Source organism: Streptomyces sp. SID14436 (assembly GCF_010548465.1).
Classification (GTDB): Bacteria; Actinomycetota; Actinomycetes; order Streptomycetales; family Streptomycetaceae; genus Streptomyces.
Window position 1 is genome coordinate 1 of sequence record NZ_JAAGMD010000725.1, and the last position, 57,671, is coordinate 57,671.

Annotated in this window: 38 protein-coding genes and 4 pseudogenes (1 of these 42 running past the window's edge); 17 read left to right on the top strand and 25 right to left on the bottom strand. The window is 68.5% G+C overall.

The annotated features are described in order from the left end of the window. The first annotated feature begins 414 nt into the window (after positions 1-414). The 4 genes and pseudogenes from G3I53_RS25905 (at position 415) to G3I53_RS25920 (ending at position 3,870) form a co-directional block, all read left to right on the top strand. Positions 415-816 carry a hypothetical protein gene (locus G3I53_RS25905; RefSeq protein ID WP_164336688.1) on the top strand — a complete coding sequence of 134 codons (402 nt, stop codon included), beginning with the start codon at positions 415-417 and terminating at the stop codon, positions 814-816. Beyond that, the gene (locus tag G3I53_RS25910) at positions 813-1,781 is read left to right on the top strand and encodes an ATP-binding protein (protein ID WP_164336690.1); all 969 of its coding nucleotides are present in this window, start codon (positions 813-815) and stop codon (positions 1,779-1,781) included. The genes G3I53_RS25905 and G3I53_RS25910 overlap by 4 nt, the downstream gene beginning before the upstream one ends. Positions 1,782-2,941: 1,160 nt before the next feature. Beyond that, positions 2,942-3,037: pseudogene (locus G3I53_RS34130) on the top strand (carbohydrate ABC transporter permease); the annotation flags it as partial. Between the two features lie 137 nt (positions 3,038-3,174). Continuing rightward, entirely contained in the window at positions 3,175-3,870 is a 696-nt protein-coding gene (locus G3I53_RS25920; RefSeq protein ID WP_343240691.1) for a hypothetical protein, read from the top strand. Positions 3,871-3,900: 30 nt separating this feature from the next. Here the strand turns inward: G3I53_RS25920 and G3I53_RS34595 are convergent, their stop codons facing one another. The 7 genes from G3I53_RS34595 to G3I53_RS25950 form a co-directional block, all read right to left on the bottom strand. Beyond that, entirely contained in the window at positions 3,901-7,242 is a 3,342-nt protein-coding gene (locus G3I53_RS34595) for a caspase family protein (protein ID WP_164438832.1), read from the bottom strand. Positions 7,243-7,320: 78 nt separating this feature from the next. After that, entirely contained in the window at positions 7,321-7,443 is a 123-nt protein-coding gene (locus G3I53_RS34470) for a hypothetical protein (RefSeq protein ID WP_275404173.1), read from the bottom strand. A 385-nt stretch (positions 7,444-7,828) separates the two neighbouring features. Then, positions 7,829-10,084 (bottom strand): DEAD/DEAH box helicase, encoded by a 2,256-nt coding sequence (locus G3I53_RS25930; RefSeq protein ID WP_164336694.1) that lies wholly within the window; start codon positions 10,082-10,084, stop codon positions 7,829-7,831. A gap of 76 nt (positions 10,085-10,160) precedes the next feature. Beyond that, positions 10,161-13,169, bottom strand: a complete 3,009-nt coding sequence (locus G3I53_RS34475; RefSeq protein WP_164336696.1) for an SMC family ATPase — start codon at positions 13,167-13,169, stop codon at positions 10,161-10,163. Position 13,170: 1 nt separating this feature from the next. Then, complete coding sequence (locus G3I53_RS25940) at positions 13,171-14,370, bottom strand: exonuclease SbcCD subunit D (RefSeq protein WP_164336698.1); 1,200 nt, start codon at positions 14,368-14,370, stop codon at positions 13,171-13,173. A 519-nt stretch (positions 14,371-14,889) separates the two neighbouring features. Next, positions 14,890-16,053, bottom strand: coding sequence for a HEPN domain-containing protein (locus G3I53_RS34600; RefSeq protein WP_164336700.1), 1,164 nt, complete (start codon positions 16,051-16,053; stop codon positions 14,890-14,892). 896 nt (positions 16,054-16,949) lie between these two features. Beyond that, positions 16,950-17,117, bottom strand: coding sequence for a hypothetical protein (locus tag G3I53_RS25950; RefSeq protein ID WP_164336702.1), 168 nt, complete (start codon positions 17,115-17,117; stop codon positions 16,950-16,952). A 1,406-nt stretch (positions 17,118-18,523) separates the two neighbouring features. Here G3I53_RS25950 and G3I53_RS25955 point away from each other — a divergent pair. Genes G3I53_RS25955 through G3I53_RS25965 form a run of 3 tightly spaced genes read left to right on the top strand, consistent with a single transcriptional unit; the run spans position 18,524 to position 23,884 of the window. Next, positions 18,524-19,099, top strand: a complete 576-nt coding sequence (locus G3I53_RS25955) for a hypothetical protein (protein WP_239064106.1) — start codon at positions 18,524-18,526, stop codon at positions 19,097-19,099. After that, positions 19,096-21,174: a DEAD/DEAH box helicase family protein gene (locus tag G3I53_RS25960; RefSeq protein ID WP_164336706.1), complete on the top strand. Its 2,079-nt coding sequence runs from the start codon at positions 19,096-19,098 to the stop codon at positions 21,172-21,174. Before G3I53_RS25955 ends, G3I53_RS25960 begins: the two co-directional genes overlap by 4 nt. Then, entirely contained in the window at positions 21,164-23,884 is a 2,721-nt protein-coding gene (locus tag G3I53_RS25965) for a TerD family protein (RefSeq protein WP_164336708.1), read from the top strand. The genes G3I53_RS25960 and G3I53_RS25965 overlap by 11 nt, the downstream gene beginning before the upstream one ends. Positions 23,885-24,155: 271 nt before the next feature. On the opposite strand, the pseudogene G3I53_RS34150 reads toward G3I53_RS25965, so the two are convergent. The 7 genes and pseudogenes from G3I53_RS34150 to G3I53_RS25995 all read right to left on the bottom strand — a co-directional run. Further along, a pseudogene (locus G3I53_RS34150) lies at positions 24,156-24,386 on the bottom strand (IS5/IS1182 family transposase); the annotation flags it as partial. A gap of 281 nt (positions 24,387-24,667) precedes the next feature. Beyond that, the gene (locus tag G3I53_RS25970) at positions 24,668-25,753 is read right to left on the bottom strand and encodes a Wadjet anti-phage system protein JetD domain-containing protein (protein ID WP_343240692.1); all 1,086 of its coding nucleotides are present in this window, start codon (positions 25,751-25,753) and stop codon (positions 24,668-24,670) included. Next, positions 25,750-30,246: a hypothetical protein gene (locus G3I53_RS34480; protein ID WP_164336710.1), complete on the bottom strand. Its 4,497-nt coding sequence runs from the start codon at positions 30,244-30,246 to the stop codon at positions 25,750-25,752. Before G3I53_RS34480 ends, G3I53_RS25970 begins: the two co-directional genes overlap by 4 nt. A gap of 7 nt (positions 30,247-30,253) precedes the next feature. Then, on the bottom strand, positions 30,254-31,060 hold the full coding sequence (locus tag G3I53_RS25980) for a hypothetical protein (protein WP_164336712.1): 807 nt from the start codon (positions 31,058-31,060) through the stop codon (positions 30,254-30,256). Continuing rightward, positions 31,057-32,547 carry a hypothetical protein gene (locus G3I53_RS25985; protein ID WP_164336714.1) on the bottom strand — a complete coding sequence of 497 codons (1,491 nt, stop codon included), beginning with the start codon at positions 32,545-32,547 and terminating at the stop codon, positions 31,057-31,059. Before G3I53_RS25985 ends, G3I53_RS25980 begins: the two co-directional genes overlap by 4 nt. Before the next feature lie 122 nt (positions 32,548-32,669). Further along, positions 32,670-35,864, bottom strand: a complete 3,195-nt coding sequence (locus tag G3I53_RS25990) for an SMC family ATPase (RefSeq protein ID WP_164336717.1) — start codon at positions 35,862-35,864, stop codon at positions 32,670-32,672. Then, the gene (locus tag G3I53_RS25995) at positions 35,861-37,183 is read right to left on the bottom strand and encodes an exonuclease SbcCD subunit D (protein WP_164336719.1); all 1,323 of its coding nucleotides are present in this window, start codon (positions 37,181-37,183) and stop codon (positions 35,861-35,863) included. Before G3I53_RS25995 ends, G3I53_RS25990 begins: the two co-directional genes overlap by 4 nt. 98 nt (positions 37,184-37,281) lie before the next feature. On the opposite strand from G3I53_RS25995, the gene G3I53_RS26000 reads away from it, so the two are divergent. The 5 genes and pseudogenes from G3I53_RS26000 to G3I53_RS26020 form a co-directional block, all read left to right on the top strand. Continuing rightward, a complete protein-coding gene (locus G3I53_RS26000; RefSeq protein WP_164336721.1) occupies positions 37,282-38,124 on the top strand; it encodes a hypothetical protein in 843 nt (280 codons plus the stop codon). A 35-nt stretch (positions 38,125-38,159) separates the two neighbouring features. Then, positions 38,160-39,317: a hypothetical protein gene (locus G3I53_RS26005; RefSeq protein WP_164336723.1), complete on the top strand. Its 1,158-nt coding sequence runs from the start codon at positions 38,160-38,162 to the stop codon at positions 39,315-39,317. Beyond that, complete coding sequence (locus G3I53_RS26010; RefSeq protein ID WP_164336725.1) at positions 39,314-40,822, top strand: hypothetical protein; 1,509 nt, start codon at positions 39,314-39,316, stop codon at positions 40,820-40,822. Before G3I53_RS26005 ends, G3I53_RS26010 begins: the two co-directional genes overlap by 4 nt. Next, positions 40,812-42,140: an AAA domain-containing protein gene (locus G3I53_RS26015; protein WP_164336727.1), complete on the top strand. Its 1,329-nt coding sequence runs from the start codon at positions 40,812-40,814 to the stop codon at positions 42,138-42,140. The genes G3I53_RS26010 and G3I53_RS26015 overlap by 11 nt, the downstream gene beginning before the upstream one ends. Before the next feature lie 682 nt (positions 42,141-42,822). Then, a pseudogene (locus G3I53_RS26020) lies at positions 42,823-43,092 on the top strand (transposase); the annotation flags it as partial. Here G3I53_RS26020 and G3I53_RS26025 read toward each other — a convergent pair. From G3I53_RS26025 to G3I53_RS26035, 3 genes are all read right to left on the bottom strand, one after another. Beyond that, positions 43,091-43,921: a hypothetical protein gene (locus tag G3I53_RS26025; protein ID WP_343240693.1), complete on the bottom strand. Its 831-nt coding sequence runs from the start codon at positions 43,919-43,921 to the stop codon at positions 43,091-43,093. The pseudogene G3I53_RS26020 and the gene G3I53_RS26025 overlap by 2 nt on opposite strands. Positions 43,922-44,370: 449 nt before the next feature. After that, positions 44,371-45,075, bottom strand: a complete 705-nt coding sequence (locus G3I53_RS26030) for a hypothetical protein (protein WP_164336729.1) — start codon at positions 45,073-45,075, stop codon at positions 44,371-44,373. A 168-nt stretch (positions 45,076-45,243) separates the two neighbouring features. Continuing rightward, entirely contained in the window at positions 45,244-46,128 is an 885-nt protein-coding gene (locus G3I53_RS26035) for a helix-turn-helix transcriptional regulator (RefSeq protein WP_164336731.1), read from the bottom strand. A 357-nt stretch (positions 46,129-46,485) separates the two neighbouring features. Between G3I53_RS26035 and G3I53_RS26040 the strand changes: the two genes are divergently transcribed. Together G3I53_RS26040 and G3I53_RS26045 are read left to right on the top strand one after the other, a co-directional pair. Further along, positions 46,486-46,671: a hypothetical protein gene (locus G3I53_RS26040; protein ID WP_164336733.1), complete on the top strand. Its 186-nt coding sequence runs from the start codon at positions 46,486-46,488 to the stop codon at positions 46,669-46,671. Then, on the top strand, positions 46,668-46,862 hold the full coding sequence (locus tag G3I53_RS26045; RefSeq protein WP_164336735.1) for a hypothetical protein: 195 nt from the start codon (positions 46,668-46,670) through the stop codon (positions 46,860-46,862). The genes G3I53_RS26040 and G3I53_RS26045 overlap by 4 nt, the downstream gene beginning before the upstream one ends. Before the next feature lie 268 nt (positions 46,863-47,130). On the opposite strand, the gene G3I53_RS26050 is transcribed toward G3I53_RS26045, so the two are convergent. Beyond that, positions 47,131-47,580, bottom strand: a complete 450-nt coding sequence (locus tag G3I53_RS26050) for a tyrosine-type recombinase/integrase (protein ID WP_164336786.1) — start codon at positions 47,578-47,580, stop codon at positions 47,131-47,133. On the opposite strand from G3I53_RS26050, the pseudogene G3I53_RS26055 reads away from it, so the two are divergent. Further along, a pseudogene (locus tag G3I53_RS26055) lies at positions 47,539-47,990 on the top strand (integrase core domain-containing protein); the annotation flags it as partial. The gene G3I53_RS26050 and the pseudogene G3I53_RS26055 sit on opposite strands and share 42 nt — an antisense overlap. 728 nt (positions 47,991-48,718) lie before the next feature. Continuing rightward, complete coding sequence (locus tag G3I53_RS26060; protein ID WP_164438833.1) at positions 48,719-49,219, top strand: response regulator transcription factor; 501 nt, start codon at positions 48,719-48,721, stop codon at positions 49,217-49,219. On the opposite strand, the gene G3I53_RS26065 is transcribed toward G3I53_RS26060, so the two are convergent. From G3I53_RS26065 to G3I53_RS26085, 5 genes are read right to left on the bottom strand one after another with little or no spacing between them, the layout of a single operon-like run. Further along, on the bottom strand, positions 49,212-49,979 hold the full coding sequence (locus G3I53_RS26065) for a 3-oxoacyl-ACP reductase family protein (protein WP_164336739.1): 768 nt from the start codon (positions 49,977-49,979) through the stop codon (positions 49,212-49,214). The genes G3I53_RS26060 and G3I53_RS26065 overlap by 8 nt on opposite strands. After that, positions 49,976-51,010 carry a Rieske 2Fe-2S domain-containing protein gene (locus G3I53_RS26070; RefSeq protein WP_164336741.1) on the bottom strand — a complete coding sequence of 345 codons (1,035 nt, stop codon included), beginning with the start codon at positions 51,008-51,010 and terminating at the stop codon, positions 49,976-49,978. The genes G3I53_RS26065 and G3I53_RS26070 overlap by 4 nt, the downstream gene beginning before the upstream one ends. A gap of 30 nt (positions 51,011-51,040) precedes the next feature. Beyond that, entirely contained in the window at positions 51,041-52,306 is a 1,266-nt protein-coding gene (locus tag G3I53_RS26075) for a cytochrome P450 (protein WP_164336743.1), read from the bottom strand. Between the two features lie 58 nt (positions 52,307-52,364). Continuing rightward, positions 52,365-53,603, bottom strand: a complete 1,239-nt coding sequence (locus G3I53_RS26080; RefSeq protein ID WP_164336745.1) for a cytochrome P450 — start codon at positions 53,601-53,603, stop codon at positions 52,365-52,367. Positions 53,604-53,607: 4 nt separating this feature from the next. Beyond that, positions 53,608-55,383 (bottom strand): non-ribosomal peptide synthetase, encoded by a 1,776-nt coding sequence (locus G3I53_RS26085; protein WP_164336747.1) that lies wholly within the window; start codon positions 55,381-55,383, stop codon positions 53,608-53,610. A gap of 184 nt (positions 55,384-55,567) precedes the next feature. Between G3I53_RS26085 and G3I53_RS26090 the strand changes: the two genes are divergently transcribed. Then, complete coding sequence (locus tag G3I53_RS26090) at positions 55,568-56,497, top strand: D-2-hydroxyacid dehydrogenase (protein ID WP_164336749.1); 930 nt, start codon at positions 55,568-55,570, stop codon at positions 56,495-56,497. Here G3I53_RS26090 and G3I53_RS26095 read toward each other — a convergent pair whose 3' ends face one another. Next, positions 56,498-57,235, bottom strand: coding sequence for a thioesterase domain-containing protein (locus G3I53_RS26095; protein WP_164336751.1), 738 nt, complete (start codon positions 57,233-57,235; stop codon positions 56,498-56,500). It lies immediately after the preceding gene. Positions 57,236-57,256: 21 nt separating this feature from the next. Further along, positions 57,257-57,671: the 3' portion of an alpha/beta fold hydrolase gene (locus G3I53_RS26100; RefSeq protein ID WP_164336753.1), read on the bottom strand. The gene runs 302 nt beyond the window's last position; the window shows 415 of its 717 coding nt (coding positions 303-717); its start codon lies beyond the right edge, outside the window; the stop codon is at positions 57,257-57,259.

Sequence of the window (57,671 nt, forward strand, 5' to 3'; positions counted from 1 at the left end):
AGGAGCGGGGCCTGGCGGCCCCGCTGTCGCATGCTCAGGTGTCATGCCTGGCGGCATGACGGTGGGGTGTCGGGTGGGTTCGGGTTCCCTGCCCTGCCGGGCAGGTTCGGGGGCAGTGCGTCTCGGCGCCTACGGCGCCGTGATGTCGTAAGGGTTTTTTAGACAGTTATCCGGTTCCTCTCCCCCACTGTCGTACCTGGGTAGATGCACTTTGGCCCTGACAGGCCAACAGAACGGGGCCGCGAGGCATGCCTGCCGGCATGTGCGGTTTCTTGCAGCCCCCGCTGCCGCGGGGGCACGTCTTCATCGGTTTTGGAGTGCGTTGTCAGACCCGGCCTGTATGTTCCGGAAGTTGTTGGCCCGTCTGGAATGAGCCCCGAATACCACTGGTGGGGCGTGGAGGGGTAATGAGCTGTGCCTGTCAGCCAACATGTTGCCGCTCGGAGGATCATTACCGCTGCTCTGCGGGCTGGTGCGGCGTGGATCAACCGGGTTTTCGGCGAGCTGGCCTGGGACCACGAGGCCCGCAAGCTGCCCGGAGCCACCGAGGCCGAGATCGCCGACGCCGACGCCGCCCTGCTGACCCGGGCCCACGCCGGCCCCGACCGGCCAAGGACGGGCAAGGCAGCGAAGGACCGCCGGGTAGCGGCCCGCACCAAGGCCGCCCGCCCGTCCACGCCTCTGCCCCCAGCGGCTCCTAAGCCGAAGCCTGCGGACAAGGCCGCTCCCGAGGGGCCAGCCGAGTCGGAGGAGCTGGCCGAGGTGATCCCGCTCAGCCTGTTCGACCCGCTGGAGAACCCCTGGAGGCGTTCATGACGATGCCGGACACCGTGGACGCGGACGCCGCCCGGCATCTGACCACCAGGGAGGGCTGGCGCGCGTTCGCCTCGCAGCGGCCGTCGGTGCCCGCGCTGCTGAGCGAGGACGAGTACGCGGCCCTGTCCGGCCTGGATCATCACGCCCGTCTACTGGTGGTGGCGACCTCGACGGTCCGGCGCACGGTGACCAGCGGCCGTCGGCTCATTCTGCTGAACCGGCACGCGGTCAGCGCCCGCCGCGGCCTGATCGTCTCCGGTCCGGCCGGGACCGGGAAGACCATCGCGATCACCCAGCTCGGCCTCGCCTACGAACTCCAGGACCGGGCAAGGCACCCAGGCGTCGACGACCGCATCCCCGTCGTCTATGTCACCGTCCCGCCGGCTGCGACTCCTCGCATGATCGCGGCGGAGTTCGCCCGTTTCCTGGGCCTGCCCACGACCCGCCGGTTCAACATCACCAACATCATCGACTCGGTCGTCGGAGTCTGCACCAAGGCCCGCACCGGGCTCGTCTTGGTCGACGAGCTGCACAACATCTCGCTGACCACCCGCCACGGCGCCGAAGTCGCCGACACCCTAAAGTACTTCTCCGAAGGCATCGCCGCCACGTTCATCTACGTCGGCATCGGCATCGAGCACAGCAGCCTGCTCTCCGGCACCCGCGGTGCCCAGATCGCCGGACGCTTCACCCTGATCCCGACCCACCCCTTCCCCTACGGCCAGGAGTGGAAAGGGCTGGTCAGCACTATGGAAAGGACGCTGCTGCTGCACCGCTACGCTCCCGGCACACTGGTCAAGCTCGATCGCCTCCTGCACAAACGGACCGACGGCATGATCGGCGCACTCTCCCACCAGATCCGCGGAGCCGCGATCGACGCGGTCCTCACCGGCACCGAGCAGATCACCCAGGACAGTCTGGAGGCCGTTCCGCTCGACGTCGCCGCAGAGTCCCCCGGCTGCTGACCGACGCGAGGGACAAGTGGTGACCAGGACGCCCCACGGCACCACCCCGATCAGGCAACTTCCCTTCCAACCCCGACCTCGAACAGGCGAGGGACGCACCGCGTTCATCGAGCGTCTGGCCCCCGCGAACATCCTGAAGCCCAGCTACCTGCGCGCCTACCTGCGAGACCCCAACTCCCCGAAGACGGTCCCGTCCTGGGAGCGCCTGGCCGCAGTCACTGGCCGCGACGCAGTCCTCCTGCAAGAAGTCCTCGAACGGAAGCAGTGCGTCGAGTGCGGCAGACCCCTACCGATCGGGGACTACCTCACTGCACGTCGGCGATGCTCACAAGCCTGCCGCCAGAAGAGCTACCGCAAGCGCCATCCCAAGCCGCTGAAGTCCATACGGATCACCAACTGTCAGGAGTGCGGCAAGGGGCTCTCCTACCATCGGCAACCGCGTCAGTACTGTTCACCGGCATGCCGGCAAGCCGCCTACCGCAGGCGGATGAACACAGCGTTCCCGCCGCAGATCCGGGCCAAGAACTGCCGAGCCTGCGAGGCCCCCTCATCTCCGGCCCCACCACCAAGATCTACTGCTCGAAGCACTGCGCCCGCTGGGCCTACATGACGCGACGCATCGATCGCGGACTCCCACCCCTGCCCCAGCCCGGCCGCCGACATTCCTCGGGGCATCCAACCGGACTGCTGCGTCGTCTGCGGAACGCCACTCACTTTGGGCGCCACCGGACAGGTCCGGCTGACCTGCTCAGGCTCCTGTCGAGCAAAGCGCTCCTACTGGCGCAAGAAAGAGAAGCTCGCTACTACCAAGGGACGCCCGGGCGGCGAAGCCATCGCCGAGGTGCCCTACAACATGAGCAGTGCCATGGCCTCGATGTACTTGCCGAGGCAGCCTCGGGCCATCTGACTAGCGCACCTGAGTGAGCGCCTGGGTGATCGAGGCGCCAGAGCTGACAGCGGGCTGCCGAGCTGGAGTACGTCAATGCTGGAAGGCGTCCACCATCACGGCCGTAATGCGCAAGATCTGAGTCCCGACGTGAGCTCGTGAGCACAGAGCGAGCTCCGGCATGGCTCTGGGAGACCCGCGCCGCGGTCGAGCGAGCCAGTAGCGCACCTGCTCGGCACGCGTGACATCCGGCCACGAACGAGCAGTCCTCAGCCTCGCCGCCGCCCGCATCGACGGAGCCACCACCTGGCGCACCTTCCGCTCGGTGGTCCTCGCGATGAGCCACAACGCCCTGGTCACCGTCTCGCTTCTCAGCTTCGGCTTCACGACTGCGGGCGCAGGGCTTCTTGTCATGGCTCCGTGCCGTGGTGGAGGATCAGCGTGGTCGGTCGGGCCCCCAGAGGGGGAGGACAAGAGGGGGCGGCTATCTACGCGCTGGTCGTCAATGTGCTCGTCGGGCTGGTGACCAGCCTTATCGGCGGTGCGCTCGTGTGGCTGTGGGAACGGGGCAAGCGCAGGCGCACGCTGTGGCGCACTGCACGGTTCTTTGGCATGGTGCCGGGCGAGAGCTGTCTGATCATCATCGGCAACAAGCACCATGTGCCAGGGGTCGCGACGCACAAGGAGATCCGTGCCCTGATCGAGGTGGCGACCTTGGCGAGCCATGTCGGCTGCGATGTCGTTACCGAGTCCAGCGACAACTTCCGCGGAAGCAACGACACCAAGACCGAGTTCTGCATCGGCGGCCCCATGGGCGATGCCAATGTGCGCACCGGCGGGCATCTGAGGGCCCACGTGCCGGGTGTCACCATTCTCCCGTACGGCACCGGCCCGGATTCCGTGGCGTTCGTCGTCGGCGGCCAGCGTTACGGTTTCGACCGCGGCAACGTGGAGTACGCCGTGGTGGCCAAGTTCAGGCCGCCGGAATCCACGCGGCCCGTCTTTCTGGTGTGCGGCCACACGTCCTTGACGAATCAGGCGGCGATCCACTTCCTCAAACGCAACCATCGTGAGGTCGCCGCATCGCTCGGCACGGTCGATCGCTTCTGCGTCGTGATCAAGGTTTCCGACATCGCGACGTACGGATTTCAGCGAGCGTCGTTTGAGCGGGACGTGACCGCGGAGGCTTTCGCGGCGCACTGATCGCCGGGGCGGGCCGGCCGGCGAGGGGCGTTACCGCACTTCCCCGAGCACGATCTTCGCCGCCGCGTCCCAGGTGACGCGCGCGGCGAGGTGGCTGCGGACGGCCGCCATACGAGCGAAAGTCGACTCTCTGTAGTTCAGGCACTTCTCGATCCGCGCGGCCCACTCCGCGGCGTCGTCGGCGTCCTGTTTGGTGACTGGGACGATCAATTCTTCGGCCAGTTCCGAGAGTTCGCCGTTCAATGTGTCGCGCAGCAGGTTCGCCAATCCGCTGTTCGCACTCACGAGGAGCGGCACGCCCCGGATGATGGCCTCCACCCCGGTCAGCCCGAACCCCTCCGAACGCGACGGCATGATGACGAGGCTGGCCCGGGTCAGGTCCGCCTCCAGTAGGCGCCGCTCCCTGGCGTACGCACGCACGACCACCTCGAGACCTGGTGTCTGTGACCATCTGAGGATCTCTTCGCGCTGGCTGTCGGCCGTCTCCGGCGGAGCCCCGCGGACGACCAACTCGATCGGTTCGGTCGACGCCTTGGCGTGGACCAGCCCACAGGCGCGTGCCGCCAGGTCGACTCCCTTGAGACGGGCGTCCTCCGTGCGGCCGACCAACAGCACCTTGAGCGGACTGCCGCGAGGGGGCGTGCGCGCCGCGGAAGCCCCGTGAGGCACGTCGAAGCCGGGGTCGATCTGCAAGGGTTCAAGCCCGCAGCTGTCGCCCACTTCCGTGAGGAAGCGGTTCCACAGACGGGGGCCCACCGCCAGAAGCCGGTGGGCCGTGGCCCCCAACTCTCTTTCGATCTCTGTACGTTCTTCCGCCCGGGCCGCACGGTCGGTCGTATCGTCGAGCTTGTGCCATTCGATCTCGTCCGGCGCCATGTGGACGATGTGCAGCCGACGCGCCCCCGGGAAGAAGTCCTCCTGCAGGTGCATCGCGGCCGGACCGGTGATGCGTGCGTGACCGATGATGAGGTCCGGGACCACTCCCGGCGGCAGGCTCGGACGGCGGGTGAGCCTGCCGTACTCGGGTGCTCCCGGGGCGCCCGTGTGACAGAGCAGTGTCACGTCCTTCGCCGCCGCGTCGGCGATCTCGGACTCGTCCGCCTCGACGACGATGCAGAAGACTCTCGCGCCTGCCGCGGCGAGCGCCACACACAGATGGCGATTGAAGGTGCTCAGCCCTCCGTGGGCCGACGACCACTCGGTCGCGACAACCAGAACGGTGTCGTGGTCGGACAGGATCCGGGAGACGATCTGCTCCGCCGACCGTGTCCCTTCGGAGTGCTCGGGGGCAGGCCCTGGCCTCGTGTCAGGTGCTCGCCCGGGGCCGATGGCGCCGGTCTGCGCCAGAGCCCGCAGCAGGGGGCCAGGCGTGGCGTGCCCGAGGAATCCTTCATCCCGCAGCAGTTCGTCGAGTATGTGACCCGCCGCCGCATGGGTGGCGACGTGGGCACGGATGTAGGGGTCCGCCGCGGCCCAGTCCCGGTCACCGGAGGCGGCGACGGGCACGAGTTGCGCCAGGCACCGTGCCATGGCGCGGTGCCTGCCGGTGCCGTCGTGGTCGTCGTGGAGCAGGTATTCCACCAGGGTCTGGTGGTAGAGGCGGTACACCGTGCCCTCGGGCCCCTGAGCCTGGCTGATGAGGACTTTGCCCTGTTCGAGGATCCACCGGACGTCGTCGTCCCCGAACGGCTCCTGCGCCAGCGCCTTGGCGAGCGGGGCCCACAGCCAGCGTGGGAGTCCGGGTCCCTGCGCGTAGGCGAGCGGAAGCAGAAGGCGAAGCGCTCGGTCCTTGTTCGGGCCGAGCCGGTCCAGGTACATGGCGAACAGCTCGTACGCGGTGCGAGGCAGCGACTGAAGGCCGCCGGGCGGGAGAGGGGCCTGGAGCAAGGCGCGTACCGTCAACTGCGCGACGAGAAAGGAGTGCCCTGCTTGACGCGCCACATCTGCTGCAAAGGCCTCGGCCGGGACGAGGTCCGGTAGGGCGGCCAGCGTGTTCTCGTCGTCGGCCAGCAATCTCATGACGTAGAGTCGGAGGTCGTGTTCGTCCTGATACGGCGCTGCGTCCAGGTCGATGATCTGTACGTCTTCTCCGAGCGCCGCGAGCAGCATCCGCCGTGTCCCGACCAGGAGGCGGACCTTCGGCAGGGCGCCGAGCGGGAGGACGACGTCGGTGATGATGCCGCGGCTTTCGATCGCCTCGTCGAGCGCGTCGAGCACGACCACGAGCGGCTCGGTGCGATCGCGGAGCGCGCCGAACAGGATCTGAGGATCGGACCCGCGCAGGCCCAGGGCAGCGGACAGGTCCGCGACGACATCCGCGGCGGTGGCCCCTCGGCAGCTCATCGGAATCCCGACCAGGCCCGTCGGCGGCAGGACGTCGGGCGGGACGTTCAACCGGGCCGAGCTGTCCGGGTCTAGGAGAGCCAGGACCCGGCCGAGGAGAGCGGATTTTCCGGAACCGGGGTCGCCGGTGACGACGAGTGGGGAAGGGGCACGGCTCTCGCCCCGCAACCAGGCGGCCACCGTGGTCAACGCCGCGGTACGGCCCACAAAGTGGTCGCCCTGGTCCGAGCCGTGGGGCACGCCCCGGCTGCGCGGCATGAAGTGGTCGTCCAGGTCCTGGCGGAGCCGAACGACGTTCCTGATGTCCACGTGCGTAGTCGGCGCGTCTCTGGGCGTGTAGAGGGGGTTGGGGAAGAACGGTCCGGCACCCTCACGTCCCACGCCCACGGCACGCACCCGCTGGCCCGAACCGCGCATCTCGAAAGAGGCATTGACCTGCTCGGTCACCTCCCGCACTCCCAAGTACCGCTGGTGCGCGGGGGCGTAAGGGTGGGTCAGCACCTCTTCCAGGACATCCACGAAGGCTCCGGCCCGGTCATGAGAGCCGTCCTGAGCCGAGGTCAGCACCCAGCTGCCCGGTCTCCGCGTCACCGCGTGACGCGTCTGCGCAGCTTGTAGGGCCGTGTTCCGGCCGGCTGTCCCCGACCAACAGGCGTCGAGGACGACGAGCGTGTGACCAGCCAGACTGTCGGTCACCCCGGTGACCAAGTCCTCGCTCGGGATGGCCGTGTGCAGGAAGCCGGGCCTGCTGTCGGAGCAGAGAAGGTAGTGCTGGTCGTCGTCCACGAAGCCGTGGCCGACGAAGTAGGCGAGGGCCACGTCGTCCGGACCGAGCTGGGCGCGTTCGCTCCACTCCCCCATCTGGGCCCGCAACTGGGCAGACGTCGGGTCCGCGGACACCAGCACCTCGTACCCCATAGCGGTGAGCAGCTCGGCGAGCCGCCGTGCGCTGTGCGCCGCGTCCGGCAGGTCGGGAAGCTCTGCGTGGGCGTAGTGGGAAACACCCACGACGACCGCGTGACTGCGCACGGGAGTATTGCCGCTCCCCGACACGCCCGATGGGCTCACGATGCCCCTCCCTCGCACAACGCTGCATCCTGCGCAAACTTACTGGGTCTTGCGGGGGCTGTCGGAGTGGTTGTCCGGATCGAACTCGTGCGGATGGACGGGGGTGAGATGGGTGGGCGCCCTGGTCGGGCAGCCGCTCATCACGGTGCGGAAGTCGCACACGTCACCCTGCCGTAGAGGGCCTGCGCCTGCTCGCCTTGGAGCTTACGGACAGGTCCGGCTGACTTGCTCAGGCTCCTGCCGAGTAAAGCGCTCCTACTGGCGCAAGAGGGAGCGTCTCGCCGCATGCGACGAGACGCGGTAGTTGGAATCCGGACGGTTGGTGACCTGGCGATTCGAGCAATGACGGAGTTGCTGTGTCGCTATAAACACCACACCCCCGAGTCATGCTCTCGTCGAAGCAGGTTGGCAGAAGGTTCGCCCGGAACTGATCGCGAGCTCGTTGCCGACCGCGCGCATCCGCAGGCCCGCCCTGCGGCCGCCGATCCCGCCGGTGAGCGCGATGCCGATTAGGGAGGCGTCGTCGACCGGCGGTGAGCTCGCCTGCTTACAGGCCGAGTTCGGCCAGGGCTGCTTGCCTGTGCGGACTGAGGCTGAAGCGGCGGCGGCGCAGGTTGCTCAGCCACTGGCCCAGGCGCACGGGGTCGCCGTCGATCTCCTCGATGTGGCGCTGGGGGACGTTGAGATGGCCTTCCCTCGCGCGGAATGCCCGTGCGGCGGCCAGCCCGCGCTGGAAGGCACGCTCGCGCGCCGGCAGGTGGCTCTCTCCCGCCGGGAAGGCGGACGTGCCGGGCAGGTCGACGAGTCCCAGCTCCTTCAGCAGGCACTTCTGTTCAGGGTGAAGGCGGTCGGAGCGGGCGCGCTGGGCCTCGAGCCACTTCTCTGCCTGGGAGGCCGTCCCGTTGTGTTCCAGGCTCTGGCGGGCGGCGTGGTAGGTCCGCTGCCAGGTGATCGGCCAGGGCGGGTTCCACCACCGGTCCAGGGCAGTGAGGGCAGCGGCGCGCTGCTCGGTGAGGGTCTCGGCCCGGGTGCGCTGAGTGGCCAGCCAGCGGCCCAGGGGGAAGCCGTCATGGACTTCCTCGACGGGTGCGGCAAGGTGGCCGTGGCGGGCAGCATAGGCGGCGGCGTGAGCGAGTGCCCGTTCGAAGGCCTGCTGGCGGGGGTCCCAGATGATGCCGAGGCGCTCGAGGGCGTGGACGCGCACGGTGTCGAGGGTGCCCTTGGTGTGTAGGTGGCGCTGCCAGGTGAGCCAGCGGCCCAGGGGGTAGCCGGTGGGGTCCTCGTAGGCCTGGGGGACGTCGAGGTGGTGGTGGGAGTGGCGGAAGCGGCGGGCTGCGGCGAGGCCGCGGCGCCATTCGGCGCTCTTGGGGGCAAGGACACGCAGGGAGAGGGCGAGGGCGACTTCTTCGGCCTGGGTGGGACGGTCGAAGCGCAGCCAGGCTTCGGGATCCTCGCCGGGCATGGTGGGGCGGTGGGTGCGGGGGTCCGACAGGCGGGCGTCGAGGCGGTCGTCGTGGGCGCGCAGGGCCTGGATGGTGCGCCACAGCGGGGTGTAGGCGTCGGCGCCGAGGAGGTCGTCGGGGTCTTCGTCGGGGGTGAGGTAGACGGGGACGACGAGGGTGGCTTTCTTGCCGGCGCCGGGCCTTTGGCGCAGGGCGCGGCCGACGGCCTGGACCGTGTCGACGGGGCTGTTCTTGGGGTCGGCGAAAACGACTGCGTCGATGGCGGGCACATCGATGCCCTCCCCCAGCACGCGGGCGTTCGACAGGACGGCCGGCGTGTCGGGGGTGGTGTGAGAGGCGAACTCGAGCAGGAGGCGGCGGCGGACCTGAGGGGCGTGGCTGCCGCTGATCCAGTCCGCCCACAGCCCCTCGGGCCGCAGCTCGGCGGGAAGCGTGGCGGCGGTGTCCGCCAGGGTGGTGGCGAAGGCCCGGGCGTCGGCGACACGGTGGTGGAAGGTGAGGATGCGGCGCAGCCGGTGGTCGTGGATGGCGCGCAGGGCAGCGACCTGGCGGCCGGCCAGGCGCAGTCCGTCGACGCCGGCGCCGGGGCCGGTGGCGAGCCAGTCGCGCAGGTCTTGGTCGGTGACGACGGGGACGAGGATCTGGTAGTCGGCGAGCAGGCCGAGGTCGATGGCGTCGGAGAGGTTGAGGTGGTAGGCGACGGGGCCGAACAGGTTCTCGTCGTCCATCGAGGCCACCGCTTCCGTCCCGTCGGTGTCCGAGGCGTCGTCGGGGTCCCAGATACGGGGAGTTGCCGACAGGTAGAGACGACGGGCGGCGGGGACCTGGTCGTCGTGGTGGACAGCGGCCCAGGCCTTGCCGAGACGGCCGGCGGTGCGGTGGGCCTCGTCGACGACCACCAGGTCCCAGGCGGGAAGGCGGTGGTCGCGGTGGGCGGCGATGACGGCGGACAGGGAGGCGTAGGTGGCGTAGGCGGTGACCGGGCCGGAGCGGGGTGGGGTGGCGAGGGCGGTCAGCTCGCCGGAGTCGGTGGTCAGGGGGACGTCAGCGCCGAGCGGCTCATGGTCGAGGGCCTGGCGTGCCGAGCACACCGCGATGGTCGTGCCTTTGCGTCCGGCGGTGCGCCAGGAGCGGATCGTCTGCGACAGCAGGTCCAGCGTCGGCAGGAGTACCAGGACGCGGCCGCGGGGGGCGATGCGGGCGGTGGTGCGGGCGGCGATCAAGGTCTTGCCGGTGCCACAGGCGGCGATCACACTCGCGCGGGAGCGCTGACCGAGCGTGCGGGTGGCCGCAGCGACGGCGTCCTTTTGGTGGGGCCGCAGCTCGATGTCGGAAGCCATGAGGGTGTGCTGCTCCGTGGGGGTCGGTTGAGAGCTGTGCAGGGGGCGGGAGTCCCCGCCCCCTGCAGGGTGCAGGTTATTCGGCTGCTTCGGTCAGGTGGGCGAGGGTGGAGCCGGTGGGGTCTTTGCGCACGTGCAGGCGGTGGGTGATGCGGCGGCGCAGTTCGGGGACGTGGCTGATGACGCCGACGGTGCGGTCGTGGGCGCGCAGGGAGTCCAGGACGTCGAGGACCTTGTGGAGGGTGTCTTCGTCGAGGGTGCCGAAGCCTTCGTCGATGAAGAGGGTGTCCAGGGGGTTGCCGCCGGCTTCGTGGGTGACGACGTCGGCCAGTCCCAGGGCGAGGGAGAGGGAGGCGAAGAAGGATTCGCCGCCGGAGAGGGTGTCGGTCTTGCGGGGGCGGCCGGTCCAGGAGTCGGTGATCTGCAGGCCGAGGCCGGAGCGGGCGCCGCGGGCGGCTTGGTGGTCGGAGTGGGAGAGGGTGTAGCGGCCTTCGGACATGACGTGCAGGCGGGTGTTGGCGGCGGTGACGACTTCTTCGAGGCGGGCGGCCAGGACGTATGCCTCCAGTTGCATGCGTACCCGGGCGCTGGGTGAGTTGCCGGTGACGAGTTCGGTCAGGTGGCGGGCGGTGCTGTGGGCCTGTTCGAGCGGTTGAAGGCGTTGGATGGCGGTCTCGAGGTCGGCGGCGAGGGCAGTGAGGTCCTGGTTGCGTGTGTGGGCGGCGCTCGCGGCGGTGGCCGCTTCGGCGTGCTGGTCGTCTGCGGCGGCCCGTTGGGCCGTGGCGGCGTCGAGGTCGGCGGGGGGCTGTGCGGCGGCCTGTTGCAGTGCTGGGTTCTCCAGGACTGTGGTGTGGGCGGCGCGGGTCTCGCGCCACTGGGTGATCTCTTCCTCGATGGTGTGCAGGTCTTCGTCGCTGAGCAGGGCTTGCTGGGCGAGGGCCAGGGTGTCGAAGCCCTGGTCTTTGGCGGCGTGGGTGGCCTGGGTGGTGCGGTGGGTGAGGGTCTGGGTGGCTGTGGTGAGGTGGTGGGAGGCTTCGGCGGCTTCTTTGAGGCGGTTGGCGGTGCGGGTGAGTTTGTCGGCGTGTGCGGCGACGGTGGGGTGGGGGCCGCGGGCTGCGGCGAGCTTGTCGGTCAGCTCGGTGAGTTGCTGGGTGAGGGTGTCGTAGCTGGCGTTGCGGGCGGACAGGCCGGCCGTGGCGGTGCTGTGCTGCTGGGTCATGGCCGTGTGCTCGCCATCGAGCGCGAGGAGTTCTTCTTGGACGGTGCCCTGGTCGGCAGCACGGGCCAGGAAGTCGGTCAACTCAGCGGTGAGTGCCTTGTGTTGGGTTTTGAGGTCGGCCAGTGGGGTGTCGCCGGCCTCGCCGGTAGCGGTGGCGGCCTGTTCGCGGAGCTTGTGCAGCGCAGCCGTGGCGGCGTCCTGTGCGGTCTTGGCCTGCTCGTGGAGGGCTTCTGCGTCCTGTTCGTCCTGGCGTGTGGGCTGCCCGTCCTGGGGGGCAGCCGGGGCCGGGTGGGTGCAGGACCCGCAGACCGGGCAGGGGGCGCCGTCGGTGAGGGTGGCGGCGAGTTCGGCGGCCATGCCTTCGGTGCGCCGGCGGCGGATGGTGAGGTAGGCCTGGCCGGTCTGGCCGGTGTCTGCCTGTGCGTCGGCCAGGTGCTGTTCGGCCTGGGTGATCTTGGTGAGGTGTGCGTCGCGGCGCCTGGCGGCTTCGAGGCGGACCTTGAGGATGTCCAGGGCGGCCTGGTGGCGGCGGCCTTCTTCTTCGGCCTTGCGGGCGGCTTCTCGCCGGGCTTCGAGGGTGCGGCGCCGGGCGGGTTCCTCTTCCAGCCAGTCCTGAGCTGTGCGTTGCTGGTCGGCGAAGTCCTGTCGTTCGGCGTCGGTGCGCTTCAGATCGGCGGTCAGCTGGCGGACGGTGTCTTCTTCCGGGATGAGGGCGGTCAGGACGGCGGCCTGAGCGCGGGCACTCTGCTCGGCGGTTTCCAGCTGGCCGGCGTCCAGGTCTGCGTGGGCGGGCTGCAGGTGCTCACGGGCAGTGCGCTCGGTGTTCTGGGCCCGGATGTGGTCGTCTGCGGCGGTGTCCGCGGCGTGCAGCTGGGGCGCCACCTGCTGGGCCCGGCGGGCCTGGTCGCGGCGCTGGACGAGCGCGTCGTGGTGCGGGGCCTGTTCCTGGAGAAGGTCGAGCTGCTGCTGGGCGCGGGCGTGAGTGGCTTGCTGCTGGTGGAGTTCGCGGGCTGCGGCCTCGAGTGACTGCTGTCTGCCCAGGTTCTCTTTGGCCGTGTTGGCTGCTTGGAGTGCCTTGTCATGGTCGGCCTGGCTGGCGCGGATGAGGTCGCGGGCCCAGGCGCGGGCCGGTTCGGTGAGGGTGTGCGGGTCGTCGGGAGTGGGAGCGGTGTACTCGGTTGTCAGGTCGCCTTTGGCGGCCTGGTGGATGCGTTCGACCAGGCGCAGCACGTCGGCGCGGGCGGCGTCGCGGTTCTTCTCGGTGGTGCGGCTGTGGTCGTTGAGCCAGCGTTCGATGAAGGAGAAGCGGCCGGTGCGGAAGAGTTTGCCGAGGAGTTCTCGCCGACCGTGGGCGTCGGCGTGAAGGAATTTGGTGAATTCGTTCTGCGGCAGGAGAACGACCTGGCAGAACTGGTCCCGGCTCATGCCCAGCAGGTCGGTGATCTCGGTGGCGGCTTCCTGATGGGACTTGCTGGAGGGCTCCCAGCGGCCCTGGCCGTCGGCGTCGACTGCCCACTCGCTGAGGCGGGTCTCGGGTTTCTGGTCGGTTTCGCCTTGGCCGGATCGCTTGGGGCGCTTCTGGGCGGGGATCCGGTGGATGCGCAGGCGGCGGCCTGCGAGGGTGGCCTCCAGGGTGACTTCGGTCAGGAGGCCCGCAGGGGCGTGGTGGCTGCGCAGCAGCAGGTCGCGGTCGCCCGGGGGTTTGCCGTAGAGGGCGAAACAGATGGCGGCGAAGACGGTGCTCTTCCCGGCCCCGGTGTCGCCGTGCAGGAGGAACAGTCCGTCGGCGGACAGGGCGTCGAAGTCGACGGTGTGGGTGCCGGCGAAGGGTCCGAAGGCCTGCAGGCGCAGGGTGTGCAGGCGCATGTCAGACGGTTTCCTTCTGCTGCTCGTTCAGGCGGGAGGCTTCGACGGCTTGCTGGAGCAGGGCGTGTTCGTCCGGGGTGGGATCGGTGCCGCGCATGCTGTTGATGAAGTCGCTGGTGATGTCGAGGTCGCTGCGGCCGCGGATGCGTTCGCTGTAGGTGGGGGTGTTTGTGGCCTGGGCGGGGATGAGGACGGGTCGGTGCTTGAGGCTGGCGGTGTGGGGAAAGCGGCGGCGCAGGCGGGCCATGGCTTCGAAGGGCAGGGCGGTGTCGGTCAGGGTGACCTCGAGCCAGGCGTCCTTCAGATGCTCATAAGCGGGGCTGGTCAGGAGGTCGTCCATGAAGCCGGTGACGCGTTCCAGACGGAGGGGCACGGGGCAGGGCCGTCGGGTGACGGTGGGGGCGGCGTTCGGGGTGAGGTCGACCAGGGTGATCGACTTGGTGTGGCGGGCTTCGGAGAAGGAGTAGGCCAGCGGTGAGCCGCTGTAGTGGATGCGGTCGGTGACGCGCTGGGGGCCGTGGAGGTGGCCCAGAGCCACGTAGTCGATCCCGTCGAAGACGTCGGCGCCCACGTGGGCGACACCGCCCACGGCGATGTCGCGTTCGCTGGTGGACTCCTCCCGTTCGTCGCGTTCGGCGGGCTGTCCGGTGCCGGAGGTGACGAAGGCGTGGGCGAGGACCACGGAGCGGGTGTCGGCCGGCTGGTTGTTGGTGAGGTCGGCGTGGATGCGGTCCAGGGCTGCGGTGAGCACTGCGCGGTGGGAGGCGGCTTCCGCTTCCAGGCGGTCGCGGACCATCGACGGCTCGAGGTAGGGGATGCCGTATACGGCGACCGGGCCGTCGGCGTCCTCGAGGAGGACGGGGATGTCGCAGGTGGCCGGGTCGGTCCGCAAGTGGATCCCGGCGCGGGCCAGGAGGCCGGATCCGACGCCGAGGCGGTGGGCAGAGTCGTGGTTGCCGCTGATCATGATGATCGGCACGCCAAGGTCGGCGAGCTGGTGCAGGGCTCGGTTGAACAGGCGCACGGCGTCTAGGTTGGGGATGGCCCGGTCGTAGATGTCGCCTGCCACGAGGACCGCGTCGACGCGTTCGCTTCGGGCGGTGTCGACCAGGTGATCGAGGAAGGCGCGCTGGGCGGGGATCAGGTCTTCTGTGTGGAACCGGCGGCCCAGGTGCCAGTCCGAAGTGTGCAGAAACCGCATGAGTGCAGACCGTAACCCTTGGGGCAATAGCTACGTGCGAGTTTCCCGATAAGCAGCCTCTTTTCAGGGGTCTTCGGGACCTGGGGGGAACCCCGTCGAGCGCTGTCTGAGCTCCCTGCTCGTCTGACTACACCTGCGGCGGGGGCAGACGGCCCGGTCATACAGCCGGCGGTCCGGGCCGGGCCTTCTGTCAGCCTGGATTGCAGGGCGGGCCACGGTCGACAGGAATGCGTCGGCGGCTCGGGGGCGGCGTGGACGCATGTCGCTTGCTTGCGACGACGGGCTCCGCCGATCCAACACGCCCGGCTGCGGGTGGAGGACCGGCGGGTAATCAGCGGTGTGGTCCCTGGAGTTTTGGACTGGAACCTCCCAGCGTGATCTGCTCGCCCATGAAGGACCGGGGAAGGCTCGTCGCACCGCTCCAGCCCACCGGCTTCCGGCTGCCGTGTGCTGCCGCTGAGTGCGGGCGAGGGAGTAAACCGGGCCGCGCCGGATCCGGGGCACCAGGCCGTCCTGTGGTCATCGGCCGCAGTGGGAGCATGCCTTGGCCCTGGACTGTGTGCGGGTGTCGCCGATCAGGTCACGCATCGGTTGGGTCGTCGTCGGGTCCAACGACGCACTGCGGCGAGCTAGTTCGACGACACACAGGGCAAAGCAGTGGCGTGCTGTTGTCAAGTCGATGCCGACGGGAACGTTCCCGGCGTGGACGACCTCGTTGCGGTGCTTGTAGAGGTCGTGGACGACCTCGGAGTATCTCCTCACGCCGGACCGCCCGCGCAGGAGAAGCCTGACCCTGCGCTGGAGTTTCGTGGCAATGGGACCGGTGTTGGAACCGTCCGTCAGCATCATCTCGAAGGCCACAGCCAGGCTCACGATCTGCGACCAGCCCTGGTCCGAAGTATGGAAGGACCGGCGGAAGTAGATCAGGGAGTCGTGCAGCTTGGTATACGCCTGGCTCCGGGCATCGGGGCGTGCGGAGGGCCCGCGCAGCCACGCGTGCCGCATGTAGCCGTCGTAAATGCGGTCGACTGCGTCCCGGGCGGCTTGCGCGAAGCGGCCAGCGGTCCTGTGGTGGCTCCCCCAGTAGCGGGGATCGATTTCGATGTTGAGTTCGCTGATCTCTGCCAGTTCGGCCTTGCGCAGGCCGATGGGGACGCAGTCGCCGCCGAGGGCGCGACGGTCTGCTGGGGAGTCGAAGAGGTTGAGGTAGTGATGGATGTTGAGGGTTTCCCAGTTGTTGACACGTGCCGAGCTGAGTAGGGAGGCGCCCGGCACCTCGTTGCGCGGCTGGACTGCGGCAAGGAGACACACCAGGGCGCTGGCGGCACGCAGCCTGCCCATCACCAGCGGCTCGGTGTCGTAGTAGCTGCCGGGAGCCGTGGACACGGCGACGGCCATGATCGGATTTTTCTTGAGCCACCCCACGGGGCGACTGCGGCACCAGTGCTCCAGCAGCTCCAGGGGGAGCTGCTTGCGCACGCCCAGCTTGCCGCGCGCCTCGTCGAGGGTTTCGAGCGTTCGGCTCCACCGGTTCGTCTGGGGAAACAGGGCGATCCGGGAGTCGGGCGGGGAGAAGATCCAAGGTCGTCTGTGGGTGAACGACAGAAGGCCGCCAGCCAGGAGACCGAAGGAATGGACGGGAAAGACGACCATCCCTGCCCGGGCCAACTGACGGTCCCGCACAATCCCCAGGCACCTGAGACCGGATCTTCGGCTCGGTCGACAGCCACCGCCCGGAACAGGAGACGATCGAGCGTTTCCGGCCCCAGGAAGACGCGCCGCGACCACAGTTCCCGGGCCAGCTCGGCCCGGATCGACGTGAAGTGGAAGATCGCGGACCTGGCCAGCTCGTCACCATCGAGTTCCGCTGCGACCAGGTCCTCCACTGAACCATGCTGCGCGAGCTGGCCCGCCTTGCTGTGCAGGTAGTCCGCGGACTTGCGGACCGAGTTTTTTCCCTGCGTGCGGACCCGGTTGATGTCCGCAGCGAGCTTTCTGACGCTCGGAAGCCGCTCGTGTGCCACCCTGCCCCCTTACCCCGAACGTGTCCCGGCCGCAGCACAGTTCACGCTCCAGCGTGTGCTTCGTCTCCCCCTGCGTGGCGGGAGAATTCTCCCCGGCGGAGTCTGCGGGTCTCAGCGGCCCTACTCAAGCGCTTTCGCCGCAAACACGACCTGCTTGGCGGGCGGGGGCGTAGGGCGGGGCGTGCGGCGGCGCCCCGCCGTGCGCTCATCCCTTCCTACTCGACGCCTGCATCACTCGCGTCTTCGGCATCAGCTACGACGTCGAGTAAAGACCAGATCCAAAACGCAGCCTGAGGGTCGCGGTGACATGCCCCGTTCCCGTGCGTGCATGTGCTGCGTGTGCCCATCGCCCGGCTGAGGTGATGGAGTGATCGGCATTCCCGGGGCAGGACCAAGCTGACACCGCAGGTGCCAGGACATCGCGGTTGTGACACCTCCTGGGGTACCGTCGGTGGTGGCCTAGGCCTTGATGCGAGTCCGCCCCCGTCGGTGCCAGCCGACGGGGGCGGAGCGAGACGCTAACCGAACGGCCCTACCTGGCTTGGGGCCGTTCGGCTACTCGCAGTCGGAGCTGTCCTCCTGCGTAACCCAGTCGAGGGCGTCTTCCGCCGCCTCCCGGGCCACCGCAGTGATCAGTACAGCACCGATCACCTGGACAGTCCGCCTCGCCATCTGACGGGGCTTGCTCCACCGCGGGTCGTGCGTCTCCGAGCCGTTGTCCATCGCCTTCTCCTTTAGCTGGGCTGTGAACTCCCCAGGACGGGTCCCGGGAGCTCCTCGGCCCGTACGGGAGTCGAGCCCGGATCGGGTGATGGCATGCCGCTCGGTTCTTGACTCTAGCTGCTCAACTAGCCCCAACGGAAGCTCTGTTATGCCTCTGACCTGCGGAAACTCATCGCAGAAAGCTGCGATTTTTTCACAGGTCTGCAGGTCGCAGCGGCTCCAGGAGGTTCTGCCGCGCCGTCGGGTGGCCGCAAATGCGCCAGCAGCTCTGGGAACTTGGCCTGTTTCTGCACCGAAGGTTCACGGAAGAGGCGGGTCGTTTGGCGACCGCCGGCCACCCGGTCACGAACCGGGCGGAATGGCGGTCACCAAGTGCGGTGAGATGCCAGACCACAGCACGCTGCCCTCTGGCATCCGTTGCACTCCTCAGTCCTTTACGCCCTCAGGACGCCGCGCGGTCGCTGGTTGAAACGACAGCGACAGCTGTGTGTCCAGTCGACTGGATCCTGGTAGGGGCGCCACCGCCCCTTCCGCGGTGAGCTTGTCGTCCTTCGTTCGCTACAAGCGTTCATCGGCCGACGGCTGTTGCTGCGGGATGGTGGCCTCGTCAGCTGGCCGAAGCCTCCGAGTAGAGCGGGTGCGAGCGGTGTTGTGCGGCCCGCCGGTTCTCGAGCCGCAGGACCAGCACGACAGGGTGAGGCGGGCTGGACCGTGCTCGCCGGGCGCAACGGCTCTAACAAGTCCAGCTTTCTGCAGGTGGATCGACCACTTCCAGCCCTTGGCCGTGGCACCGCTGCGCGTGTTCGTATGGGACAACCAGCAGCAACGCCAAGCGGGATGAGTATCCCGTAGACCCTGACGGCATCTGCCTCCTCGTCGACCCGACCACCGGGGATCCCGCCGGCCATCTGTTCCTGATGCTGCGCAGCGGCGCGTACGGCCACCACAACGACAAGGGAAAAACACACCATCCGCGTCTTCGACCTCAAGCGCCCCGACCTCGTCATGGGCCGCAAGGGCGTCTTCTTTCTCGCCTGCTCGGTCCTCCGGGACTGGCACGGGCTGCGACAGTAGGGCCACCTCCTGGAAGCCGACCGGGTGGCGCAGGCGCTGCTCGACTCCCCCTTCGTTGACGTCGTGTACGCCATAACCCGGCTCTCCTGAGCAACTGTGCCTCGCTGCTCCCCGCCCCGAGGAACGGGCTGGAGCCAGTGATGCGGCGTGCCCCGAGCAGGCAGCAGGCGGGAGGGCATCGGCAGTCGGGCTGGCAAGTCGGGCAGATCGGCAGTGCGTTGGTGTGCGGGCTGCGACAATGAACAGCTGCTGTTGCGAGGCGGGGGCGGCTGGCGCAGAAGTGATCTGCCCATCTCGGGAAGGCGGGGTGTGTGAGGGCGTGGTTTGAGCGCATGGCGTCGATTCCCGGGATGACGTTCGGCGGGAGTCCCGGCGTCGTGCGTGGCAGGCTGCCCGAAGCGGGGGTGCGCCCGGATGAGTCGTTCGGCAGTGCGATGTGGCCCATTCCTGAGGGACACACGTCTGCCACGCCGGCTAGTCGGCACGTAGCGCACGACGTACACGGCCAGGAGCTGATCGCTCGAGTATGGGAAGCCCTTGAGCTTCCGGGTTCGGCGATGGACTACCACTTCGTCTTGCAGAACGCAGTCGAGAGGCTGTGCAGCACACGCCGTGCGCACCCTGCGGCACTGGAACTGCTCGAAGTGTTCGCCCTCTTGAATCTCGAGCTGATGGAGGCTGCGCCCGAGGCCGTGTCGTTCGAGGACATGGAGGCGGGAAAGTTTGTGCGGGTGACGTCCGTGCCCCGGCTGCTCGGCCTGCTGGAGCGCGAGGGCGCATTCGTCGAGGCGCTCGCGGTGGCGAGGCGACTGGTCCGCTTCGGTCAGGGCGAAGACGCAGTGGCCCGGCTGTCGGAGAAGACCGGTGCACTGGCGGCCGAGGCTGCGATAGCGGACGGGGCACGGTGAGCGTCGGGCTGGAGCGGCTCGTGCCTGCCGCTTCCTACCTGGAGGAGGCATTCTTGCGGTGGGTTCTCACCCCTGCCGCGGATGCGGCCATCGTGCAGCGGGTGCACAGCCAGTACCCGGTCACCGTGCAGGAGCGCACCTACCGGCTGGACTACCTGATCGTGGGCCAGACGCTGCAGCTGGCCGTCGAGCTGGACGGCTTCGCGTTCCACAGCGACCGGGCGGCATTCACCTACGACCGGCTGCGGCAGAACGACCTGGCCGCCACTGGCCTGACGGTGCTGCGGTTCTCCTACGATGCGGTGCGCACGGACACGGCGCGCTGCGTGGCCCAGCTGCAGGCGATGCTGCGGCGCGATCCGGTGCTCGCTGCGCTGGTGACAGCTGTGCCGCTTGTCGAGGTTCCGGACATGGCCGGGGACCCGATGCGGGCCGCCGGCCCGCCCCGCGGTACGGGGCCCGTCGGGCCGGCACCGGAGAGCGCCTACTTCGACGAGGTGCGGGACCGGGTCGACCGGGGGCCACTGCGGTCCTGCCAGGATGAGGCGCTGGCCGCGCTGGCGAACTACTACGCCGGTGGCGGCCGGCATGCGGCCACAGTGATGGCGGTCGGGGCTGGCAAGACAGCCCTCGGCGTCGTGGCGGCGCTGTCGTTCACCAGGCGGCGGGCGCTGGTGGTGACTCCGGGGTCGGTGATCCGCGGCACCTTCGCGTCGGCACTTGATGCGGGGGCGCCGGGCAATGTGCTGTACGGGCTGGCGGGCGGGCCGATGCTGCCCGGCGCCCGCCCGCCAGCAACGCTGGTGCTGGATGCGGACGAGGAGCAGATCAGCCGGGTCAGCCGCGAGCGGCTGCTGGCCGCGGACATCGTGGTCACGAACTTCCACGCACTGGGCACTGGGGACAAGAGGGGGGACCTGCTGGCGAAGCTGGAACCGGAGGACGTCGACTTCATCGTGGTCGACGAGGCGCACATCGCGGCCAGCGATTCCTACCAGCGGCTGTTCGCACATTTCCCGCAGGCGCGCACGCTGTTGATGTCGGCATGCTTCACACGACTGGACGGCAGACCGATCGACGCAGACGTCGTCTATCGCTACCGGCTGGTGGACTCCGTCGCGGACGGCTCGGCAAAGAACCTGCGGGTGCACCGGTTCGCGCCCGAGACGGCGTCGACGGTGTATGAGGCGGTGTGGCCTGACGGGCGGCGCGAGCAGGTCGTGGGCCGTGATGCCCTGCTGCGTGTGCTGGGGGACGAGCGGAAGCTGGCGCGGATCACCGCGCAGTCCGAGGCGCCGATCCGGCAGGTGATGGCGGTGACGCGGGCGTGTCTGGATACGCAGGCCAAACTGCTGGCCCCGGTCAGGCCGCGGGTGCTGTTCGCGGCGATGGGCCAGGCCCACGCCGAGCAGATCGCGCGGATCGCTGAGGAGCACGGCATCGCCTGCGCCACGCTGCACCACAGCATGCCGGCATCGGCGATCGCCGCGACACGACGCCGGTTCGAGTCGGAGGCGGGGGATCTTGAGGGCATCGTGCAATTGCGGATGCTCGGCCAAGGCTACGACTTCCCTCCCATCACCGTCGTCGTGCCGTTGCGGCCGTACGGCAGCTTCGGCGAGTTCTACCAGTTCGTCGGCCGCGGCGTCCGCGTCCTGCGCCACCCTCATCTCGCCCCTGACCAGCAGTACCTGGACATGGTCTGCCATACAGAGCTCGGCCTGGAGGAGCCTTTGGAGGCTCTGTGTGCGGACAACGACATGGACCCCGCGGTCCTGCTCGAGGCTCCGCTGATCGACGCCGGCATGCTGGAGAGCGTTCTCGACGGCCGTGACGGTGCCCCGGAGGGGACCGGCCCGGCGGGTGAGGGCGGGATGGACGCGTTCGTGCTGTACGAGCGGGGCCGGGTCGAGGAGCGTGTGATCCACGGCGTGGACCGGGTGGAGGCACGGCGGGCGGAGCGGGAGCGGCAGCTGCTGGCCCAGCGCTACGCCGTCTACGCACAGAGCACCCCCTCCCCGGTCCCGTTCGAGCAGTTCGTCGACTACATGCGGAGGCTGACCGGTGGCACGTGACTCGTCGTACTGGTGGCATCCGGCCACCCAGGCCGACCCCGGAGAAGCCCTCCGTCTGGAGGCGGCGGCCGGACAGCATCAACGGTTCGCTGAGCTCGACGCACTGGCGGCCAGACTGCTTGGCGCTGCCCTGGCCGGACAGCCGGTGGCCACCATCACCCCCGGCCGAGGACGCCACACCCCTGACACCGCCGAGGTGACGGCCCTCACCCAAGCAGAAGCAGTCCTGTGTGCCAGCTTCTTCAGCGTCCAGGAGCAGCAGAAGCGCGGCGCGTGGTACCTGCCGACGAAGCTGTCCGTGAAGGCGGGGGCGGTCAACCTGCCGTATCTGCTGCGTGAGCACCCCGGCCATGCTCTGACACTGGCCGCCGAGGAGACCGCCCGGCTCACCGCCGTGAAGGGCGCGGACACCATCCTGCTGTGGGCGCTGCTGGTGCCGTTGTTCGAGACACTGCTTCAGCCCGTCCGGCTACGAGCGGCGGGAGACATCTTCCCGCCCACGCATCAGCAGCGGTTCTGGACGGTGATCGAAGAGCGCTACCGGCTCCTGGGCATCAAGGACGGTGCACTGGAGGCTTTCCGCTTCGGCGGCGGCTGGCACACGCTGGACCGTGCGGGACAGCAGCAGGCCCGGCTGGAGCTGCTGGATATCCTCGCCGCTGCCGACCTCGCGGAGCTTGTCGCTCGTCACCGCATCCAGCGGCTCCAGGCCTTGATGGCCGGCTTCGCCAAGAAGGCCAAGGCCGGCACGGCCCTGGCGCGCCGGGTGCTCACCAAAGAACTGCAGCCGGTCGTCTCCGCGTACTTCGGGGGCGACTGGCTGGCCGCTTTGGACTATCTCCAGGTTCCCGCCCACCCGGATGAGGAGATCATCACTGCTCTTCCCGGGCCCCGTCTGTATGTGGGCACGTCCGCCCAGGCAGCCGGCGTGGCTGCCGAGGCGGGCATCGCGGAAACCGAGGTGCAGGCCATGCTGGCCGCCTTCCTCGGCGGGGGCAGTTCGGTGTCCCCGGTGGAGGAGCGGACTGCTGCACTGCGTAGCTGGTGGTCGGGTTTCGACCAGGCGCATGCGGTCCAGTCGCCGGGGATGACGTCCTTGTGGGGCCTGATCGACGAGGAACTGATGAGCCTGTCGCGGACCGAGCAGGGTTTCACCCCTCAGCTGTACCAGCAGTGTCTGCCCGCCGACGTCCTCGAGGAGGTCGGACGGCTGTGGGCGACAGTGACGCTGCAGCGGTATCCCGGCCGTATCGTCAGCAATCCGCGGCCGCACCAGATCATGGCCGATACGCTGGGCCCGGCGGGCGAGTTCTGGCACGGCGTGGGCCTGACCGCCTGGTTCGTGTGCGAAGGACCGTACTCCCGCACCACCCTGGGCCGCGCCGACCGCTACTACAGCAAGTCTCTGGCAGCCCTGCGCGCGGCGGGCTGCCCCGTCGACACGTCCTTCTTCCGCGAGCTGGATGCTGCGGAACAGATGCTGGGTCCGGAGGAGGACATCACCGACAGCACAGGCAGCGCGGTCGAGACTCCGTACGGTCAGGTGATCTTCACCTCCGGCATGGGCCGCCGCACGCGCCGCAAGGGCTTCGAAGGGGTGCGGGACCTCATCACCCGGTACCGGCGTGCCTGGGCCGAACAGCACCTCGAGACCTACCTGCAGCACCGGTGGCGCTCCGAGCTGGAGAACGTCGCGCACCAGCTCCACCGGCACGTCGCTGCCAAGGGGAAGCCGCCCACACTCATCCAGTTCTCCCGGTTCGCCACGGAAGCCGCCAACCGCTGGACCGGCGGCGACCTGGGGGCGCTGTACACGGCCATCGGCGAGCCGGCACCGTCCGAGCAGGAGCGGCCTGCTCGTCTGGTGGCAGGTGACGGCTATGACGTGGCCCGGTGGGTGTATCAGGCGCTGGGGGGTAAGCCTGTCGACCACAACACGTGGTTGAACAGGCCGGAGGAGACCCAGCGGCAGTGGCAGCTTGGCCGCCTGGCCACCGAAAGCCTGCGCTACCTGCAACTGCAGGAAGCCCTCGGACAGCCCCCGACGGCCAAGCAGTTCGGGACCCAGCGTCTACCCTGGCCCTGGCCCGGCGGGGAAGCAGAAGGCTGGCCTCATCTCCAGCAGGCTCTCGCTGCGCTCACCGGCATCAGCCCTCCACCGGGCCGGAGCCCCTCCCCCGCTGTCAGCTCGACCGCGATGGTCCGCCCTCGGGACGGCGGACAGCAGATGCTGGCCAAGGGAGCCAATGCGCCCCTGGCAACCGAAGAGGCCACCATCCGCATCACTGCCTCCGGCGTGCCCGTGGACGTGTCCGCGGTACTCCTCACCAGCAGCGGCAGAGTTCGCAGTGATGACGACCTGGTCTTCTACAACCACCCCTTCCAGGATGGGGTCCGCGTCAACGGCGGCGCCGCCACTGCCGAGCTGAGCATCATCCCGGAGAGCGTCGGCAGCATCGCCATCGTCGATTCCGAGGGCCCGCCCGGCGCAGTCTTCGGCCAGGACACCGTGTGGGAAGCACAAATCACCCAGCCTTCCGGCACCCGGCTGTCCTTCGTGCCGCCCGCGTTCACCGGGCGGGAGACGGTGGCCGTCGCGGTGGAGCTCTACCGCCGTACGGGCGGTTGGAGGGCCCGCGCGGTCGGACAGGGTTACGACAGCGGGCTGGCGGGTCTGGCCACCGACTACGGGATCAACGTGGAGGCCTGACGCACAGCCGATGGCATACCGCTTCCTCGCCGGGATGATGGCGCGCCGCAGAAAGGCCGAGGCAGGACGCATGCACCTCGCCGCAGCCTTCGGAGAAGGGGCCGCGCTTTCGAAGCGGATCAGCTGGTCGCGACGCAGACCGGGTGGCGGGCACGGACGGGCGTGCCCGGTGACTCTCGAACCACGACCCCGAGTGCATTGGGTGTTTCGAAGGGACCCTAGCGGTCTGACGTCTACGAACCAGAGGAAATGCCTCGGCTCTTCCTTCGTTATTGAAGGAGCGTTCGACGACGTTGCGTCGGCGGTAGATGTGCCGGTGGCCGGCCTCCGTTGCGGCCACGGTTGTGGCGGTGTCGCTGGGTCATTCTTCTTGGGATGGTGCACGTGATGCCGCGTCGTCGCAGGTGGGCGCGAGAACTGTGGGCTTTGTCGGCAACCACCTGGTCGGGTCTGGAGCGGGGCGGCCGAGGCCGGTGCGCGGGACCCGGATCCGTTCCAGGAGGGGGCGTGCGCAGATGCTGTCGATGCTGGCCCGCGGGTGCGTTTGCAGGGTGCGGGTGGCTGCTGTGACGGCGGCCTTTTGATGCGGGCGCAGCTCGAGCTCGGCGGAGGACATGGGTGCAGTCGCATCCCCTTTAGGTGGCAGTGCTGTCGGTGAGATGCGGTGGGGCGAGTTGTGTGGCGTGGGGAGTGTAAGCAGGTCGGCGGTGCGTCTTGCGGATGGCCGGTTTGATGCCCGGTCACCGGGGGGCTTGGCTGTGTGCGCGGGTGGCCGCTGTTCTATTACAGGTCGTCGCGCCATGAGCGGTCCTGCTGGAGGAGTGTTGTTCCTGTGGCTTCTTGGGCGAGCCGGTTCCCGGTGGTGAGGATGTTGGCCGCTGGGTGGCGGAGGGGTTCGGGCAGCCAGGAGACGCGCCGTTGGGCGGCAAGGGGGTCGACTCGTTTCGGGGCCGGTCCTTGGATATTTTGCTTGAGAAGGAGCTGGTAGAGGCCGAGGGCGGGTCGGATGGGCGGGAGTCCTGATGCTGTGCCTGATGCGTTGGCTCGCTGGGGGATGGTGAGGCCGTCATCGTCGAGATCACCGTAGTAGGCGATGTCCGTCACGCCTTTGAGGTTCGCGATGCGGGTGACGGAAGCCTCGAAGGCGTGGCCGCCGCCGAAGGCCACGTAGCCGACGCGGGCGGGGTCTTGGGCGAGCAGGGTGCTGACGGTTGCGAAGGTGTCGCTGTTCTCGATCACCAGGACGGTGCCGCCGTCCCCGAGGTGTTCATAGGCCAGGGGTGGTGGGATCCGCTCGGTGAACAGGGTGGCCAGGGTGAGGCGTCCGGGTGCGAACAGCGTGCTGGTGGTGAGTGCGTCAAGACGCTTTTCGTCGCCGAAGATTTCCAGGGAGCGTTCACGCATGGGGATCACGGCCCTCCGGTGGGTGTCCCCGTCGGTGTCGCGCAGCCAGCGGTTGATCGTCTTGAGGGTCTCGGTCTGGGCGGTGGTCAGTTTGAGGGTGCTTGCCCAGGAGAGCTCCCGGCGCCACATGAGGGGTGCCGTGCGTGTTGGTCTGGGTTCTGTGGCCTTGGGTGGAGCGGGGAGACGGAGCCAGCGTGGCAGTGGTGGCTGTGTGTTGTCCCATCCGTCATGTGTGCGCGGCAGTTCGATCAGGTGGTGGTCGGCGAGTTCGTCGAGCAGGGCAGACAGGACGGGGCGGCTTTGGGTGGTGCCGGCTGTCTCGGGGCAGGCCTGGGTGAAGGCGTCGAGGATCGTGGCCTGTTCGACGCGGTGTTCCGTCCTCGAGGTCAGGGTGGTTGCCAGGCAGGCTGCTGAGGGGGTCAGCGGTTGCTGTTCGGGCTTCGTGTCGTCTCGGTTGGTGGTCACTGGTCGGTGGCCATCTGGTCGTGGTGGTTTTCCTGCCATGCGTCGCTGTTTTCGAGCGGGGCATGGGAGGCGCGTGGTTTCACCAGCAGTCGTGCGGCGTGGACTTGGCCGGTGGCGCCGTCTTCGTCCGGCGTTGTTTCGTGTGCGATGTGGTCGGTGACGTGCAGATGGCGTGTCCCGGTGCGTTGGTCGGTGTCGTTGCGCAGCCGGATACACAGGGGGAACGTGGCCAGCACGCGGTCTTCCATGTTCCCGGTGGTGTAGATCAGTTGGACGCCGAGTGCGGAGGCCATGTTCATTTGCAGGCTCAGCAGGTAGTCGGCGTTCGCTTTGCCGATTGGGTTGTCCAGGACCAGCATTCCGCCCAGGCGGTTGGTGGCGCGGGCTCCGGTCCGTGTGCTGGCGCGGAGTGCGGCAAGGGTGCAGTACAGCATGATCGCGCCGGTGAGTTCCTGGCCGCCGGAGAACACTTTGCTCATGTCGCTGATGGATGCGTATTCGGCGCGGCCGGCGGCGTCGGGCTTGAGGATCTCCACCTTGAAGTCGCGTGGGACCGCGGCGCCGACGCACCGCAGTACCAGGTCGCGGCCGGGCAGGTGGGGCTGGGTGCGGGCGTTCTCGTCGAGGGTCTCGGCGATCCGTACGGCAAGGATCTGCGGTTCCGGCGTGCTGAAGCCGATCTTCAGGATTCTCTGTTTGGCCCATGCCCCGGCGCCTTCAGGCAGGCGGGAGAGCCGCTCGGCCTTTTCGAGCAGGGCCAGGGCCTGGTTGGTGTGGTGTTTGAGCTGGTCGATCAGCAGGTTGCGGTGGCGTTCGGAGTCTTCCAGGTCGGTGGTCAAGCTTGCGGCCCGGCCTGTGAGTTGAATCGTCCACTGGCCGGCGCGCTCGATCAGCGACGTGGTGTCGATCTCCGTGAGTTGTTGGTAGATCGGCGCCTTGAGATTGGCGAATCGGTTCTGGTTGGCCGCTTCGCGGAACTGCGCGACGGCTTCGTTGACGGCCTGGTCTGCTTCGTGCAGTTGCTCGGTTGTGGTGCTGTGGGTCTGTATTGCCTCGTCGGCGGTCTGCTGTGCTTCGTCGGCGGTTCCGGTGAACGGGGCGGCGCTGGGTGGTAGTTCCAGCCTGCGGGTGGCGGTGGTGAGGCTGCGGTGGACGACGGTCATCTCGCGTGCCGCGGCTTCGCTGGTGCGGAGTTTGCGTTCGGTGGCCCGTTGCGTCTCCGCGGCTGTCTTGAGCAGGGCTTCTGCGTCCTGCAGCGCGGAGGCTGCCCGTTCGGTGAGCTGCGCTCCTTCGGCAGGGTTTGAGGGGGTCCAGTCGGCATCGAGACTGCTCCAGGGCTTCCCGCTGGGCTGACCGGCGCGTGTTGCGTCTGCTTCCAGTTGGCCGCTGTGCTTGCTCAGATTGCGGTACTGAACCTCCAGGCTGCGCACGGTGCGGCCAAGCCGCCGTTTCGTGGCCTCGATGGTTTCGGCGCTGCCGGCTTCTGCGGATGCTGCCAGTGCTTTGGCCCGGGTCACGATCTCGGCCGGTTCACTGCGTAGTTCGGCATCCCGGTCGGTTGTTTCCTTCTGTGCCTCCTCTACGCGCTGGCGTAGGTCCTCGCCGACTTCCACGGCACGGAAGCCCTCCGCCGCTTGGTGGTAGGCGATCTCCAGTGCGGCCACATCGTGTTGCCCGGGATTGAGGGTGAGGGGCTGGTCTCCGTAGACGACCTTGTCCAGCCGGGCGGCGTAGGCGGCGGCGTCACGGCGGAGCGACTCGGCTTGCACCGCGTATTCGGTGGCCTGGTCGCGCAGTCGGTCGGCTGCCTCGCTCAGTTCCTGGGCTGCGGTGTGATGTGCTGCGGCCTCGGTTTGAAGTGTCTCGATCTCCGCGCGGTTTGTGTCGGCGTCGGCGGCCTCTTGGGCGAGCAGTTGGAAGGAGTCGGCGGTGCGGGCGGTCTCCAGGGCGGCTTGTTCGGCGTCCTGGACGGTGGTGGTGTGCGCGGCCAGGATGTTGGCGGCTTGCAGGCAGGCGTCGCGGGCGGAGTCAAGGGCGGCCTTGGCGTCGGTGGCCGCGGCTGATTGGGTGTTCGCGAAGGAGCGTAGTTGCTCGATGTGTCCCGCCGGGTGGTCGCGCAACCAGTGGGTGAGCTGTACTTCCAACTGGAAGGCTGCTGCCTGGCGTTCGGCACATTCGTTCAGGGCTCGGCGGCGTTCTTCGATCCGTGCTGCGGCCTGTTCGCGCAGCTGGCCGGCGGCCTGGGAGTCGTGTAGGGCGGGGGTCGGCTCCACGACGAATCCGTTGCTCGGCTGGGGCGGTTCTGCTTCCAGTGGTTCGCGCGTGGAGACGAGCACGGCCGCGGCCGGCAGTTGCGGCATCTGTGTGAGCAGGGTCCGCGCCCGCTGCAGGGTTTCCTGGTCGGGCACCACGATGCCGTCGACCAGTGCAGGGTGGGCTTGGATGGATGCGGCGTGCAGGCGGGGGTTTACCAGCTGTTCCAGAGCCCTCCAGCCCGCGGTCGCAGTTATCCGGTGCTCGGCCAGCAGCTCGAGCAGGTCCTCGACGGCCTGGCGCGGCGGCATGAGGGCCTCGTCCTCAACGGTGAGGGCTTCGATCAACCGCTGGTCCGCCCGGTCGTCGGCTCGCAGCGCGTCCAGCTGCTGGCCGGCCGATGCTTGCGCCGCGGCGGCCAGGTTGCGCAGCCAGGACGCGTTGTCTTCCAGCCACTGCGCGGGGTCGCCGCCGGGTACGTCCTCGTCATTGTCGAGTTCGGCGAGTTCACGCAACAGCTTCTGGGCGGCAAGTTCTGCCGCGGCACGCTGGGTGTCCTCGACCGCCCGTATCGCGGTCTCCCTCGCCTGCCGGGCCTTGACCTCGGGCTCGATCAGCTGATTCGCGACCTCGTCGAGCCGGCGGGTTTCTTGCTCGAGCCTCCGGTACTCCTCGCGTTCACGCGTCGCCTGGATCTTGCTGTCGGTAGCCCGGGCACGCAGGCGGGCGTCGGCCTCGGCCACGGATTCGTCTTCGGCGATCAGACCAGCCTGCCGGGCCTGAGCAAGACGAGAGTCCACGCGCTCTACGTGCTGGCCGAGGAGTTCGGCTCGGACGGTGCGTGCGGTGGCCTGCTCCTCCCCCTCGGCCGCGCCGCGTTGCGCGTCGGCTGCCTCTGTCTTGCTGTGGGCGCTCTTGCGATCCAGGCGGTCGGCCTTCTCCGCGCACTGCTGCCTGCTGTGGTGCAGGGCCCCGGCGAACCGGGCACCGGCCTGGTCGCGGCGGAGCCGGGCAGCTCCCGCGGCCAGTTCGGCATCGTCCAGCAGCTCGCTGGCGACTCGATACTTCTCGTGTGCGGTGGCGGCTTTCAACACCGTGGGGACGACGGCCCAGGCGGCCAGTTCGCTGCGTTCCTTGGCCAGTTGTCCTTCTGCCTGGACGGCCTGGGAGTGGGCCGCGTCGCGACGCAACACCAGGGCCTGACGTCGCACCTCTTTGTGGAGCAGGTCGGCCTTGTCGCGGGTCTGCTGCTGTTGTGCGGCGTTCTCCTTCGCCATAGCGGAGTCTTCACGCAGTGCGCGCAGTGCCTCGTCCGCCTGCTCGACGGATGTGCCCACCTGCGCCGCGAGTTGTGCCAGCGCCTTCGCGGCTAGGTGGGCCTGTTCGGCTGCCGTCCTCTGCTCGATACGCCGGCGGGCCAGGTGTTCGGCGGCTGTGGCCGTGGCGGTGGAGAAGTCGCGGTCCAGCAGGAGTTGCTCGCGTCGACCGATGTTTTTGGCATAGGCGCCGAAGGCGTCACCCAGTTCGGTGAAGTCCTCAGCGTCCACCGCCTTGCTCAGCAGCCACTGCGTGAACTGTCGCCCGGTGGTCGTCTTGAACGCCTCGGCCGCGTCTCCCTCATCGACGTTCATCGCCTGCTGGACTGCGAACAGGTCCGGTTCCAAGCCGAGCCGCCGCAGGTGTTTCTCCCACTCCCCCTGCCGTTTCTCGATCTCCAGGCGGAGTGTTTTGTCACCGGAGTCCAGCCGTCTGAGCGCGTCCTGGTAGGCGTTCATCCGCAACCGGCGCCCGCTCTCGGCGAAGGGCAGCGTGGCCAGGGTCGTCTCGGCGTTGGGGCTGAGCGAATAGAACGTCCGCTCCACGGTGCCGTCCGTGGCCGGGGTCAGTACCTGTCCGGTCACCAGCGTTTCACCGGTGCGGGCATGAACCCATTCCAGGACCACGTGGGAAGGGGCTGCCGCGGACACCACGTACGCGCGCAGTGCCTCACGGCCTTTACGGGACTGCCGCTCGGGTAGCACCGTGGACAACAGCATCCGGATCAGCACGGACTTCCCACCGCCGTTCTCCAGCACGAGCAGTGTCGCCGGTGCGGGGCGCCGGAACAGCTGGCCGGCCGCTGGGATGAGAGTGCTGACGGGGATCGGTGAGCCGCCCTCGGACAGGTCCAGCAGGACGTCGCCGTAACGGGCCCCGGTCGGGCCGATGTTGTACAGGCGGATGCGGTTCAGCTCGTACATGGCCGGATCAGTCTCCTGGCTCGGCTGCGGTCAGGGGCGTTGCGGGGGCGGCGTCGGGCTGTGGGCTGCTGAAGGCGGGTCGGCCGTCTGGTCCCACGGTGATCCCGAGCTCGGCCAGCTGGCCGAGCATCTGCTGTCCGGCCAGCTCCCGTACCTGGATCTGGTAGCGGGCTGTGGTGGTGTAGGTTCCGCCGTTCTCCTTGCCCGCGCGCCGCAGCATTCCGTTGTCGGCGAGGTATTCGGCGACCCGCTTGATGAGGGCGTGCCTGCTTTTGGAGTGGGCGCGGTCATCCCCGGTGGAGGAGACAGGATTGCGTCGCTGGTAGTAGCGCCACAGTTGGATCAGGTCCGGATGGTCGGCGGGAACTCCGTCGTCGGTGTCGGCTTCAGCGGCTTGGCGTTCCAGTTCCTTGGTGGCCTGCTCGACCATCACGTCGACGTGGCGGACGGTGATGCGGCCGACGTGGGCTGGGTCGTCCAGGTCTTCGGGGCGGTAGTAGGCGAGCGCGGCGATGGCCAAGTGGGCCAGTGCCGCGATCGGACGGTCGGCGGGTTTGCTGATGTGGTCGGTGACGCTGACCGCGAACTGGGTTTCGGCGGTCGCCCCGAGCACCAGTCCGGCCCGTGAGTCGACGGCGATCACTGTCAGGTCGAAGCCGCTTGCGGCGGCGTGCAGGAGTTGGGCAAACTCCTGGTCGGTGCGGCAGCGACCTACCAGCGCGGCGTACTCGGCGTTGCGGCGGGGTGTCAGTCCGGGTTGGAAGCCGAAGGCGAGCAGCCGGTTGACGGCGGCCGTGTCGTTGACGTTGTTCACGCCGCGCCCTCCTCGAGGCCGTTGTCGGTCGGCAGGGCAGAGGCTGCCGGGCTGTGGACGACCAGGAGGTCGTGACCGGCGAACCGGTCGTCATCCAGTTCGCGGTCGTCGGCCAGGGCTGCCAGCGCTGTGCCGCGCTCGGGGTCGTGGCGCGGGGCACCGAACAGGCCCAGTACGTGCAGGGCCAGCAGATGGTCGAGGTTGTCTCGTCCGGCCGATATGCCGTGCCGGCGTGCTGCGTTCAAAAGCTCGGACAGGCGGATGCCGTCGGTGTCGGTGCGTTTCAGCAGTGAGGCGACGGCCGTGTACTGCTCGTCGGAGAAGGTGGCGGTGTCTTCTGCGTCGCCGAATTCGGGTTCGATGATCAGACTGTCGTCGCCGTCGGGTTCGGCCGGCGGCGTCATCAGTCCGGTGATCAGGTCCGGGAGGTAGATGATCGCCGGGCGGTGCGGCGGGGTCGCCGCCGTCGCGAACGTGCCGAGCAGCGGAAGCGCCTGCCGTACCGGCAGTTGCAGGGCCGGTTCGAGCAGCTGGCGTTCGAGGTCGACGTGGGTCCGGCTGGGGGGCGGCACGAAACTCTGGCGCTCTTGTTCGGCGCGGAACCGTTCGCCTACTTCCTGGAGGTTCGCCTGCAGGGATGCGTGTCTGCGCAGGCACTCCTCGAGGATTGCGATCAGCTCGGCGGCCTGGGCCGGGGTGGTGTCTTCGGTGCTGTTTTCCATCATCCGGACCAGGTTGTCCTTGATGGTGTTTTCGGCGTTGATGCGGTCCTCGATGTGTTCCAGCGCTTCGGTCTGCATGCGCTGCACGTCACGGACCCAGTCCACCGAGCGGATGTCCCGGCGCATGCCTTCCAGCCGGGTGCGGATGTGCTCGGTGTATTGCACGGTGCGGCGCAGCGCCATCTCCGCGGCGCGGTGGGCGTCAGTCAGCCGTCCTCGTCGCACCAAGGCTTCGAGCTTGGCGTCGGCGGCGACCTGTTCGGAGGCGATGTCGAGGTCCACCGCGCCGACGAGCACCGCGATCGCTTCGTTGGAGGCGCGCAGGCGTGGCCGTCCGTCGGGTCCTGGAACTTCGCGCAGCAGCTTGAAGGAGAAGGTCTGCGCGGTGTAGGTGCTGTGGGAGACGATGCCGTAGAGGTGGCTGAAGTCGCGGTCGACGGTGCCGACGTTCAGCAGGCTGTCGAGGACCCAGCGGGCTACGGCGGTATGTTCGTCGCGGTCGCGCTGCGGCATCTGAAGCCCTGCGACGCGTGCCACGGCGGCCACGATGTCCTCGTGTCGTGCACCGTCGTCGAAGTCCATCTTCAGTGTGACGGTGTCGATGGCGGTGAGCGCCAGTTCCTCCATTTGGTAGCCGGTCCACTCGCGTGAGGCGAGCAGGGGCTTGCGGCGTTCCAGGTCTAGGACGGGGTCGGCGACCGCGAGTGCCTTCACACGAGTTGCCAGTCCCAGCGTGTCGCGGCCGTGAAGTCCCGCTTCAGACATCCAGTTTCCTCCCCGCCCTATGAACTGCCGTCACGTGATCAAGACGAGGGTGGCCCCTCGGAGTGCTAGCGGACCAGGGGGCCTTGCGCCGTTCCCGGATCCGCCCCGGCCCGTCGGCACCACTACTGCGCCAGTGTCTGCAGGCCGCTGGCCAGGTCGGCTTGCACGAGGTCGTCGCGTTCGTCCGGGGTCAGCCAGCGTGTTCTGGACCCGGTGGCGCCCCGCTCCACCCACAGCACCTCATCGACGGCCTCGGCAACGGCGTGCAGATGGCTGATCACCATGACGAGGCGGTCGCCGCCGGCTCGCGCGCGCAGTACCTCCAGGGCCGCATCCAGTGCAGCCGCATCGAGTGCTGCGAAACCTTCGTCGAGGAACAGGGAGCCCAGGCTCGAGCCGCTACGGGAATGCAGTTCGGCCAGTGCCAGCGCCAGAGCGAGTGAGGCCTGGAACTTCTCCCCGCCGGACAGCCGGTTCGGGGGGTGGATGACCCCGGAGGTGCGGCTGACGATGTCGAAGCTGTCGGCGAAGCCGAATCGGCCGTCGGTCATCTGGCCGAGCAGTTCGCTGGCGACGTCGCGCAGCGCGCGGGTGCGCAGCATCGTGAGGTGGCCCAGGAACTTGGCGTCGACCAGTTCACGGCGCAGCACGTCCAGCGCCTCGGACCGGGCGCGGCCGGCGGTGATGGCGAAGTCCAGGTCGGCGGCCGGCTTGATCATGTCCTGTGCGCTCTGTTGCTTCTGACGCTGTTCCTTGGCCTCCAGGTCCGCCTGTGCTGTGGCCATGACGAGGGGGTGCAGGGCGTCTGCTGCCGTCAAATCGGCGGCGGGGTCGAACCCGTCAACGTCGGCGAGCTTGGCCGTCTGGCCCCGCAGACTCTCCGTCGCGGCCGCTGCTCGCTGGGCGGACGCGTCGGCGCGCTCGGCAAGCCGGCCGCCCAACGCCGCTGTGGCTGTGGCCAGTTCGGCGGCGAACCGGCGGGTGGCGCAGATCCCGGGCGCGGCGGGGGCCTGGGGTACGGGGCACACGTCGGCTGCGTCGAGGTGCGTGACCGCGTCGGTGACGGCTTGTGCCCAGGCATCCAGGTTGCCGCGCAGCTCATTCAGCGGGCGGTCCACACGGGTGCGGTCCTCCTCGTCGAGGGCGTGCTGCCGGCTGAGCACGGCAGACTTCTTCTGCCGTGCTGTTTCCCGCTGGTCGGACAGGCTTTGGAGTGCGGCCTGCCGGGCGGTCACGGCGGCGAGTGCGGTCGACGCTGCGTCGTCGGTCACCTCGATCGCATCGCTGGGCAGCGTGGCCCGGATCCGCGGGGGCAGCGCGGTCAGGGCGCGGCTGATCTTGCCGATGGCGCGGGTGTGTGCCGTGAGGGCGGTCTGCTGGTCGTCGACGGCGCGTTGGTAGGAGTTCTTGCGTTCTGTGAGCGTCGCACGGTCCGTGTCGATCAGGGCGGTGCGGCGGTGCACGTCGGTCTGCAGGTGCTCGGCATGATCTTCGGCTGCCTGTTCGCATGCGGTGATCGCTTCAGTGATCGGTGCGGCGTCCCGCTCGAGGAGCTCCTCGCGGTGGTCGGCTCCGTCGTCGGGGGTGGTCTGGGCGGCGGTGATGGCGATCAGCGTCGCCGATGCCGTCTCGCTGTCGAAGTCGTGACCTGCGGTGGCCGTGGTCGTGAGATCGCTGAAGGCGCGCTCCGCCTTGGCCGTGGCTTCGCGCGCGGCCTGCTGTGCCGTGCGATGGTCCGTGTCTCGGTCGCGGATGGCTGTTTCGGCCGCTGTCACGGCGGCGCGGGCCTGGGCGAGCTGGTCGGCGGCGGCCCTCTGTGTCCTGGTCGCCTGGGTGAGTTGGGTTCTTGCCTCGGCCAGCTCGGCGGAATCGGTCCCGGATGCCGGTTCGAAGCCGTCCGGGAGTTGTTGGCGGCAGACGGGGCAGTCGTCGCCGTCGTGCAGTTCAGCGGCGATCGCGGCGGCCTGGTCGCGTTGTTGCAGCGTGTCCACGCGCCTCTGGGCGGCAGCGAGGTCCTTTTCTGCTGCGACGTGTGCCTCTTGCTTTTCAGCGCAGGTGTCTTGAGCGGCTTGGTGCCGACTCGCCGCGGTGGTCTGGCCGCGGACGGCGCCGGCGAGGCGGCTGGCTGCTGCGAGGGCCGCGGTCAGTTGGGTGCGGGCATGGGCGGCCTTCTGGCGCACGCGCTTGGCCGTTTGGGCGGCGGCACGCGCCTGCTGCGCCAACGGGTCTATCCGGGCGGTGCGTTCGGCGAGTTCAGCTTCGGCGCGGGTGATGGCCTCGCCTTCGCCTGCGAGTTGTTCGCTCTGCCGGGCGAGCCGGTCGCGTTCGCCTCGGAGCTCTGCGGCGTCCGCTGCGAGGGTTTCGAGAACCACTGCGGCTTTACTGAGGGCGTCTTGGCCTTCGCCTTCCGCGTCCGCTGCGGCGATCGCGTCCGTCAGGCTGCTTTCCTGTTCTGCGGCACTTGTGGCCTCAAAGTTCAGGGCCTCGCGTCGTGCGGCGATGTCGGCGGCGACCGGTTCGAGGGCCTCGAGGGTGGGGCCCGCGTCGGCCACGGTGCGCGTGGAGAGCGTGTGCGCGGCGGCGGTGGCCCCCTCAGCGGCAGCCTGGGCCGTGGCTACTTCCTTCTGCAGTTGGGTGATGCGGCCGATGGCCTCCTTCAGGCGTTCGGCGCGGGCTTCAGCCTGCTCGGCGGCCGCGCCGGCTTCCTCGGCGGTCTGCTCGGGGGCGTCCGGCATGGACGCACGCTTGGCCTCGGCGCCCGCCAGAAGGCCCTTGAGCGTCTCACGCTGGCGGGCCGCCACCCGCTGGATGGACTCCAGCGACTCGGCACCGAACAGTTCCCGCAGCAGCTTGCCGCGTTCTTTGGGGGCCGCGATGAGGAGCTGGTCGAACTTGCCCTGCGGAAGCAGCCCCACGCGCAGGAACGTCTCGTAGCTCATCTGCAGCACCGCTTTGAGGCGGGCGTCGACGGCGCCAGCGTTGTCTGTCTCCTCGCCGGTGTCGAGGTTCTTCAGATGGTGCCGGCCGGCGTTCGCGTTGGTGGCATGCATGGTGCGGTGGACGTGCCAGCGCTGTCCCTCGTGCAGGAAGGTGAGGTCGACGCTCATGGCCTTTGCGCCGTCGGCGATGAGCTGCCCCGGGCTGTTGGCGTTCCAGGAACTTTTGCGGAACAGGGCATAGGTGATGCCGTCGAGGAGGCTGCTTTTGCCGGCTCCGGTGTCGCCGAGGACGCCGACCAGGCCGCGGCCAGTGAAGTCGACGGTGACCTGGCTGGGGTAGCTGCGGAATCCGTTGAGGGTGAGCGTCAGGGGCTTCATCGCGTCGTCTCCGCTGCAGTGGTGTCGGTCCCGGACAGCAGGCCTGAGCGGTCGAGGCCGTCGAGGGGGCGGCCGTCGAGGGCCGCGGTCAGCAGGGTCTCCTCGCAGCACGGTGCCGGGTCGTCCAGGTCGGGTTCGGCTTGCAGATGTGCGAGGGCGGTCATGGCGCGGTCCAGGGCCAGGCCGGTGGTTCCGCGGCCGGGCAGGTAGTCGCGCAGCAGCTCTTCGATGCCGGGCAGGTCGGTGGAGGTCTGCCGCTGCTCCGGCACGGTCTCGATGGCCGTGGCGCGGCGTTCGTCGACGGCGACGAGTGTTGCCCGCGGCAGCATCTTGGCCAGGGTGTCCGGCAGGAACGGGTCGGGGACCTCGACGTTCACCACCGCCTTCACCCAGGCGTCGTTGACCCGGCCGGCGCGTTGCGCGATTTCTTCCAGGGTGCCCTCCAGGCGGACCAGGCGGCGGCCGGAGGTCAGGGGAACGAGTTCGATGCGGGGCGTGCCGGTCGGGCCGACCTCGGCCAGGACCACGCTTTTGGTGTCGCCGCTCTCGCCGAAGTCCATCTGCAGGGGGCTGCCGGCGTAGTGGGCCGGGTATCCGGCGCGCTGGACGCGCTGCGGTTTGTGGATGTGGCCGAGGGCGCCGTAGGCGACGTCGGGCAGGTCGGCGGCAGCTGTCGCGTAGTCGTCGGCGATGGAGATCTTCCGCTCCGAGTAGGAGGGAAGGGCCCCTTCGACGAACAGGTGGGCGGCGAAGACCAGGACATCCCGGGCGCCGCGCCCTGCGGCGAGGCGGCGGTAGACGTCGGCCTGGACGGTGCGCAGCCGCTCGGCGTAGGTCGCGGTCGTCAGGGCGGGGTCGGCGAAGTCGTAGGCGAACCGGTTGGGGTGCAGGTACGGCAGTGCGCCGATGCGCAGTGTCAATTCCCCGTCCTGGGCGGGGTAGTCGGCCACCAGCAGCCCGTCGGGGCGGGCGTCGGTGGCGAAGCGGACCCGGGCCTGTCCGGCTTCGCCGACGTCCATGCCGTTCAGGATGAACTCCAGGAAGGCCAGGACGTTGCGGGTGTCGTGGTTGCCGGCGACGACGACCACGGGGGCGATCGCGCCGAGGCGGTGCAGCGCCTGCGCCGCGCGGCGCAGGTCGTCCAGGCCGGGCCGGGAGGTGTCGAACAGGTCGCCGCTGTGCACGATCAGGTCGGGGGCGAAGCCGGCGGCGATGTCGATGATTTCGTCCAGGACGGCGTCTACTTCTGTGTCGCGTCGGTGGCGGCCGAGCTGGCGGCCCAGGTGCCAGTCGGAGGTGTGGAAGATGCGTCCCGTCACGGGTGTCTCCAGGAGGGCCGGGGGTTCGATGGCGCCGACTGTACACGGAATCACAGGAAGAAGTCTGGAAAATCTGGAACTCTGGTAACGTCGGGGTCATGAGTGATCCTCTGGACGCCTTGGAGAAGAGCATCAGCACCCTGCGCCGCGCAATCCGCGACGCTTCCGCCGCAGGCGACAGCGAGCGCGCCGGCGAGCTGCGGGCGCAGCTCCGCCGCGCCGAGCGCGCCTGGGACGCCCTGATCGACACCGGCGAACCAGCCCCCGCGCCGCTGCCCCGCACCGTGCCGACCACACCACCGGCTGCCTTCGGCTCGCAGCTTCCGGCACGCGAACACGTCCACCGCGCGCTGATGCTGCTCGGCACACCGGCCGCCCCCAAGCTGATCGTGGGGGTGCACGAGGCGTTCTTCCCCGGCGAGTTGTCCGCGTCCAAGCTGTCCAGCCTGCGCCGGGACGAGGCGCGGTCCTATCAGTCCAGCCCCGGAGCCCGGCCCTACTATCTCTGCTCGGCACTGGCCCACGACCTGCTGACTCCGGTACGGGCGCTGCTCACCATCAGCACCTGGCCGCTGGAACAGCGCATCATCGGCCCGCTGTCCCCACGCGTCGACTTCCTCACCGGAGCCATCCGCATCGCCGAGGCTGTTCACGCCGCCGAGTCGTCAGCCGGAGGCGAACCCAGCGCTGCGGCCCTGCGGCTGCTGTGGCGCTTCGCCGCGAACATCCCCGACGCGATGCCCTCGAGTGCCCCGGGACGAGAGAGCGCACTGGATACGCAGCAAGTGATCGACGCCGCCCGGACCGAGCTGGCCGTGCACCTCGACGCCGACCGCGCAGTCCGCTCCGAAGCCTCACGGCGGGCCCGCACGCTGCACGAAGCCCAGCAACTGTTCGGCGCACCCCCGCAGAACGTCACGCCTCTGCGGGCCCGGGCCTGACCCCCGTCCCCTCCCCCGCAAGGATCTCCACCACCGTGAAACCACCCGTCGACGGCCGCCTGGACGCACTGCGCGGATCTTCACCACGGCTGTCCTACAACGCCCGGTCGCTGGCCGCCCTGGAGAACAACCCGCGCTGCACGCTGCGGGCCCTGCTGGACGCCTCCGGATCCGACAAGGCCACGATCGCCGCGCACATCGGCTACCCGTCCCCCTTCGGCCAGTCCGCCTTCGCCTTCGCCCGCGGCAACGCCTTCGAGGCGATGGTGAAGGACAATGGATGCGCCGAACTCCTGCGCGTCCTGCGCGAGACCCTCAAGCTGACGCTGCCCGAGGTGGCCTACCTGGACCTGAACGAGGTCGGCGGCGCCGGCGACAACGACGCCCGCCACAATCGCACCACCGAAGTCCTGCTGCAGGCGGCCCGGGGAACCGGCGAGGGCACCCTGTTCGATCACCCGCTGCTGCACCTACAGGTCGGCGGCGAGGGTGCGTTCCTGGAACCGGACCTGGTCGCCTTCCGCATCGACGGCCGCTTCTACATCGTTGAGATCAAGAGCTTCCCGATCATCGACGGGCAGGCCGACCCGGCACAGGTGCGGGCGGCCACGACCCAGGCATGCGCCTACATCATCGCGTTGCGCGCCCTCCTCGCGCAGCACGGGATCAGCACGGAGGCCGTGTCCGACACCATCGTGCTGGTCGCACCGAAGGACTTCACCAACCGGCCGACCGCGGCGTTCGTGGACGCCCGCAAGCAGGTTGCCGCCCTGACCCGCCAGCTGTCCCGCATCGAGCGCATCAGCGACCTCGTGGACCTGCTGCCCGACGGGCTGACCTTCGACCTCGACCTCGACCTCACCCTCCCCAAGAAGAAGCAACGGCCCCGCCGCCCGGCCGAAGAACTGGCCGCGGCCGTGGAGCAGGTGCCCGCGACGTACCGCCCGGACTGCCTCAACCATTGCGAGATGGCCTTCCACTGCCGCGCCCACGCCCGGTCGGAGGCCTCGCTGGACGTGCTCGGCCCCGCGGTGCGCGAGCAACTCGGCGGCATCGACACCGCCACCATGGCCCTGGGACTGGCCCGCGGCCATCTGACACCGACAGAAGATCAGAGCGACATAGCAGCCGCGCTGCGGCACGCCGCCCGGCTGCGCGACGAGTTGACCAGGGCCTACGGGGGTGCTGCATGAGCATGCTGTCGGCGCTGGCGCACGCGGAGGCGATGGAAACCATGACGGCCATCCCCCAGACCGCGTTCCGCCACCACCGCCTGTCGGACCGCCCACTGGTCGTCATTCCACTGACGATGGCCGGCGAAGCCGGGGCCCCGCTGGCAGCCATGGTCGGCACCACCAAGAGGGACATGACCCTGCTGGTCGTGCCGCAGCCCCGCAACCGTGACCAGCGGTTCGCCTTCGCCGCCGACTTGGGCCGGCGCGTGATGGACTACATCGACTCCCACCGCCAGGACCGCCGCGGCGAAGGCGAACGCTCCCGGTACACCGACGTGCCGCAGATCCTCGTCCCCAATCCGGGCGGCATCAAGGCGCTGGCCGACCTCGGCCGCATGTGCCGCTTCCGCTCGACCTCCGGCCCCTACGCCGTGCCGGACGTCGTTCCCGAGTTCGGCATGTGGCTGACCTTCCTGGTCGAGACCGCCGAGATGGCCGGCACCTCCATGCTGCGCCCCCTGACCACGCTGCTCACCGAACACTGGGCCACCGGCCAAAGCGCGCTGGAGGACCAGAACCTGGCCTCGCTCATGGCCTGGATCGCTCCCCCGCCCGGGGTGAGCGTCCAGCAGGCCCTGGAGGAGGCGGAGAACCCGGACGTCTGCCCGCCGGCCGGCCCGGCGACGTCCCCGGAGTTCGACAACCGCGATCTGGCACCAGCCATCAAACGGTTCGACGCTGCTCACATACTCGGCGACCCGCAGGCGTTGGCCGCCGCCCAGAGGGAGCTGTCCGATCTGATCGCTGACCAGATCAAGCCCACCTGGCGCTTGATGTGGACGGCCATCTCGCTGCTGCGGTCCGTCCCCGAGGCACCACAGACCACCCGGCGCCTCGACCGCGACTGCCGGCTCTTCACCGGCTACTCCGACTACCGGGACGCCGGCGGCCTCCCCCAACGCGCGCGGGACAACGCGATCGGCGCGGCACGGCGCCTGAGTCAACTCGAGCGGGCCCTGGCCGACTTCGAGGCCGCCATGGCCTTCGACGACCCATTCGTGCTGGCCGACTGGCGCAGCGGCGGAGAGGCATTCGCCGGAACGGTTGTGGAGGCCGAGGCCGACCGGATCGTCACCACGGCCAAGAACAGGCGGGTGCCGCGCCCGCGCGCCACCGTCCGCACCCAGGACCCTCTGCGCCTGGCCCCCGGCACCAAGCTGGTCAGCCCGTCCATGCCGGCCGGCCACAAGGCCGTCATCGTCTCCGTTCTCCCCGACGGCGAGGCGACACTCGTCACGGTGGAGGTCACCGCCGGAATGGGCCGAGCCCGCACTCCGAAGGCGGGCACCGTTCCAGTCCTGGACCAGGACATCGCCTACCTTCCCGACCCGGGGTGGCGCCCGACACCGAACTTCCCGGACTCCGATCGCACCCCGTGGACGCACAGCGTCACCGCCGATGGTCCGGACGACGCAGGCGTGCCCGAGGACGCCGCCGCAGAGGAGTGGGGACATGAAAACTGACAGCACCGCCGCCGCGAGCGCCGCCACAACGGCGATCCTGTCCGATCTGGCCGACGCCCGCCACCAGGCCGTCGTCGTCGACTCTCCGCCCGGCGCCGGCAAGAGCACCCTCGTGGTCCGCGCTGCCCAGGAACTCGCCGCGGGCGGCGAACGGCCAATCATCATCGCTCAGACAAACAATCAGGTCGACGACCTGATCAAGAAGCTCGCCGGCAGCCACCCTGGCATCGCCCTCGGCCGCCTGAGTGCCAGTGACTACAGCCCGCCGCCAGCACTGGACGGGCTGACGAACACCATCATCGGCCGCACCCTGACCGATCTGTCCGGCTGTCAGATCATCGTCGGCACCTCCGCCAAGTGGGCCACCGTGCGCGATGGCACATTCGGCTGGGCGATCCTGGACGAGGCCTACCAAATGCGCTCGGACATGCTGCTGCAGCTCGTCGAACGCTTCGAGAGGGGCCTGTTCGTCGGCGACCCCGGCCAGCTGGACCCGTTCACGATCGTCGACACCGAGCGCTGGATCGGGCTGCCGCACGACCCAACGCAAAACGGCGTCAGCGTGATGCTAGAGCACAACCCACACATCCCCGTGCACCGGCTGCCGGTGTCCTGGCGCCTGCCCTCCTCCGCCGCCCCCACCATCTCCCAGGCCTTCTACCCGTTCACCGACTTCGCCGCCGGAACCAACAACGGCACCCGCGCACTGGAGTTCCGCACACCCGGACTCCGCAAAACCTGCCTGGACGAGACCCTTGCGATGGCCTTCACCACCGGCTGGGCCCTGCACGAGCTGCCCCGCCGTCACGTTCCGCGCACCGACACCGAAACCATCCAGTCAGCCGCGCACCTCGCCGAACGGCTCTTGACCCGCGGAGCAGTCGCCACCTGCGAAAACAACCCCGCCGGCCGCGACCTGGGCGCCGCCGACATCGCCATCGGCGTCGCCCACCGAGACCAGGCCGACCTGGTCCGCGCTGCCCTCACCAGGACCGGGCACCCGGACGCACCAAGGGTGGCGGTCGACACCGCGAACCGGCTGCAGGGCCGCGAGTTCGAAGTCGTCATCGTCGTACACCCGCTGTCCGGCCGACGCGACGCCACCGCCTTCCACCTCGAAGCCGGACGGCTGTGCGTCCTCGCCTCCCGCCACCGGCAGGCATGCATCGTCGTCGCTCGCGAGGGCATCGCCGACCTTCTGGACAGCCACCCCTCGACCGACCCCGTGCACCTGTCCGTGCGGGCCAAATTCCCCGATGGCTGGGAAGCCAACCACGTCATGCTGGCCAAGCTCGCCCAGCACCGCGTCGCCGCATAACCCTGCACAGCCGCTTGCGCCCGACCTCGCATAAGCCCGCGTTCCCTCGCCTATCCCAAACAGAGTTGGTAGCCCATCATCCCGAACGGGCGTGCTGCACAGGCAGTCTGGAGTCGGGGATGGCGGGGGTTACTGTCAGTCGATCGGCTCCTGTGGTCTGCCGGACCTGTCGCACATCCGCCGGCCCCACATCGACAAGCCCTACCCGTGCCATCACACCCGCTGGTGCTGAACAGGCCCGGACAGCAACAGGCGGGTTCTGCGGGAGAACTGGCCGCACCCCCGCAGGACGTCCGTTTTCGGCCGAGAAGACAGAGCACGCTGAGGCGACCGGAACAGACGGCGGCGCCGAAAACCTTCGCGGCTCGGTCGCGTGTGGCCCAAGAGCGAAGCCCACGGTCATCGACCTCCTCAAGAAGACGCATGGGGTGCGCACGCTGGGAAGCAGCCTCGTACTCCGCGAAGTACCGCTGTGTCCTGACGGGTTGGGGCTACAACCTTCACCGAAGGCGCGGAAGGCGTAGCAACCCTGCCGATGATGCGGACAGCGGTTGGCCCGCAGGCGAGCCACGGATCACTTGTGCGTCGCTGGAGGGCGGCCAGGGCGGTCCGCTACAGCACCTGTCTACGACAAGGGAGTTCGGTAAGAGGTCATCCCATTTGGCTGGGTAGGCTGTCGGGCGTGGCAGGGATCGTTGAGCGGCTGGTGCCGGACGAGTTGTGGGAGCTGTTCCAGCGCGTGGTGCCGGAGGCACCGACGCGACCCCAGGGCGGCGGCCGGCGTCGGCACGGCGACCGCGAGGTGCTGGCCGCGATCGTGTTCGTGGCCACCTCCGGCTGCACGTGGCAGCAGCTGCCCGCCTCCTCATTCGGGCCGTCCGGCGCCACGGCGCACCGCCGGTTCACCGAGTGGACCAAAGCCCGGGTGTGGGCCAGGCTGCACCGCCAGGTCACTCCGGCTGATGCTCGCTCCCGCCGAAGTCTGGGCTGGTGTAGTCCGGACTCGTATGTCTCGGGTGAGGGCCGGATGCGTGCTCGTCCGAACTGGTGAAACCCGGACGCGCGTATCCCAGTTGGGGGACGCAAGGGGCGGACGAGGGCTGCCCCCTGGCCGCGGCGCCGCTGGGATCGGCCAGCGCCTCCCGCAGGAAGGGCACAAGGCCACGCTCAAGCAACGCCTGCTTCCACGCTTCCCGAGCCCGGGCCACCTCCGTATCCGGCTCACTCCCGGAGCTGTCGCTGGGCGGTGCCCCGGTGCGCAGAGCACTGCGGATCAGTACTACCGCTGCGATCAGGACGCAGGCACCGGTCACGGCACCGAAGACCCACCCGGCGGTCAGGAACGCCCGGGTGAAGCCCGGATCGGGGTCGAGCGTCCTGAGGAGGTAGCCCACGAGCAGAAAGAGGATGGCAAGTCCTCCGGACAGGACGGGTGCCAGGACTGCGACAACAGCGCCCATCCCCGCCCCCGGCGGCCCTGCGGGAGCGGCACCCAGGGTGATGGCCGTCCCGGCGAGCTCGCTCCTGGAAGATTCCGGCTCGGCAGCGTCACGCCGGCCCTGGGACGGCTTCAAGCCGTGCAGTTCCTGGCGGATCTTCACGTAGTGCTGGTACTCGGCCGCTGCTGCCGCTGTGATGCGCCCGGTGGCATTGAGCGCCATCGTGCGCAGCTGCTCACTGCTGAGGCGCTCGCCGACCGCGGCCAGTTCCGGTCGGCGCAGCGCCTCGTCGAGGATCTTTTCGTACGCCTGTCGGTCCTCGCTCAGCAGATGCTGCGGCACGGCGTCTCGGCTGCTCCCACGACGGGGCGGCAGGCCGCGCGTGAGGGTGTGCCGGTCAACCGGCTCGGCAGTGAGGCTGGACGGACCGGTTTCGGACGGTGCGGCCTCGTGTTGCGGATGGTGTGTGGCCATAGTGCGCTCAGCCGTCCTGTCCCCCTCCGCGGGCAGCCGTACGTGCGCTTCGGCCTGGGCCTTCGACTGTGCTTTCGCCGGAGCCTGTGCATCCGCCTCGAGCTCGGTGTCCGTGCGGGGCTGCGTCTGTACCGCCGGTGGCGGCGCCGCGTGAGCGGTGGGGGCCGGCGGGCGGACGCGGATGCCGAGCAGCGAGGCGAGGAGGCGGCGTGGCAGCCCAAGACGGCGTTGCTGTTCGGCCGTGGGCGGCCTGCGTCGTGTACGGTCCGCGCCGAGGACGCTCGCGGCGAGGCGTCGGTGCACAGGCTGTTTCCGTGTCATCCTGTGCTCTCCTCTCCGGCGACCGGCTGCTGCCGCAGAAACGGCAACTCGCGGTTGTCTGGGTCCCGGCCGTGCCCGGCTGCCGCATCCGGCGGGTGCCCGTTCGCCTGCGTCGGCAGCACCGGTTCAGTCCGATGGCCGGCCCCTGTGGCCCCGGCCTGGGGCCCGCTGCCGGGGTTCGTGTTCCCGCCCATGCTCAGCGCGGAGAGTCCGGGAGCCTGTGCCGCAGGGGAAAGTGGAGCGGCCGGTTGCTCTGGCGCCGCCGCACCCTGTGCCTCTTCGGCGGGCGGCAGGGTCAGCGGTGCGGCTTGCGTGGCGGGTTCCTGCGATGCGCCTGGAGCGCCTGCCGGCTCGGGCGCTCCTGCAGCCAGGGCGGCGTGGACGGACTGCACCCGACCGAGCTGGGTGAGCAGCACCGGCGCGGAGAGTCCGACGACGACCGCCGCGTAGGCGCCGCTGATCTGCCCCGTGGTACCGAACAGCACGGCCGCGCCCGCGCCCATCACGGTGTGCAGCACCGCCGCGACGGGATCGGCGACCGGGTCGAAGTAGTCCCGGAACTGCGGCAGCTCACCTGCCTGAGGCAGGGGCGAGAGGCGGCAAGCACGCCGGTCCGTCTGCCAGTCGAGGAAACGGATGTGGAGGTCCAAGAGCCCGCGCATGGCGCCTCCCGCTCCTCCCAGCAGGATGAGCGTCGGCACATTCACGGTTTCCCCCGGTGACGCCCGAGCGCCGGCTTTCGGCGCCCGTCACGTCGAGGTTAGAGCCGGAGGGAAGCCGCCCGAAAGGGCAGGACACGTGCAATGTCTGTTCCAGAGAGTGGGAAGAGAGTGTTTCCGAAAACGGTGCCGTCCGCCCACCGCTGGACCTCAGGCGACAGTGCCGCCGGCGTTCTGCTCCATATCGCCCAGGTAGGTGCCCAAGGGGGTGAGGGCGGCCCAGAGCTGGTCGAAGTAGGCGGCGAAGTAGGTCATGAAGGTGGGGTCCTCGATACTGAGGCCGTTGAGTTTTTGGCGCGGTCCTCCGGAGAACGCCAGGAAGACGACGCTGTCGTCGATCAGCGCCATGTTCAGGCCGTCGGCCGCCGCCGTCCAACGCAGCACGCTGGCCTCGTAGGTGAGGATGTGCCGGGTGTCGTCGTAGTGCTGGCGCGCCCAGGCGAACATGTCCGCGTCGGGCCGGCCGTCGCGTTCGGGGACGCCGATGATGCGGCGCACGCTGCGTTCGTCGTCGCTGTCCTCGCCGGCCCAGTCCAGGATGGCCTTGAAGTAGGCGGCGGAGGCCGGCGTCGTGTACTGGGTGGGCGGGTAGCGGCGCGTGTAGGTGACCCGGATCTCCGAGCGTGCCTGCCGAGCCCGTTCACCGGCGGCTTCGTAGAACTCCCTGTTGTTGCGGTACCAGTGGGCGGCGAGGATGGCGTCGCCGGCCTGCGGATCGCTGATGAGCGGCAGTGGGGTGCGCGGGGCGGGTGACCCTTTGGCGGTTTCCTCGATCTGCCTGCTCGCTCCCACCCACTGCACACGCAGCTTCTCCGGGTCCGTGTCCACGGCGCGGGCGAAGGCGGCGGTGTGTTCCCAGGAGGGGAAGCGGCGGCCGTTGAGCATCGCCGAGACGCTGCTGCGGCCGCAGCAGGCCATCTTCCGGGCGATCGCCTCCTCGGTCGGTTTCCCGGCGGCCCGCCTCAGTTCGCGCAGCACCGCCGCGAAGGCGAGCTGCGCGGGATGCGGTTGCGCGGAAGTGCCCCGAGCAGGCATGTCTTCCCCTCCCCGGGTGGAACGACACAGAACGATGCGGTTGGTTCGTCATTGTCTGTCATTGCTACAGCGTGTCGCCAGTGTTCGGCGGTGTTCTCCTTCGTCCGGGGAGTTCTACGCGCGTCTGTCAGCCGTTGGCCAGGCAGTTCACCGGCCGCAGACTCGAGGGACCGGTTGCCGCCGGCGTCCGGTGTCCGCGACAGGAAGGAGCCGTGCCGTGTGACCTAGCCCAACTGCCACATTGCAGGCCCGGAACGTGAGGGCTGAGGAAGAAAAAGCAAAGGCCACCCCCCGGAGCTTCTGGGCGGAAGCGAGGGGCGGCCTTACCTGCTCAACACCACACAAGGAAGGAACCCCGTGCGAGTCGACTTCAGGATAGACCTTCCCTGTCTCAGCGCGGCCTTCGTGGCCGCGCTGGTACTGGGCATCGTGCTGATCATGTCCCCCACGGCCCAGGCGGCCGTCCTCGAGGAGGGATGGCTGCTGCCGGCGGCCGCCTGCCTGCTGGCCGTCCGGCAGCCCGGTAAGAGGAAACGGCGATGACCCCGCACAGCCCCAGCACCCGATGCCCCGGGTGCGGCAACGACGTCCTGCACCGTACCTACACCGAACTCGTCCCCACCTGCGGAGTGGACTGGAAGCTCGCCGAGTGGTCCGAGTGCGGCCACTGCCACCGGTGGCTCGCCTTCCACCTGCGCGGGCACCAGCAGCAGGACCGGGCCGGGCGTAGGTGAGCGGGGGCAGGGCTGCTCGTGCGAGCACCTGTCACTCTGACCCGCCTGCTCGCCGGCCGACAGCAAGGCGAAGCGCATGGGCCAGGGCCTCGGCCGGTCCATGGCCCGGAACACCATCCGGCTGCCCGTGCCACCGGCTGTACCGGCCGGTGGTGCGGGCATCTTTGTGGTCAGCCCACGCCTGCACGCGTTCGATCCGGGCATGGGACCTGTCCAAGGCATGCGTGATGACGCTGGTCTTCAGGGCACGCAGATGGATCGTCTCGGCTTACGACAGCCCAGCCCGGCGCGCGAGGGAACGCAACAGCCCCCACACGGCGGGTTCGTCGAGGCGGCTGCCGGAGGCGGTTGTGAACAGCATCCCGGCCGTGCGCCCTTCGGCATCCAGGGCGGCGAGCAGGGCGCGCACGGCCCGCACCGGGCAGGTGGCGGGGTGGGAGCCACAGGAAACGGCCACCTCGTCGTGCCGCTTGAGCTTGCGCCGGTAGACGCTCACCAGCAGCCCGTCCTCGGTCTCCACGGCGTCGTCCCGGTCGAGCGCGGCGAGCTCGGAGACGCGGGCGGCGCAGGCGTAGCCAAGCAACAGCAGCGCGGCGTCCCGCTTTTCGGCGAGGGTGTCGCGGTCGAGGGTGGCGAGCATCCCACGCAGCGTGTCCGGGGTGGCAGGCGCTGCCTCCACGCGAACCGCCGAATCCGGATCCTGGGCGCGACCGCGCATCCGACCGCGTCCCGGGTGGTCCAGGCGGCGAGGAATCTCGTCATGGACCTCGAGGACGCCGGCTGTCGGGCGCGCTGTTCGACGCCGTCCTCAAGGACGCGGGGATCGAGGTGGTGCTCAGCGGCGTCCGGATACCGAGAATGAACTCGATCATGGAGCGGTGGGTGCAGACCTGCAGGCGAGAACTGCTGGACCGCATGGTGATCTGGGACCAGTGCCCTCTCCGGTAGGTCCTGCGCGAGTTCGAGACGTCCTGCAACGAGCACAGGCCGCACCAGGGCCTTGCGAACGCCCGCCCCCTCCACCCGCTGCCCGCTCCGATCGAGGACCCGGACCGGATCGCCCGTCTGGACACACGACGGCGAGCGCGGCTCGGCGGCCCCCTCCACGAGTACCAGCATGCGCCCTGACCAGCACGGATGAGATATTTGCAAGCGCAACGCCAAGCTGACCCCCGACGGACTCCAGCGGCTCGCCGGCCTCGGAGCGGTTCATGATCGATCAAATCGTGACTTGAAATGACGCCTATCCAGCCGTCGTGACCAGAACGGCTGTAGTCACCAACGAGCCTGGCTCCTATGGTGGGTTTGGCACTTTGAGGGGTACAGGAGGGCGCGGTGACCAATTGTGCTCAATGGGTTTGGATGGCGCTGGCTGCAGCCGACACCTCCCACACCGATGGCAACGTCTCCCACTCTCGACAATCCACAAGATGATGCATCAACTAGTGGACGTACAAGGCAATTACGGCCCAGAGAGGTGCTGGTTAACGGCATCTTCGGCGCAGCCGGGAGCTGCTGTGGTGCAGTCGCCCACTCCGACTCGGAACGGATCGCGGAACCCGAAGCGGACCTAGCCCGCCAGCCGAATACACGCATCGTCGATGCTCAGCGGCCTTCGAGCGTCGGCCAATTTCTCCGGAACCCGGACAAGAAGGAGAGTGTCATCCTTGGAGCCGACGCCCGGTTCTCCACGAGGTGTTGGGGAAATGATCCGCGTCCGCCTGCACATCCAGAATGCTTTGGCAAGAAGAGGACTGCGGTCCGTCCTGGCCACATGTGACGACGTATCGGTCAGGGATGGGGAAGGTGCGCGACAGCTCGTTACCAGTCGCGTCGGAGAACAAGCCGAAAGCACCGTGACCGTGATCGACTCGGCATCATTGAAATCGCTTCCGGTCAAAGCGAGCAAGGAGTTTTGCGTTTTGGTGGTCTCCGATTCGCCGGACGACATCGTACTGAACGCCGTCAAGCAGGGAGTTCGCCGGGTCGTGGCAGAGTCAGTGGTGGAGGAAGATCTTGTACGCGCAGTGCGGGCCACCGCTAAGAAAACGGCTTTCCTCTCCGAGAGCATAACCCCGTACCTGCTGGACTGTCTCGCGAGCCGTCTCCCAGAACACACCAGCGGAACCCGCAAAGCGTTGGACCGTCTCAGTCACCGGGAGCATCAGGTACTTCGCCTGCTCGGCAAGGCTTGGACCAACTCCGAGATCGCGTCGACACTGAGGATCTCCGAAGCTACTGTACGATCGCACATCTATCATATTGTGACCAAGCTGGACCTGAAGACCCGTACAGAAGCGGTCCTGTTCGGCCATCACTTCACGCTCGCTACACTGGGGCAGGCGCGCTTCACATGACTACTCCACCGTTCGGACTGAGCACCCACCCGACGTAGTAGGACGCATCGCTCGAGACCAGGAACGCAATGGTGGCGGCGATCTCCTCCGGGCGGCCCCATCGTCGCGCCGGTATCGCCGCCTTGGTCGGTTCGTTGTACGTGGTGGGGTTGGCCTTAAGCATCGGAGTTTCAGTCATTCCCGGTGCGACAGCATTGACGTTGATGCCGTGCTCGATGAGTTCATGAGCAAGGGCCCTGGTCAGGCCGAGCACACCGGATTTCGCGGCGCAGTAGTGGGTAAGCAAGCGCTCCCCGGTCAAAGCCAAATCTGAGGCGATGTTGACGATGCGCCCATGTCCGCGCTCGATCATGTCGGGCGCGAATATCTTGCAGCACAGAAACGTGCCGCGCAGGTTGGTGTCCACAACCCGGTCCCACTCCTCCAGCGACATCGCCACGCAGGGTGAACGCGAGATGACACCAGCGTTGTTGACCACAACCGTGACCGGACCGAATGTCCGATGCACGCGGTCCCGAAGATCCATCAGAGAGGCATGGTCCCGGACGTCGGCCGAAACGGCGACGGCGTCGCCGCCGGCAGCGCGGATGTCGGCCACCACTGCCTCAGCATTGCCGGAGTCCTTCAGGTGGTTGATCACCACACGCGCACCCTCCCGGGCGAGCCTCCTGGCAGTTGCCGCGCCGATCCCCGTGGCGCCACCGGTGATCAACGCTATTTCGTTGCCGAAGCGGCCCCTTTGCGGTGGTGCCGTGGTCACATCAGGCCTTTGTTGTCGTGGTCGTCGGCGAATTGCTCGAGCATGTCGACGTAAGCGCGCCGGTATGCGAGCGAGTATCGGTCCGCTCGGGTGTGGGCCTGGGTGTTGCCGGTGAGTGGGGCTTCCTTGGGGTGCTGGTTCTCGACGATGTGGAAGTCCTCTTCAAATATCAGCCGTTCGTATTCCCACATCTCCGGCAGCGATACGCCGTGGGTGGCGTCCTTCTCCACTCCGACGACCCAGAATTGGCGGACGGTGAGTCCGTCAGTGGCTATCGGTACGGCGAACTGAGCCACCAGGCGGCGAGATCCGTCCGGGAACACCGTTAGCGCTGATGCGGTCATCGGCATGGCCAGCGAGTAGGTAATCGTCTGGTCGTTGGCCAAGTCGCCGTGCCCGTCCAGTGCCGTGCCACCGAGGTCTGTGGTGAGACTCCATGAGAGCTGCCAGTCCCGGCGCTCGACCTCGTAAGGTGGCACCACGCGCTGGACATCGGGCCCCATGGACTTCTGGTGCACGAACGGGAAGTGCGCCGTGTCGCGGAAGTTCTCGGTGAGCTGGCGCATGCCGCAGGACAGGTCTGCCGGATTACCGCAGGCCAGGTCCCAGGTCTCCGGACTGTAGCCGTTGATCTCGGGCGGCGGCAGGTACGGTTCATCAAGCGAGGTCCACACGTGGCCGTACAACTCGAGCGCGGGGTGTGTACGCAGGCTTACGGCAGGCAGCCGGGTTCGAGGCGGCAGAGACGGAATGAGCGTGCAATGCCCGGTCTCTGGTGCGAAGAGCCAGCCGTGGTAAGGGCATTCAAGTGCGCCGTCTTCAACTCGGCCTTCCCACAGCGCAGCCCCTCGATGCGGGCACGCCGCGTCGGCGACCGTGATGACACCGTCGACACCGTAGACGACCAGCTCCGTGTCGAGAATCCGGGCCCGTACGACACCTTCCCGGCGCACGTCTTCAACGCGCGCTACGGGAACCCAGAGGTGACGCAGGAACGCGCGCTCGACGGCGAGCAGGTCGGAGGTCTCCACAGTCTCTCCAGTCTTTCTCTGGGCGGTGGTTTACAGATCATCACGGGTTCGTTCGGCACCAGGCGTTGGGTAGAAGATCACTGGCAGACTGGTGATGCCATTGATGAAGTTCGAGCACAGATGTTTTACCTCGCCTGCCAGCTCGAACCCCTCGAGGCACGCGAGCATCTCCTCGATGAACACGGCGAGTGCAACCTGGGCGGCAGGCCCGCCGATGCAGCGGTGGGCTCCTATACCGAAGCCCAGGTGCGGATTGGGGTCGCGGGCCGGGTCGAAGACGTAGGGGTCGGCGAATACTGAGGGGTCACGATTCGCCGATGCCACCCACGCGCACACCAGTTCGCCCTCGTCCAGGTTGGTCTCTCCGATTCGAACTGGGGCGAGTGTGCGGCGGAGCAGGTGATTGGTGGGAGAGGCCCAGCGCAATGCCTCCTCGACAGCGGTCGGCACCAGCGCCGGGTTCGCCCGTAGCGTCTGCCAAGCCGTCGGGTTCTCGATCAGGGCGAGCAGCAGGTGCGACGCTACGTGGGGCGTTGTGGTGATCGCCCCCATGGCGAAGCTGTAGCAGTTAAGGACGAGTTCGTTGTCGTTGAGGTGCCGGCCGCCGAAGTCGAGGTCGAGCAGGACCGAGATCACGTCGTCACGGCGGCGCTGTCGGCGTTGCTGGATGAGCTCGGTGAAGGTGGAGAACAGTTCGTAGTGCGCGCTGCTGAGGGTCGCGGCCTCGCTGGTGGTGGCATAGCCGGGGTCCCCTGGTGCCACCCCAGCCATGGCCCAGCGCGGAAGGTCGGGCCAGATTTCCTGTGGCACACCAAGGATTTCCCCGATGGCCGCCATGGGCAGTTGCAGCATGAGCTGGGCGACGTCGATCTTTACACCACCGGTGAAAGTGTCGCCGATCAGCCGGCGGACGTGGCCGCGCACAATCTCCTTGCGCTCGCGGACCACGCGGGTGGACATGGTGCGCATAGTGGGGAGTCGCACACGGGCGTGGTCAGGCTGGTCCATCAGATTGATGGTCTTGCCACCGGCGCTGTCGCCTGCGGCGACGGCGAGGATCGTGCCATGCTCGGAACTGTAGTTCCGGTCATCGGTCAGCACCGTGACCACGTCCCGATAGTTGGTCACCGACCAGAAGCGGTCTCCAGCGGGGGTGTGCTGCGGCCATGGGGTGCCGGCCTGTCGCAGCGCAGCCCAGGCGGGGTGTTGTGAGGTAGACCGGTAGCGCTCGGGATCGTAGAGGTCAATCGAGTCCAGCGGCGGGAGTACGCCAGCCTCCGGCGCTGTCATGCGCATCGGGTGGGCCCTTTCGTCTGCGCGGCCACGACCGGCAACCGCGGGCTGGTCAGCGCGGTCATCGGCGTTTGGCGGTGATCGGCAAGGACACTATTCCGTTGATCCAGTTGGACAATAAGTGCACCGGATCGCCAGCGGGTTCGACCCGATCGAGCCGACTGGTCAGCTCCTCGAACAGCATCACCAGCGCCATGCGGGCCAAGGGTGCGCCAATGCAGTAGTGCGGACCACCGCCGAACCCAATGTGATGGTTGGGCGCACGGTCCACGTCGAAGACGTACGGCTGGGTGAACACCGTCTCGTCTCGGTTGGCCGAGGCCACCCACGCGACCACCCAGCTGCCCGCAGCGACAGGAGTGTCACCAATTCGGGTGTCGCTCACTACCTTCCGGGCCAGGTGGTGGGTGGGTGAGCTCCACCGGACCCCTTCCTCAACTACCGCCGGTACCAGTGAGGGATCGACCGCGGCCCGATCCCATATTCGTGGACGGTCCATGAGCGCCATCAGGGTGTGGGCGGCAACGTGCGGGGTCGTCGAATGGGCGCCGAGCACGAAGCTGTAGCAGTTCAACGCGATCGTGGTGTCATCGGCTGGCCGGTCGCCGTCACGCCAGTCGATGAGCAGCGACACCAGGTCCGTGCCGGGGCGCCGGCGGCGTGCACGGATGACGTCGGTGAAACGGTCGAACAGCTCGTGGTGGGCCATCGCCAGCGTCTCGGCCACGGTCGCCCCCGTGGCGTAGGCCGGGTCCTCGGGCGCAAGGCTGGTGTTGATCCACAGCGAGATGTCAGCCCACATCTCGGATGGGAGTCCAAGCAACTCGCCCGAGGCAATCATGGGAAGCAGGGCGACTGCACGCGCGAAGTCAGCCTCACTGCTGTCGGGCAGCGAGTCGACCAAGTCACGGATGCGACCACGGATCGTCCCGGACTTGGCGCGGACGACGGTGTGGCTAAACGTCTTCATTGAGCGGGTGCGCAAGCCGGTGTGGCGCGGAGGGTCCATCAGGGAGATGGTCCGTCCGCCGGCGGGGTCGGGATGGTCGACGGAGGCGATGATTGAACCCGCCTCGGAGGAGAACGTTTGGTGGTCCTTAAGTACGCGCTCGCAGTCCGCGTACCGGGTGACGCACCAGAAGCCCGTACCGCCCTGGCGTGGCTGGTGCCACCACACGGGTGCGTGAGTCCGCAGGTGCCGCCACACTCGGTGCTGGTCGCCGGAGCGGAACGCCTCAGGACCAACCAGGTCCACACTGGAAAGATCGACAGGCTCGTCGCTGGGTCCGCTGATCAGCACGGCGTCAGCTCCTCACGACGATTCCGCGCCCGGCCACCGCGGCCAGTGCTGAAACAGTGCGGGCCTGGAAGAACTGGGCGGCAGTGAGGGCGATGCCCGAGCGGCTGAGTCGCTCGAGGAGTTGCACGCTGCGCAGTGAGTCGCCGCCGAGTTCGAAGAACCCGTCTTCGATACCGACCTCGTCGAGATCGAGTGCCTCCGCCCAGGCGGAGGCGATGACACGCTCCAGTTCAGTGCGCGGTGCAACGAAAGAGGGCAGCCCTTGCATGGCTGCTCGGCTCGTCCACGGGTCGGGCAGGCGTGCCGTGTCGGTCTTCCCGTTGGGGTCGAGTGGGAACGCGTCCATGACGACGAACGTGGCGGGAATCGCGTAAGCGGGCATCCGGTCGGCCAGCCAAGTCCGCAGCGCAGGTACTTGAAGTCCGCGTTCGGAGGCCGAGAGCAGGTATGCCGCCAGACGTTTGTCGTTGTCGACCGTCGGCCTCGCAGTGACTACGGCGTTGTCCACATCGGAGTGTGCGCGCAGCACGGCCTCGATCTCTTCCGGCTCGACTCGAAAGCCGCGCACCTTCACCTGCCGGTCCACCCGCCCGTGGAATTCGACGTTGCCGTCCGAGTTGACGCTGCCCCGGTCGCCGGTGCGATACATGCGGGCCCCGGGTTCCGCGGAGAACGGATCGGGCAGGTACCGCTGCGCGGACAGCGCGGGTCGCTGGTGGTAGCTGCGTGCCACCCCAGCACCGCCGAGGTAGATCTCCCCAACCGATCCGTCGGGTACCGGGCGCAGGTCGGTATCCAATATGTAGACCCGTCCGCCTCGCAGCGCCTGCCCCAGTGGAGCCCGGGTCAGCGGCGTGGCTAGCACCGGGTACAGGGTGGCGAACACGGTGCTCTCGGTGGGCCCGTAGGCCGCGTACAGTCTGCGCGGTCCGGACTCGGCCGCGGTACGCAGGTGCGCAGGTGCGAGGACGTCTCCGCCGGTGATGAGGCAGTCGACGGATTTGAGTACGTCGACGTTGTGGGCGACTATGAGGTGGAACAGGCCGGTAGTCAGGAAGAGCCAGTCAGGCTGCCATTGCCGGAGCTGGGCGCCGATCTCATCGACGGACAGCCGTTGGCCGCTCAACAGTGCGACCTGGCCGCCCGCGCACAGTGCGGCCCAGATTTCGAAGACCGAGGCGTCGAAGGCGGTTGGGGCGAACTGGGCAACGACATCGCCTGGCGCGACTGCCAACTGTGGATCATCAAGCAGATCGAGAACACTACGGTGCTCGATCACCACGCCCTTGGGCGTGCCGGTGGTCCCGGAGGTGTAGATGACGTAGGCGGCGTTGCTGCCGCCCGACGCGTCTTCCAGTGCGGGTGAGGGCTCCTCGGTCCGGTCAGCCGGGTCGAGAACCAGGGCCTCACGGCCCTCGAAAGCAGCCTTGTCGTCGGCCGTGGTGATCACCAGTGCGGACTGGGAGTCTTCAAGAATGAACTGTTGGCGTTCAAGCGGGTAGTCCGGGTCCACGGGGACGTACGCCGCGCCGGCCTTGAGCACCCCGAGCAGCGCGACGATGAGATCCGGCGTCCTGGGTAGTGCGACTGCCACGCGGGTCTCTATGCCGACGCCACGGGCTCGGAGCCGGTGCGCAAGGTGGGTGGCCCGGGCGTCGAGTTCGGCATAGGAGACGGCCTCGTCTGCATCGGCCACGGCCGGTGCGTCAGGCGTAAGCGCGGCGCGGGCGGCGACCCGCGCATGGATGGTATCGGTGTCCGAGGCTGTCCGCGACGCCACTGGCTCCCACCCCTTCCGGTCGTCGGACTAGAGCGCGACCCCACGGTAGGTGCCGCCCGCAGGCCGCTTCATCAACGTGGGAGCCAGGTGGGCATAGACGAATTGTTGATGACAGCGGCCACAAGGCGGTGGAAATGATGACTGAGCAGACGGCCACCTGGGTCTGCCGACGGGGAGGGTAGTCGTGAGCGAGCGATTGCGTGTACTGGGCAGACTGCCCGATCACGCCGCGGAGCGGATCACCAAGGCGTGGCCCGAGGCGTTTGTGTCCCGCAGCGGGCCGCTGCGGGACGGGGACGCCGTACTGGCGTGGGACTACGCCCCGGAGCCTTTGCTGGATCTGCTGGCCGGCGTTGCGCGAGTGCGTTGGGTGCACACACGGGCGACTGGTGTCGATCCACGCGTGCTTGCTGAGGTCCAACGGTGTGGTGCCGTGTTCACGTGTGGCCGGGGTGGTCACGGGCAGGCAGTGGCCGAGCATGTCGTCGCGCTGGTGCTCGCCCATCTCCGGCGCATACCGGAGCTGATCGGCCGGCAGACCCGGCGTGAGTGGGACGATTCGTTCGGGGTGGACACGCTGCACGGCCGTCTTGTGGGTGTCCTGGGCGCCGGTGACCTCGGTGGCACGACGGCCGTACTGATGGAGGCGTTTGGCGCGCAGTTGCGCATACTGCGGCGCAGCGGAGTCCGCGCGGATCGGATGTACGGCCCTGAGGAGCTCGACCAGTTCCTCTCCGGGCTGGAAGTGCTCGTGGTCGCACTGCCGTTGACGCGTGAGACGGCGGGCATGCTCTCGGCGGACCGGCTGGCTCGTGTGGCCAGCGGGTGTCTGCTGGTCAACGTCGGGCGTGGGGCCGTGGTCGACCAGGACGCGATGATTTCGGCGCTGCGTTCCGGGCAACTCGGCGGAGCGGCGCTGGACGTGTTCGTTGAGGAACCCTTACCGACGTCGTCGCCGCTCTGGTCGCTGCCCGGCGTGATCGTCTCGCCGCATTGTGCCGATGCCACTCCTACCGCTGATGCAAGAATGCTGGATGTGTACCTGGCACAGCTCGCCAGGTTCCGGACGGGTTTGCCGCTGTCGAATGTCGTCAGTCCTGAACTCGGCTACTGATCATCGAGCGGCTGGTGCCTCAAGTCCCGCCAAGATGGTGTCGCGCAGCGGGTCGGGGCAGTCCAGGAACGCGAAGTGCTCACCGGGGATCCGGACGTGCTCGGCATCGGCGCACTCCTGCCAGTGCGGGTGCACGAGGTCCGGTTGGACGACGTCATCCTCGCTCCAGGAGATGACCGTTACCGGGCACGGCACCCGGGTCGCCGCGTCGTACAGCCACGGCCGATGCGCTTCCAGGTCGGCGCGTAGTACGTCAGCCGCGATCTCCACAAAGTCGTCGCGTACTGAGATACCCGCTTTTTCATACATGTCCGCGACCTCGCTGGCCAGGTCCGTCGTGGCCAGGTCCACGAAGTTCAGCGGCCCGTAGAGGCTGCGGTGCGGTGCGCCCCACGAGGAAGCGAACAGCTGCTGTGGCAACATCACTCCGCGCTCGGCCAGAGCCACCAGTGTCGAGAGCGCGAATGGCACCCCTCCGCAGTGACCGAAGAATGCGTATGGGCGATCGACGTGGTCCTTGAGGAACTCGGCCAGGTCCGCCGCGAACGCCTGGTGGCTACGGTGCGCGGGTTCGTAGAGCCGGTTCTCCCGGCCCGGCGGCTGCACCGGGCACACGGCGGCGTCACCGATGGTGGCGGGCCACGCCCGGTAGGTTCCGGCGCCGCCTCCGGCGTACGGGAAAGCGAACAGCAGGGTCCGGGCGTCCTCGGGCGGACGTCGTAGAAGCCAACTTCCCATGGTCAGGGTCCTCCTTCCGTCTCAGCCGACCAGGTCCGATACGACATGCTCCACGATCGCGTCCCGCTCAGAGTTGACGAAGAAATGGTCTCCGCGCAGCATCCGCTTGGTGAACGTGTCAGTGGTGAATTCGCTCCACGCCTCGATGTCGGCCTCGGTCAGAGTGGTGTCGTCGACGCCGCCGAAGGCGCTGATCGGGCATTCCAGTCGGGACTGGGACGTGAGGCGGTAGGTCTCGGCAACCTTGAAGTCCGCCAGCATCGCTGGCATCACCAGATCGATGAGTCCGTCTTCGGCCAGCACCTCGGGTGGGATGCCGCCTAGGCTGACCACGCGGGCCAGGAACTCCCGGGTCTCAAGCGCATGCAACGGATCCGGGTCTGGTGAGGACGGCGCGCGTCGCCCCGAGGCGAACAGCCTGCATGGTGGCGGCAGC

Coding starts and splice junctions, on each gene's coding strand:
- G3I53_RS25910 (WP_164336690.1), top strand. CDS start 813: ATGACGATGCCGGACACCGTGGACGCGGACGCCGCCCGGCATCTGACC.
- G3I53_RS25930 (WP_164336694.1), bottom strand. CDS start 10,084: ATGGCTTCCGACATCGAGCTGCGGCCCCACCAAAAGGACGCCGTCGCT.
- G3I53_RS34475 (WP_164336696.1), bottom strand. CDS start 13,169: ATGCGCCTGCACACCCTGCGCCTGCAGGCCTTCGGACCCTTCGCCGGC.
- G3I53_RS25940 (WP_164336698.1), bottom strand. CDS start 14,370: ATGCGGTTTCTGCACACTTCGGACTGGCACCTGGGCCGCCGGTTCCAC.
- G3I53_RS25950 (WP_164336702.1), bottom strand. CDS start 17,117: ATGGACAACGGCTCGGAGACGCACGACCCGCGGTGGAGCAAGCCCCGT.
- G3I53_RS25955 (WP_239064106.1), top strand. CDS start 18,524: ATGGCGTCGATTCCCGGGATGACGTTCGGCGGGAGTCCCGGCGTCGTG.
- G3I53_RS34480 (WP_164336710.1), bottom strand. CDS start 30,246: ATGTACGAGCTGAACCGCATCCGCCTGTACAACATCGGCCCGACCGGG.
- G3I53_RS25985 (WP_164336714.1), bottom strand. CDS start 32,547: ATGTCTGAAGCGGGACTTCACGGCCGCGACACGCTGGGACTGGCAACT.
- G3I53_RS25990 (WP_164336717.1), bottom strand. CDS start 35,864: ATGAAGCCCCTGACGCTCACCCTCAACGGATTCCGCAGCTACCCCAGC.
- G3I53_RS26000 (WP_164336721.1), top strand. CDS start 37,282: ATGAGTGATCCTCTGGACGCCTTGGAGAAGAGCATCAGCACCCTGCGC.
- G3I53_RS26010 (WP_164336725.1), top strand. CDS start 39,314: ATGAGCATGCTGTCGGCGCTGGCGCACGCGGAGGCGATGGAAACCATG.
- G3I53_RS26015 (WP_164336727.1), top strand. CDS start 40,812: ATGAAAACTGACAGCACCGCCGCCGCGAGCGCCGCCACAACGGCGATC.
- G3I53_RS26035 (WP_164336731.1), bottom strand. CDS start 46,128: ATGCCTGCTCGGGGCACTTCCGCGCAACCGCATCCCGCGCAGCTCGCC.
- G3I53_RS26045 (WP_164336735.1), top strand. CDS start 46,668: ATGACCCCGCACAGCCCCAGCACCCGATGCCCCGGGTGCGGCAACGAC.
- G3I53_RS26050 (WP_164336786.1), bottom strand. CDS start 47,580: ATGCGCGGTCGCGCCCAGGATCCGGATTCGGCGGTTCGCGTGGAGGCA.
- G3I53_RS26075 (WP_164336743.1), bottom strand. CDS start 52,306: ATGCGCATGACAGCGCCGGAGGCTGGCGTACTCCCGCCGCTGGACTCG.
- G3I53_RS26095 (WP_164336751.1), bottom strand. CDS start 57,235: ATGGGAAGTTGGCTTCTACGACGTCCGCCCGAGGACGCCCGGACCCTG.